Origin of the sequence: Sphingomonas lacunae, assembly GCF_012979535.1 — a bacterium.
In the GTDB taxonomy this organism is placed as follows: Bacteria; Pseudomonadota; Alphaproteobacteria; order Sphingomonadales; family Sphingomonadaceae; genus Sphingopyxis; species Sphingopyxis lacunae.
Genome location: NZ_CP053015.1, coordinates 57672 through 114867 on the forward strand (window position 1 = coordinate 57672; position 57196 = coordinate 114867).

The following is a 57196-nucleotide window of genomic DNA, read 5'->3' on the forward strand; positions in this document are numbered from 1 at the left end:
CAGCAGCTATCCCGCGTCGACCCCGACCAACGCAGCCTTCATCGAAGGGCAATGGGACCTGGCGACCATGACCCCCCTGTCTGGCCGATACCCGGGCCAGACGGCTTTTGCCGCGCCACAGGAAAACCTGTCCCCCCGCGATCGGCGGAGTCGAGGGGAATGAGCCTTCTCTTGACCCTGTTGCTCGGCACCGCGCCGCCCATGGTCGTGGTTGACGAACAGGATGTCATGCGTCGGGAGCCACCACCTCATGGAGCGATCGGCATGTCAACCGCATGGCGAATCAGCGATGTCGTGCCCCAGCCCCGAACAATGGAATTCCGACGCCGTGCTCTCGACCCCGGCGCAGCCATAGGCGAACACCTTATTGATCATGATGAAGTCTATTACGTCCTTTCGGGGCGCGGCGAGGTCACCTCTGACGGCGTAACGTCAGTCCTGGAACCGGGTATGGCCGCCTATCTTTACAGCGGCGCTGTGGTTGGGATCCGCCAGACCGGGGAGGTGCCACTCAATCTGATCATCGCCTACCCGGTCACACAGGCCACAGCCGCAGGTTCGCGCCCCTAATCAGCGATCCAGGCCAGCGGCCAGACATTGGGAGAGGATTGAGCCAAAAGACTGGCGGCCTCCTCAAGATGCGAGCCTGACGTTGCCACATCGTCAACCAAGATAACCGGCCGGGTGATGGTTTCGGCCAACTTCATCCGGGGTCTCCGCACATTGGTCGCGGGATGCGACGTCCCTTTGACAGCGATCGGTTCAAATGCCTCCTGAAAATCGACCTGCATCAGTTCCGACATTCGCTTGGCAACCCGGCAACTCAAGCACCCCGGTCCAGAATGGCCGCACGGCACCGGTACGATGATGGCATTGCCAACATCGCCGTAAATCTCGCGGACAATCCCTGCCAACTCACTGGCAATCGCATCGACAAAGGGAATGGAGCCCCTCAACTTCAAGGCCTTGAGCGCGTCAATCTGAAACCGCTTGATCGACTTGCGCCATGTCCGGACTCCGAAATAACGGCGATTGCCGCGCCTGAGCATGCGTGGCTGATGCAACAAGGTTTCCAGAAGGAATTGTTCAACAGCCAGAGGGTCATGCGCTTGGGCATCCGCACCGGCCACTTGCGGCTCCACAATATGGCCGATGGCTGGCATCGGCTTGTGCGTTTCACGCACATTCGGATCAGTGGCGCGCTTTTCCACGAACAATGTCATCATCATATCGATGATATCACCAGACATTTGGGCCAGCTGCTGCACTTTGGCCTGACGTCGAGGGTCGACCATCCTTGGCTCGAAATCAACGCAAACCAGACCGACGTAATTGCCCCTGCCCAGCCGTGCATCAGTGCATAGCGGGGCGCCAATAACATAGCGGAACTGCGGGCCTGACCTGACAAATCCAGCCAAGCTTAACTCGGGGTGCTGCGCTGTATCCCCGACTTCAAATACGCTGGGGCCCAAGTCGACATAATCATAGTCATTACTATCCCAATGCATTGCCCGGGAAACGGTCAATCCATGAGAGGCGAGCAACAGCCAATCACCCCCATGCGTCAGATAAACAAAGCTCATCGGCGTATCGCAGATGGAGGCCGCAGTTCGAGCAACTCGCCCGAGTATCTCTGTTGACTGAGGGGACATCAACCGCTTGATCAAAGCAGAATCGACGGGCGGAATATGCGACAGAGAGAGTAGACGCTTCATAGCGGCCTCCTCTTCGCTTGCCTTGTCAAATGTCTCACCCTCAGCATTTCAACAAAGACCCTCATCTCTCTGATCAAGGTCCCGAGACAAAGCAAACAAAAGAACAATTAATATGGCATTTATCGCGTCAATTCATTTGCTTACCGTCTCAGCATAGCATCAACTGCCCGGTTGGATATAGGGCACATGAGCAAATAATTGCCTTTCCCACCGCCTGGGATCATTTTCCACATGACTGTGGACATCGAACAGCATGGTCTTGCGATGGCGCAGTTCATAGGCTGGCCAACCCGGGTTGCCCGTACGGGCAAAGCGAACGAAGGCATCCATAATCGTTCGGCTCATGGCCTGTCGTTCGGGTGTGCTATCAGTGAAGGTGCCAAACGACAGACCAATGTCATCCGTATGCATCGCCTGTTCAAAGTCCAGTTGGTAGACAAAGGTGTTGCCTTGGCCATCCCGGGCTCGTGCCTCTGCCTCTTCCACCTGCCCACGCCAACTGCGTGCTGCCGTGACGATACGATGGAACAGTTCCTCCGGCGCGGCGTGAGGATAGTGTGTCCGGAACTGGGCTACGACCCAATGCGGTTCGATATCGACCCGCATCTCAGGCGCGATGCGCTCCGCAAGATTGGCCCAGTCAAGTCCCAGGAGAACACGCCCGTCAGCCGGATAAAACGCCCGCGTTTCCAGGACAGTGTTGCCGAGCAGCATGGGAATATGCGCCGACTGCGACGGGGCATCGGGCCAGAAGGGGTGTCGATGCAGGTGCCGCATATCAAGCACCGGGCCCATGTAAACACCACCACCCAAAATGGGGTCGGTGGCCGACAGCGCGGCAATCAGTTGCTCGACCGGGGCGGTGGCGGGATCAACGCCCTGCCCCAGTTGATCAAGGAATGCACGGGCACGACGCGCAGCATTGAGCGGCCCTGATGCCGTCACTTGCTGGCCCGACATGGTGATCGCCTTGTGGAACAGGCCCGCCGCCTCGGGCATCGCCATCAGCGTGGCGATCTTGGCCCCACCTCCTGATTGGCCGAACAGCGTGACATTGCCTGGATCACCGCCAAAGGCCGCAATGTTGCGCTGGACCCACTGGAGCGCACAGATCAGGTCAAGCTGGCCCGCATTGCCGCTGTCGGGGAAACGGTCTGGCAGATAAAGATAGCCGAACGCATTGAGCCGGTGGTTGACGGTGACGACGACGACATCGCCGCGCCGGGCCAACTCCGTGCCATCATTGAGCGGGTCAGCCACACTGCCCGCCGAATAGGCACCGCCATGGAAATAGACCATGACCGGCAGGCGCTGATCCGCCAACGGCGTCCTGCCAGGCGTGAAGACATTGAGGAAGAGACAATCTTCATCAACCAAGGGGTAGCGGCCCCCGACCTGCGGACAGGAAGGGATCAGACGACCCGTCGGGATATCCGCCGCACTGTCAGTCACAGGCCTCGGCGCTGCAAAGCGGCCCGGAACAAGACCATATCTGATGCCGCTGAACATTGTCGGGCTGATCGAAAAATAGCGTCCCGACGGCGCAAAGGCCCATGGCGCAATTGGCAAGGCGGCGTCCGCCCGCGACGCAAGCATCATCCCCGCCACAACCCCGCCCGCCATAACGGCACGGCGGCTCAACCCCTCACCGCCGGACATCAAGTCCGCCAGCAATGAAGGCGTCAATGTCGCCTTGCCCGAACAGGCTCGCGTCACCAGGCAGCGAATGTTTCAGCACAGTCAGGGCAAGACCCGTTTCAGCCATCGCCTTTACGTCGCCGCCGGACAGATGCGCATGAAGGACACCTGCGGCAAAGGCATCACCTGCTCCGATGCGGTCAACGATCCCGGTGACGTCAATCTCTTCGGTCTGGTACGCGCCATCGCGTTGGTCGATCCGGGCGGCAATGCGGTGATGATCCGCGCTGACGGTATGGCGAGCGGTTGAAGCAATGAGCTTGAGATGCGGGAAGGCAGCAAAGCCAGCCTCCGCCGCTTCACGCCGCCGATCCGCTCCATCTCCCGAAAAATCATGTCCCAGCGCCAGCGAAAGATCGCGGTGATTGCCAAACAATATGTCGGCCATGCTGATGAGGTCAGACAGTATGGCGCGCGGATTACTGTCCCACGCGTCCCACAACATGGCCCGGTAATTGCCGTCGAACGACACCGGCACGCCAATGCGGCGGGCGGCGCGGGCGGCCTTCAGCGCGGCTTCGGCCGCGGCGGGGCCAAGCGCGGGGGTGATGCCCGAAAGGTGCAGCAAGCAGGCGCCGCCGAGCACGACATCCCAATCCACGCCCTCACCCGGAGCTGAGGCAAAGCTCGACCCACCGCGGTCATAGACTATTTCCGATGCGCGCAGCCCGGCTCCGACGCTGAGGAAATAGAGGCCCATGCGACCTGGCCCGGTGCTCACATGGCGACAATCCACACCACGCCCGCGAACTTCCGCGACAGCGCCGCGGCCCAAGGCGTTGTCGGGCACGCGGCTGATCATCACACAGTCATGGCCGAGGCTGGCAAGGCCGATAGCGACATTGGCCTCTGCCCCGCCAACATGCAGGGAAAGCGAAGGTGATTGCATCAGGAGTTCATGCCCCGGCGCAGTCAGACGGATCAGCAGCTCACCGAAGAAAAGGACTGGGCGGGTCATGACCATCTGGCTAGCGCGCAAGCCAGCCGCCGTCGACGGCAAGGATATGGCCAGTGACATAATCCGAGGCCGAAGACGCGAGAAAAACCGCGGCTCCGGCAATATCCTCTGGTCGGCCCCATCGTCCGGCGGGTATGCGTTCCACAATCTGCCGGTTGCGGGTTTCATCCGCTTGCAATGCAGCAGTGTTGTTCGTTGCAATATATCCAGGGGCGATGGCGTTGACCTGTACACCCTTGGCAGCCAATTCATTGGCCATCGCCTTGGTCACCCCTCCAACCCCGGACTTGGCAGCAGCATAGCTGGGCACACGAATGCCGCCCTGAAAGGTCAGCAGGCTAGCAATGTTGATGATCTTGCCTGACCCGCGCTCCACCATATGGCGCGCGGTGGCCTGGCTGAGAAAAAACAGAGACTTGAGGTTCGTGTCTGTTACCGCGTCCCAATCCTCCTCGCTGAAATCGAGCAGATCGGCGCGGCGGATGATACCGGCATTGTTGACGAGGACGTCGAGTCGGCCAAGTCCGGTTAGCGCCTCTTCCACCACCCGCTGCACAGGTTCAACCGATCCCAGATCCGCTCGGATATTGACCACCTTGCGCCCGGTCGCCTCGATAAGATCCAGCGTCTCAGTCGGTTCGGATCGACCCGCGACGGCAACATCGGCCCCGGCCTCGGCAAGGGCAAGGGAGATGGCCTGGCCAATGCCGGTATTGGCACCTGTGACAAGTGCGACTTTGCCAGTCAGATCAAAGGAAATCGTCATGAAGATCAAAGCCCGCGCAGATAGGCGGCAATGTCATCATCCTGACAATTCGGATAAAAGAAATCGGCGAAATGTTCGCCAGCGATGGCTGCCTTGAGGAGATCCTGATCGACGCCTTTTAGAACACTCACCATGTCGCGGCAGGATGCAGCCTTCATGTCCTTCAGCTTGCTTCGATTGGCAGCCATGAAGTGTGCCCGCTCCTTGGGATAGCCGGCACCGCCTTCATTTTCGAATATCTTGCGATAACAATCTTGCAGATTCAGCTCAGCAGCCCAGCCGAACCCTTTCGAATAGGGCATGGAAATTGCATTGCCATCATTGATCTGGCTGAACAGGAAAGCATCCGTCGGATCGATGACGAGGCCGCAGAAAACTCCTGGCATGGCGTTACAGGCCAGCATCGAACCCATTCCTGTGCCACAGCCAGTGACAACAAAGTCCGCAGCCTTTGAATTCAGCAATATGCCCGCCAGCAGACCGTTCATCACGTAAGTCAGGGAAGCACTGTCCTCCGCCGAATACATGCCATAATTGAAAACCTCATGACCAAGCGGTTCGGCAACCGCCACCAATGCCTCATGGACAAGCGCGTTCTTCGCCGCCTGGCTGTTCTCGATGATCAGCGCGATTTTCATATATGTGCCGTCCCAATTGCTCCGGCCCGCAGGCCGACATTGCGTGAAATTCCGGCCAATGGTAACCGGTGTCAAGACGGGATACAACCCGGCGCTTCATCCTTTTGGCGGAGCAGCGACCGACGACCGGCGAATCAGGCTCGAAAGGAACAATGACGGCTCATCAGCCGCATGGTCGGGATCAATCAGCTTGAGCGCCGCCGCTCTGGCCATAGATACGATCGGCCAGCGCACCGTGGTTAAAGGCGGCCACATATGTGCGGCTATGGCCGTATCGTCGAACCCGACGATCGACAGTTGGTCCGGCACGCGCAACTCACGCTGCCGTGCGGCATGCAAGACGCCGGCCGCCATCTCGTCATTCGATGCAAAAATAGCCGTTGGTCTGGGGCTGAGGTCGAGAAGCCTTTCAGCTGCAGCCCTTCCCGAATCGAAGGTATAATTGCCATCTGCAATCATCGATCGCGGGATCGTAATGCCGGCTTCGGCCAAAGCATGCTCAAACCCAGCCATCCGCTCCTCAGCGGACCTGAAGCCGGGAGGGCCAGCAATAAAGCCGATCCGCTGGTGGCCGAGGGAAATGATATGCCGAACCGCCTCTGCGACCGCATCTCGATCGTTTGAGGCGACCAGATGCTCCGGATCATCGAGCGTGGTCGATCCCATTCGCACATAGGCGCAACCGATCTCACGGCACATGGAAGCCAACTCTTCATTCTCGGAGATTGGCGGCAACAGCAGAACCCCGGCCAACCGCTGCTGCTCAAGGAAATTGCGGATGTCAGCAACCATGGTCGGTGATCGGCGATCAACCGGCCGGACTACCAAGGCATAGCTGGTTTCCCTGATGGCCTCGAGGATGCCTTCCTGCACACCCAGCACCATCTGCCCATTCGGATTGTCATGGATCAAGCCGATCAGAAAATTGCGCCGCAAAGCGAGAGCTCGAGCCTGAGGATTGGGAACATAGCCCAGCTCGGCAATAACCTCCTCCACCCGCCGACGTGTCTCTTCATTGAGCAGCGGCGACTGGTTGATGACCCGGCTGACGGTCTTCTTGGACACACCCGACAAACGGGCGACGTCGTTGATTGTAGGCTGCCCCGTGCGCTTCATTCCTTCTCTCTAGGGCTAATGATGCAGTCGTGCCAGCCTCTATCAGCGCACAAAGCAAAGCCGCAGGGCAATAAGCCTTCTTGCCATTGACACCGGTTTCCTATACGCCCGCCACCACGGTCAACAAGATCGCAGACGGGAGAGACACGTTGCCGGACAATGGCGCCATGCACTTGCGCACTTCTGATCCTGAGGGCCCCGTCAATGATCCTGCACCAGGACAAGCGCTGCTGGCCGCACGCGCCTTTGTCACTGCCCGACGCACTGCAACAACAGTGCCGGATTATCCCGGAACTCTGCCGCAAAGCTTTGCCGAAGCCTATGCAATCCAGTCCCGCGCGATAGACCTGTTCGATGAACCCATTGGCGGCTGGAAAGTCGGCAGGGTTCATGAGCCACAGGCCAGCCAATTGGGCACGACCCGGCTTGCCGGGCCGATATTCGCCAGCAGCATCGTCCATGCGACCGCCGGCACCATGATCGAGATGCCAGTCTTTGCCGACGGCTTTGCCGCTGTGGAAGCGGAAATGCTGCTCCGGGTCACACAGGTTTCGGACAATCCCGCTGCACTTGATGACGCCGCGATCCTTGATCTGATCGATGCGGTCCATGTCGGAATTGAAGTGGCCAGTTCGCCCTTTGCAGGCATCAATGCGCTGGGACCTCTCGTGACAGCGTCCGATTTCGGCAACAATGCCGGTCTGGTCGTGGGCCCTGCCCTGCCCGACTGGCGCCATCGCGACCTGAGCCGCTTGCATGCCGCCATGTCGATCAATGGCGTCGATCAGGGCGAAGGCGACATGACCAGTCTGCCCGGCGGCCCCATAGAGTCGGTGCGCTTCCTGCTTGGCAATCTGGCCGAACGGGGCATTGGCGGCGGCGGGCCATTCTGGGTCTCGGCCGGAGCCATCAGCGGCGTGCATGTCATCAAGCCCTGTAGCGAGGCAGCGGCCTGCTTTGACGGACAATGGACAGTCAGGTGCCGGACGCGGGCAGCTACGCCCACGACGAAGACAACAGGGTAGAGCCCATAGCAACAATGCGGCGACCGGCAGACAAGAACCGGAGCCGCCCGGGAGAAAGCCATGACAGAGGCCAGCCATACCGCCGCCACGCCGCCACCCGTGATCAAACAGGGACACTATCGCTGGTCGATAGTCGCCCTGTTGTTCGTCGCAACAACGATCAACTACATTGACCGGACCATGCTGGGCCTACTGGCTCCTGATCTCAGCGTCGAACTCGGCTGGAGCGAAAATGACTATGGCAACATCGTTACCGCCTTTCAGGCCGCTTATGCCTGCGGCTTTTTGGTCATGGGCTGGCTGATCGACCGGTTCGGGCCAAAGATTGGCTATGCCATTGCCATCTGCGTATGGACCGTCGGCCACATCGCCCACGGCTTCGCCTCTTCGGTGACCGCATTTATGGCAGCCCGTGTGGTTCTGGGCGTCGGCGAAGCCGGCCATTTCCCCGCCGTGGTCCGCGCCAGCAGCGAATGGTTCCCGCAAAAGGAGCGGGCCTATGCGATCGGCTGGGTCAACAGCGCCACCACCATCGGCGTCATCCTGACTGCGCCGACCATTGCCCTGTTCATGCACCTGCTCGGCTTTGACTGGCGCGAGACATTCTGGATCACCGGCATTTTCGGGGTCATCCTCCTCATCATCTGGCTTTGGCACTACAGCAATCCGCGCGAGAGCGGGCGGGTTAGCGAAGGCGAGCTGGCCTGGATCGAGCATGACCCGCCCGAGCAGGTCCAACAGATCGGCTGGAGCCGGATTGTCACCAAAAGGGAGGCATGGGCCTTTGCCGTCGCCAAATTCCTGACCGACCCTGTCTGGTTCCTGATGCTGTTTTGGCTGCCGAAATATTTCGCCAGCACCTATGATGTTGATCTCAAGGTCGTGCTCCTGCCCATGATCATCATGTACCTCTTGTCGGATGTTGGCAGCATCGCCGGCGGATGGCTGTCGTCACGGCTGATCCAGAACGGCCACAGCGCCAATTTTGCTCGCAAGATCACCATGATAGTATCGGGCATGTGCGTCCTGCCGTTGCTGTTCGTCACCGGCGTCGACAATATGTGGCTGGCGGTCGTCCTGATCGGCATCGCTCTCGCCGGACACCAGTCCTTCTCTTCCAACCTGCTGTCCTTGCCACCAGACATGTTCCCCAAACGGGCCGTGGGGTCGGCGATCGGCCTGGGCGGATTTGCAGGCGGCATCGGCGGCATGATCATGGCGAAGTCCACCGGACTCGTCCTTGATGCCACCGGCGGCAACTATACCCTGATCTTTGCCGTATGCACCGCCACCTATTTTCTGGCTGTGACGGCCATTCACCTGCTTTCACCCCGGCTGACTCCCGTGACGGTTGAGTAAGGAAATCGCTGGAGAAATCCGATTGAAGGGGGGATGACGCGCTGTACCATTGTCGATAGACCATGGCCATGCAATGCGCGGACTTCCTTGTCATCGGCGGCGGCATCGCCGGACTTTCGGCCGCGGCGCGGCTGACGCTGTCGGGCAATGTCACCGTGATCGAGGCGGAAACGGCACTCGGCTATCACTCCTCCGGGCGAAGCGCGACTTTCTGTCACTATGGCATCGGCAATGCGACGGTGCGCGGCCTGACCAGCTTCAGTCGCGCTTTCTTCCAAGAGCCACCGGCGGGATTCAGCGACTATCCGCTCGCCAAGTCCAAATCGGCCCTGTTCATCGCGACGGAAGCCATGCTGCCGACATTGGCGGAGCTGGCCACATCGATGCGACGGTTCACGGACACAATCAGCGAGGTCGATGAGGCCGGGATGCTTGAGCTGGTCCCGGTGCTGAGGACGGGTCAAGACGCGATCATCGCCGGGGTCGTCGACAGCAGCGGCCTCAAACTCGACACCGACGCCCTGATGCAGGGCTATGCCCGGATCGTGCGGCGCGGCGGCGGCACGATCATCAACGGCCAGCGGGTCGGTGGGATCCACCGGTCTGACGGCCTTTGGCAGGTAACAACCGCAGACGGCAGCAGCCATGCCGCGCCGATCCTGGTCAACGCGGCCGGCGCCTGGGCTGACCAACTGGCCGCACTCGCCGGCGTGCGTCCGCTTGGCCTTGAGCCCAAACGGCGGACTATGATCGTCATCGATCCGCCCGCAGGCATGGCGGTCAATGACTGGCCCTTCACCAAGACCGCGACCGATGATTTCTACATGCTGCCCGACAGCGGGCGATTGATGGCATCGCCCGTCGATGAAGTGCCGAGCGAGCCCTGTGATGCACAGCCGGAGGAGTATGACCTCGCGCTCGCCGCCTGGCAGGCGGAGCAATATACCACCCTGCCGGTCGTCCGCATCGCCCACCGCTGGGCCGGTTTGCGCAGCTTTGTTGCCGACCGGGTGCCCACCGCGGGTTTCGCTCCCGACGCGCCGGGATTTTTCTGGCTGGCGGGACAAGGCGGCTATGGCATCCAGACGGCACCCGCCATGGCGGCGATCAGCGCCGCGCTGATTACCGGCGGCGACTGGCCAAAGGAACTGACGGCGCTCGGCGTGACGCCAGCCAAAATTTTGCCCGACCGGCTGCTGGGCTGACCCGGCCCGGCGGCACCGCCGCGAACCGCTGGTGCCCTGCTGGTCTGCTCCACGGGCCGCAAAATCGCGCTACAGCGTGACGCTGTGCTTGACACTATATGGGGGGTAAACGACGGCCGCCTGCGGGTTTGAGGGCGGTTTTTGGGCTGTGGTGTCAACCTAAGACAGTAATACAGTGAGGGCTGCCGTGGTGCCTTGGCGTTGCTAACAGTCGTCGCCCCGGACCTGATCCGGGGCCGCTGTGTTGCGGGCGCGACGGCGGCGTTTTGAGGAGAGCAGGCCCGGATCAGGTCCGGGCCGACGGGTGGTGGAGGGCTGGGCGCCACACCCCTCTCCCGCTGGCGGGAGAGGATAGGGACGCTTGCCAGCTTGCTGGCTAGCGGAGCTTGGAGAGGGTGGGTGGCGCTGAGTCCCGGGAATCTCTTGGTCGCCTCTGCCGCGCCCGCCACCCTCATCCCGCTTCGCCTGACGCCGCTTCGCTCCATAATGCTCCGCATCCTTCTCCCCTTGGGAGAAGGAAAGGGTTCGCGCGGAGGCGCGGAGGCGCGGAGAAGAGCGCGGAGAAGAAATTGGGAGAGGAGCAGGATCGCCAGCATGGCGGGAGGGTCTCATACCCGGTGCCCTGTAGGAAAGCAGAATTTGATCCGTTTTTGTTCTTATACGCCTCTGACCAGCAGTTTCGGTGTACCCCGACGAAAGTCGGGGTCAGGAGCACTATGGCACAAACGTCCCACTGGCTGTTTGGGATGTCCACCTTCGCCCTGGGCCCCGGCCTTCGCCGGGGAACGCGACAGGCAAAAGAGTTCGCGCCAAGACGCCAAGTCGCCAAGGGGGCAGCGCTTACCGATCAGCAGCACCCTGCCCGAGGTGCCGCGCCACGCGGCAAGTGGTGGGCATGGACGACCTGTCAACGGATGCGACTGGTGCGCGTATTTGGGGGTTTACAGACGTGTCACCGTAATTCCCGTCACCGTAGTTCCCCGGCATTCGAGGCGACGGGATCAGATACTATCTGCGGTGAATGACATTGCGGATTACAGGTCCAAAAATTATAAGCCCAAGAACTACCATCGCCGGTATCGTATAAAACGCATACTTGCCGATCTCGGCAAGGAAGACCGTGTGAACGATGAGCAGGGCTATATAGGCGATCTTCCACATAATTTTAACACTCAGGAATATTTGAGCTGACGACTCTGCCGCGGGTCATACTTGCAGCTGCACCGCCCCCACCTTCGAGTCCGCCTTGGATTGCAGCCAGATTCCCGTCGCCATCGAAAGAGGAATCAATGCCGACGATCGCGCCAGCCCGTAACGCTGTGCCTTGCCCGACAAGCGACCTCAAATCCGGTGATACACCGCCCGAATATCCAAGAGAGGCATACAACCCGAGGTGCGCTGAGCCGACAGCAATAACGCCTTCCGAACCTGAATACGCGTCATGGAACCTGAGGAAGGAGATGCCTGCGCCAAAGACCAGCGAAAAGTCTAGATTTGCGCCATGGAAGGTAACTACGCCGTCGTCGAGAGTCCTCGGACCTGCACCTACAATCCGCCGACCGTTATCAGCCAAGCAGTATGGATTTTTCTTTTTCGGCCTGCGTCCGGTGACAACGATGTCCTTATTACTCTCAGTCCCTGGACTATACCCATTAGCGTAATTCAGTGCTGGAAATGTATGCAGGATGGAATTTGTGTCTCTAGGACCAATAACAATAATAGGCCTATTCACATAGGTTGCCATCCCCGTCGGATCGCGCATATTCAGCGGATCATTGCCGACATAGGCATAGAGGTTCATCTGGTCCTGATAGCCGATGGGGTCAGTCTGCAAAAACCGGCCCAGCGTCGGTGAGTAGATGCGGGCCTTGTAGTGGTACATGCCCAGTTCCGGGATCCACGCCTGGGTCTCGGGACTTGCCTGTCCCCCGGACAGGCGCGTGCCTCGACTATATTGGAACCGGCCAAGGTTGGTCGCGTCGGGCACGCCCCAATCGTCATAGCGATCGATCGCCAGCAGCGCGCCGGTGCCGTTGGTGATGCCCACGATGCTCCCCTGATTATCGGCGAACAGATGGCGGCGGCTGGTCGCCGTCACCGTGGCGCCTTCATACCATATAATCGGATCATCAACAGAGGCCCCGTGCACATATCGGCGCAACAGGGTGCCGGTTGAACTATATTCGGCGACCAACTCATCCCCATCGTAGAGGAACCGCGTTACCCCCGCGCTGCCGCCCGAGGTTTCATAGAGGCGACCGAGCGGATCATAGATGAGGTTGGCGGTGCGCGCGCCGGTAGCCGCGATCAGGCGGTTCTGCACATCATAGGTGTAGCTGGTCGATCCATCCGAAGTGAGGTTGCCCCGCGGATCATAGGTGAAGCTCGCCGTGCCAGCTGTCAGATATTGGTTGAGGCCGTTGACGCTGTAGGTGCGGGCGACATTGGCAGCGACAATTCGGGTAAATGTGGACGTGTCACCGTAATTCCGTTGTTCAATTCCCAGACGAGGTTCGCACCAGCAATTTCAACAAAAAATTGAATCGCAATACAATTCCCTCCTTTTGTCTGGAGTTATATCAGAAAACTGCTCAAAATTTATATTCAATTTTTTGACTATTTCCACAGATTCTATAGTATAAAAAACTCCATCTGGCGCCTCCGCCACGCTGATTCTGGCTATTTTGCCTTTGAAAGCAAAAATCTTTGCTTTATCCCATTGGCCATCTAAATCATCTACAGTATTTGAGATAAATCTATTATAACTTAACCCATTTTCCGATATAAAACCTTTATCATCGATGATTTTCAAGGCATTTATCGCCACATTAATAGTATTATCGCGACCTTGAATAGATGTGTAGCACCTTACAGACACAAAATTTGTGAAAACTTCCGTCTTGTTTTCAACAAGTATGAGTATTGCTTGAATGTCGCCTTCACTTGTTGACCAACATTTTGGAATATTTAAATATTCTTGATATGATACATTATTTATTTGTTGGCTTTGATTAAGGTAGCCTGAACAAGCCAAGAATAATATAAATATATATTTAGTCATGGAAACATCGGCCTCCCAGCCTCTGCATCAATAGCACTATCTATATCTTGAGAACATGTAGATCTAATAAGACAATAACTTGACATTCTAAAATGTAAATAACCTCTCCAATCCAAATTTGATCCTGCGAAATCACCAAATTCAGCTCTATTCATTAAAAATGACATAACAAAAGGCCTAACTTCACGTTCGAGTCGGTTAAGACCCCCTACCTGTTGTCCTTGGTGGACCATCTCATGGGCCACCACTGCACCTACTGACAACCCCGTTCTCTCGATTTTTCTCGTGTCTATTTCGATAATGTTTCCTACCAAATGATAGCGACCTACAGGTGTTCCGGAAATTTCGCCTGTTTGCACTGTAACACCACCGCTACCTTCTGTTCCGAACCTGTCCATCATTCGCCCTATCGCAGCCGCTGCTGCGCGAAAAGCGTGATTCTGGGCTGGAGAGGCCGACATATTGCGAGCCTGCCTTAGATAGTAATTCCGAGCAGCCTCCATTGCACCCTGCGCACTTCTAGCTGCTGCACAAGCGTCGATTGTTTTACATTCATACATCCCCATCGGATCCCGCCCATTCAGCGGATCATTCCCCACATAGGCATAGAGGTTCATCTGGTCCTGATAGCCGATGGGGTCCGTCTGCAGGAACCGGCCCAGCGTCGGTGAGTAGATGCGGGCCTTGTAGTGGTACATGCCAAGCTCGGGGATCCACGCCTGGCCGGTAAACTGGAACCGGCCAAGGTTGGTGGCGTCGGGCACACCCCAATCGTCATAACGGTCTATCGCCAGCAGCGCGCCGGTGCCGTTGGTGATGCCCACGATGCTCCCCTGATTATCGGCGAACAGATGGCGGCGGCTGGTCGCCGTCACCGTGGCGCCTTCATACCATATAATCGGATCATCAACACCCGCCCCGTGCACGTAACGGCGCAACAGCGTGCCGGTTGAACTATATTCGGCGGTCCATTCAGGGCGAAAACCCTAAAAAGGAACTGACAGCGCCGTTACGGCTTGCTAGGCCTTGACCATGGCACGTAATACCCGCGACCGCATTCTGGGCGAAGCCCGCCGGCTGTTCAACGAACTGGGCTATGGCAATGTCACCACCGCTGCCCTGGCGGCGAGTGTCGGCATTGCCGAGGGCAATTTATGGTATCATTTCAAGAACAAGCTGTCCCTGCTCGACGCGCTGATCGACCAGTTTGAACAGGATATTGCCAAGCGGCTAGCGCTGCGTCCGGGCGAGGTGACGGGCGGCGACCTGCTGGATGATTATGCCGCCTTTGTCCTCGCCTTTGGCAAGGAATTGCGCGACTGGCGGTTCCTTTACCGCGACCATATCGAATATGGTGACAAGGGCCCGCGCATGGCGGAGTTGCAGCCGGGCTGGTACCGGCAGAATTACCAGCAGCTTGAAAGCTATTATGCGCGGCTGATCGACGATGGGCTGCTCGACTGGCCGCGTGCCCGGCTCGCCGATCTTGTCATCAATGCGACGATTATTTTCCGTTTCTCGCTCGAATATTTTCGCGAAAGCGGCCAGCCGGTAGAGGCGGGATCGGGAGCCGTGACCAAGGCGCTGACGCAGCATCTGACGCTGTTCGAGCACCGCATGGACCCGGCACTGGCACAGCGGCTGAGATCGGCGCTGGAACAGCCCGCTGCCGCAGCGCTCGAACCCGCCTGACGCGGGCGGCAGTTGACGCTGCGGTGCGGGTGACGCTGCATGAACACAACAACAGGTCGGCGATCAGCGGACCGGAGGGAGAGTGAAGAGCATGAGTGACTATCAGATGCTGATTGGCGGCCAGATGGTCGACGGCGACATGACCATGGACGTGATCAACCCGGCGAATGAGGAGGTGGTCGCCACCTGTCCGCGCGCATCGAAGGCGCAGCTCGACGCGGCGGTTGACGCCGCCCGCGCTGCCTTCCCCGCCTGGGCGGCGACACCGATTGCCGAACGCAAGGCCTTGCTGGTCAAGGCGGCCGAGGCGATCGAGGCCAATGGTGCCGAGATTGCCCGTGTGCTGGTGCAGGAACAGGGCAAGCCGATGCAAGGGGCGATGGAGGATGTCTACGGCGGTGCCGCCTTCTTCCGCTATTTTGCGTCGCTCGACCTGCCGGTCGATGTGATTGCCGATGATGATGCCCGCCGGGTCGAGGCGCATTACAATCCGCTGGGCGTGGTCGGCGCGATCATCCCGTGGAATTTCCCGATCATCCTGATGTGCTTCAAGCTGCCGCCGGCGCTGCTCGCCGGCAACACGGTGGTTGCCAAGCCGGCCGCGACGACACCGCTGGCGACGCTGATGATCGCGCGCCTGCTCAAGGATATTTTCCCGGCCGGCGTGGTCAATGTCATCACCGACGCCAATGACCTGGGCGGCGAGATGACGGCGCATCCGGGAATCGACAAGATCAGCTTCACCGGATCGACCGCGACGGGCAAGAAGGTGATGGCGGGTGCGGCCGGCAGCCTCAAGCGCGTGACGCTCGAACTGGGCGGCAATGACGCGGCGATCGTGCTCGACGATGTCAATGTGAAGGAGACCGCGCCGAAGCTGTTCGGCGCCGCGTTCGGCAACAGCGGGCAGATTTGCATCGCGGTCAAGCGGCTCTATGTCCACGACAAGATCTATGACGAAATGGTCGATGAGCTTGCCGAGCTCGCCAACAATGCGATCGTTGGCGACGGTCTGGAGCAGGGGACGCAGTTCGGCCCGCTGCAGAACAAGATGCAATATGAGCGGGTCAAGGAGCTGCTCGACGATGCGCGCGGCCATGGCACCATCGCCGCCGGTGGCGAAGTGCCCGACGGCCCCGGCTATTTCATCCGCCCGACGATTGTCCGCGATATCAGCGATGGCGCGCGGCTGGTCGATGAGGAGCAGTTTGGCCCGGTGCTGCCGGTGATCCGCTGGTCCGACACAGCCGATGTCGTGGCGCGGGCCAATGCCTCTGAATATGGTCTGGGCGGATCGGTGTGGTCGAGCGATCTTGACCGGGCGATGGAGGTTGCCCGGGCGATGAACAGCGGATCGATCTGGATCAACAAGCATGCAGACCTGTCGCCCGATGTACCCTTTGCCGGGGCCAAGCAATCGGGCATCGGCACCGAACTGGGCGAAGAGGGCCTGCGCGAATTCACCCAGCGCAAGATCATCAACATGGCCAAGGCCTGACAGCATCGGCGCGGGCCGGTGCAACTGACAGCTTGACGAGGGCTGCGATTCCGGGCGAGCGGGATCGCAGCCTTTTTCACATCACAAGGGAGAGAGAGATGTCCGACGAGAGTGCCCCCGCCGTCCTGACCGAAGTGCGCGGCAATGTTCTGATCATCACCATGAACCGGCCCGAAGCCAAGAATGCCGCCAACAAGGCGCTGGCCGAAGGCGTGGCCGCGGCGCTCGACCAGCTCGACAGCGACGACAGCCTGTTCGTCGGCATCATCACTGGTGCGGGCGGCACCTTCTGCTCGGGCATGGACCTGAAGGGCTTCCTGCGCGGTGAAACGCCTAGCATTCCGGGACGCGGCTTTGCCGGACTGACCGAAGCCCCGCCGAAGAAGCCGCTGATCGCCGCGGTCGATGGCTATGCGCTGGCAGGCGGCATGGAAGTCGCGCTGGCGTGCGACATGATCGTCGCCAATGCCAATGCCAAGTTCGGCATCCCCGAAGTGAAGCGCGGCCTTGCCGCCGCTGCCGGTGGCCTTATCCGCCTGCCGCGCCAGCTGCCCTATCGCGTGGCGATGGAAATGGCGCTGACCGGTGATTTCTTCTCGGCGCAGCGCGGCCATGAGCTGGGTCTAGTCAACCGCATCACCGATGGCGTTGCGCTTGACGCGGCGCTCGAACTGGCAGCGACGATTGCCGCCAATGGTCCGCTCGCCGTGGCCCGTTCCAAGCAGGTGATCGTCGAATCGCGCCTGTGGAGCGAGGAAGAGCAGTGGAAGAAGCAGTTCGAGATCGTCGGACCGGTCTTTGCGTCCGAAGACGCGCGTGAAGGTGCGGCGGCCTTTGCCGAAAAGCGGGCGCCGAACTGGAAGGGCAAGTAACAGCGCCCTTCCCCTGCCCTGCCGGCCTGTGCATAGTCGCCTGAACAAACCAAGGAGAGAGCGATGGATCTGGCCGGCAAGGTAGCGGTGGTAACAGGGGGCGCGGGCGGCATCGGCCAGGCGCTGGCGCGGCGGCTGATGCGGGAGGGCGTCAAGGCGGTGGTCATCGCCGATCTTGACGCGACCCGTCTGGCCGAGTTGGCCGCCGACATCGGCTGCGACTGGCAGCGCTGCGACGTCAGCAAGGAAGCCGAGGTGCAGGCGCTGGTCGCGGACACGGCGGCCAAGCATGGCCCCATCGACCTGTTCTGCTCCAATGCCGGTGTGCTCGACGTCGATGCCGATTTCAGCGATGCGACATCGGCGCCGAACAGCGGCTGGGAACGCAGCTGGGCGGTCAATGTCATGGCGCATGTCTATGCGGCGCGCGCCTGCCTCCCCGCGATGCGTGAGCGGCGCAGCGGGCATTTTCTCCACACCATCTCCGCCGCCGGGCTGCTCAGCCAGATCGGCAGCGGCCCCTATTCAACGACCAAACATGCCGCGATCGGCTTTGCCGAGCATCTGGCGATCGCGCACAAGGATGACGGCATCGGCGTGTCGATGCTGTGCCCGCAGGGCGTGGATACAGCGATGATCCGCCGCGACACCAAGGGCGCACCGCACCCGGCGCTGGCCGACGGCGTCCTGTCGCCCGAGGTCGTCGCCGACATTGCCATCGAGGGGGTGAAAGCGGGCGAATTCCTGATCCTGCCGCATGCCGAGGTGGCAAGCTATATGGCCAACAAGGCCGCCAGCTATCCGCGCTGGATCGGCGGGATGGCGAAGATGCGGCGCGGGAGGAACGGATGAGGGAAACGGTGATGCGCTTTTCAGTCAGCCTGATGCTGGGCGGCGCGGCACTGGCGCTGGGTGGCTGCGCGGCGACCGCGCCGGCCGCGCCGCAAGTCACCACGCCCCCTGCCCTGACCCAGGCGCAGATTGCCAGCCAGGTGGGGGAAGCCGCGACGCCAGAGAGTCCACCCGCTGGACAGCAATGGCTGTTTGGTTCGGCAGAAGGCAGCATCACCATGCGCCAGACCTGGGACAGCATCGCGAGCTACACCGAAGCCGCGGCGCGCAACCGACCGGTGTTCAGTGTGGTCCTCGAGCCGGGTGCGTCCGCATCTGATGCCCGCCGCGTGCCATGCGGCGACCGGCCGCCGGCGGCGGTTTTTGATGCCGACGAGACATTGCTTTGGAATTTGGGGGCGATGCGCCAGTTCGCCCTGCGTAACCAGTCATTTGACCCGGCACTGTGGCTGGCGTGGGAACGGACCGGGGCGGGTCATGCTGTGGCGACGCCGGGTGCAATCGAGGCGTTCAACCGGATGCGCGCCGCCGGTGTGACGGTGATCGTCAACACCAACCGGACGCAGGGCAACGCCGAAGGGACCATCGCCACGCTGCGCGCGGCCGGGCTGGGGGACTTTGTCCACGGCCAGTCGCTCTATCTGATGGGCGACGCGCCTGACGGCACCGGCAAGGATGGACGGCGGGCGATGATCAGTGCGCGATATTGTGTCGTCGCGCTGGTCGGTGACCAATTGGGCGACATTGCCGACACATTCAACGAGCGCGGCCTGACTGTCACCGCACGGCGGCAGCGGGCAGAGAGCCCGGCTTTCGCAAGCCTGTGGAACCATGGCTGGTTCGTCCTGCCCAACCCGGTGTACGGCCCGTCGATCAGGGGCAGCTTCGACGATGTGTTTCCGCCGGAGTCACGCTGGGAACCGCCGGTGACGCAGCCATGAACGATGCCTGGAAATCCCCTGAGGCCAAGACAGTCGTGCCGGCAGTGCCAGCAGCGACCGTGCTGCTATTGCGCGAGCGCGACGGGGCTATGGAAGTGATGATGGTCAAGCGCGGCGCCGGAGCCTTTTTCGGCTCGGCGCTGGTATTCCCCGGCGGCAAGGTCGATGCCGCCGACGCGCATCCCGGCTGGGACAATTTTGTCGAGGGCGCGCAGGGCCTCGAGCGGGACCATATCGCGTTGCGCATTGCCGGTTGGCGCGAGGTGTTCGAGGAAACAGGCGCGCTGCCCGCCAGTTGCGCGACTAGCAGCGACCTCGCCGAAGACGACATACCCTTCATTGAACGCATCCGGCTTTCGGGCGGCAAGCTGCCATTGGGGGAGATGGTGCCCTTTGCCCGCTGGATCACGCCCAAGGTCTCACCCAAGCGTTTCGATACCTGGTTCTTCCTCTGCGCGCTTGATAGCGATGAGCCGTTGATCTGTGACGGGTGGGAAACCGTCTCGGCCGAATGGCTGACCCCGGCCAGGGCACTGGAACTGGGCGAGAAGGGCGAACGCAACGTGATTTTCCCGACCCGGTGCCAATTGGAACGCATTGGCCAGTCATCGAGCATCGCAGAGGCCGTGGCCGCAGCGAAACAGCAGCCTATCGTCACGATCGAGCCAAAGAGGATCGAACGCGACGGCGCCTATTTTGTCGTCATCCCGGACAACGCCGGTTATCCTGTAACCGAAACAGCTGCCGACCGGGCCTGATCAATCTTCGGTGTTGGCCCGACCGAGCGCTGCCGCGCCGGCATGATGGGCAGCATGTGCGGTACGCTAACGACGGTCCGCACCGATGCCCACCATCGCCTATCAGCGCCGCGAAGGCATGATGCCCATGGTCTTGGCGATAATTCCAAGCATCACCTCATCTGCGCCACCGCCAATCGAGCCCAACCGACCGTCGCGGAAGGCACGGCTGATGGGCGTTTCATCCATGAAGCCCATACCGCCAAAATATTGCAGGCAACTGTCGGCCACCTCCCGCTGGAGCCGCCCACCCTTGAGCTTGGCCATCGATGCCAGCCGGGTGACATCCTCTCCATTGCAATGGGCCTCAACACATTTCCACGTCAGTGCGCGCAGGGCCTCCACCTCCGTCGCCAATTCGGCAAGACGGAAATGGATCACCTGATTGTTAATCAATGGCTGACCAAAGACATGGCGTTCACGTGTATAATCAATGGTTTGTTCGATCATGCGCTCGCAACCCGCAACCGAGCCGACAGCGGCATAGAGCCGCTCTTCCTGAAACTGGAGCATTTGGTATGTAAAGCCGGCCCCTTCCTCACCGATAAGGTTGCGCACCGGCACCCGCACCTCGTCAAACCACAGTTCGGCTGTGTCTGAAGCGTGCATCCCCATTTTCTTGAGCTTGCGGGCGATTGTGACCCCCTTCACCAGCTTGCCGTTCTCGCGAAGCGGGAGGCAGATCAGCGACTTGTTCTTGTGGATGCCTTCGCTGGCATCGCCGGTGTTGGCCAGCAGGCACATCCAGTCGGCCTGTGTTCCGCTGGTCGTCCACATCTTGCCCCCCGAAATGACATAATCGTCCCCATCGCGGCGCGCGGTCGTTTTGATCGCCGCCACGTCAGAACCGGCATGAGGCTCGCTGACACCGATGCAGGACACAAAATCCCCGGCGATTGACGGTTTCAGAAACTCCCGGCGCACATGATCCGACCCAAAGCGGGCAAGCGCAGGGGTAGCCATGTCAGTCTGCACGCCAATCGCCATTTTGACCCCGCCCGAGCGGATCGTCGACAGCGCCTCATTGAACACGCTGGCATAGCTGTAGTCGAGCCCGAGTCCCCCATATTCAACCGGCTTGTTGATGCCGAGCAGACCTAGGTCGCCGAGTGCCTTGAACACCTGGTGCGCAGGAAAAATCTGGGCCTCTTCCCATTCCTCGACAAATGGATTGATATGCTCCTCAACGGCCTTGACCGCGGTCTGGCGGAGCTGTTCATGTTCGTGGGTAAGCTTCATTTTCTCTCTCCGGGACTGGATCTTAAGGTCTGGGGTCAAATGCGGTCGCGCCCGTAAATGTCAGGCAGATAGCGGATCTCGCCATCGCCATCGGGTTCAGCGGTGAAGTAGGCGATGTAGACCGGGATAGGCCGGTCCAGCATGATGGTCCTTGTCCGGCCTGACGCAACAACCGCATCCGTATCATTCCGGGTCCAGCCATCAGAGCGCGTGGACAGCAACGCTGTCGCCAGGCTCAACGCGTCAGCGACACGAACGCAGCCATGGCTACCAACCCGCACTTCCTGCGCGAACAGTGACTGAGCAGGCGTATCGTGCAGAAACACCGCATAGCCATTTGGCATAACCAGCTTCATTCGTCCCAGCGAATTGGCTGGCCCCGGCCTCTGCCGGTAGCGACCATTTTGCACCACATAGCCGCGCCGGGCGAATTCGGCAGGGTTGTTGCGGCGAAGGGAGGCAATGCTTTCAGCCACGATGCTCGCAGGAATTTCCCACCAGGGATTGAAATTGACGCCCGTCACCTGTGCCGAGAAAATGGGGGTGCGCGAACGGACCCGGCCGACGACCACGCGCCAGCGCATGACCTCCCTCCCATTCTCCCAGAGGGCAGCTTCAAAGGCCGGTGCGTTGACCAATATGTAGCGCTGACCCAAGTCGCGCGGCATCCAGCGCCACCGGTCCATGTTGAGCATCAACTGGCGTCGACGAACGGGGTCGGTCTCATGCCGCAAAGCCAACCGCAATGCGGCATAGAAGGGATGCAGGGGATCGGCCTCGCTGAAAAGGCGATTGATCTGGTTGGTCATCAGCGCCTGATCGAGAGCCGCATCGGCCGCGGGCAATGCATCGTCAACGATGTCCCAGTCGCGCCGTGCTGCCGCATTGCAACAACCGGAGCGGCGTGCCTCAAGCAAGCGCAACGCAGCACGGCGGGCGGCAATATCAATAAGCGCCGGGCTGCCGTCGGCCAGTGCATCGCGCAGGGGAATGGCGTGACGCGCCATGTCAGGCAAACCATCATCCACCGCCCGATCATATTGGGCCAGCAGTTGCTCTGCCTGATCGACGCGCCAGCGTAACGGCGTTCCAGCAAGGGCGGCATCGCCTACCAGAACATCCCGCTGCACCACCAGATAGGGCGAGCCAGCCCGCCCGAAAACAGGGCGCTGGGCAGAAGCGGGCAACGAAAAGATCAGCACGAGCAACACCAACAGTCGGGGCAGGCTGGCATGGCGCATGATAACCCTCCCCTCCGTCCTGATGGTCCGACGATCAGTTTACCCGACGGTCGCGCCCTTCCCAATAGGGTTCACGCAAGGTCCGTCGCAGGATCTTTCCTGACGGGTTGCGTGGCAATGCATCGATGAAATCAATGCTCTTGGGGCATTTGAAACCGGCAATGCGGCTGCGGGCAAAAGCAATGATGTCCGCAGGGTCAGGGCTGGTGCCCGGTTTGGGCACAACAATCGCCTTGACCGCCTCCCCCCATTTTTCGTCCGGCACCCCGATGACGGCTACATCAGCAACATCGGGATGACCATAAATGGCGCTCTCCACCTCCGCCGGATAGACATTTTCGGCACCGGTGATGATCATGTCCTTGATGCGATCCTGGAGGAAAAGATAGCCTTCCTCATCGAGCAGACCGGCATCGCCGGTGCGCAGCCAACCACCGCCGATCAGCGTTTTGGCGGTCTCTTCCGGCTTGTTCCAATAGCCGATCATGTTGGTCGGCGACTTGATCGCTACCTCGCCAACCATGTTCGGGGGAAGGTGATTGCCGTCCTCGTCAAGAATGGCGAGTTCCACGCCCGGCAACGCCTTGCCGGCAGAGCGCATCTTGTCGGCACGTTCCGGTCGGTGATCTTCTGGCGGCAGGGTGACAATCGTGCCCCATGTTTCGGTCATGCCGTACATTTGCGCAAAGTCGCACTGCATCACATCCACGCCGCGCTTGAGCAAATCGAGCGGGATCGGGCTGGCGCCGTAGGAGAAGGCGCGGATTGAGGAAAAATCGGTGCTCGCTGCCTTGGGATGTTCAAGCATGAATTTGAGAGCGGCGGGCACAAGGAAGAAGCGCTTGAGCTTGAAGTCCTGAATGATGTCGAGTGTCTGGCCCGGATCAAATTCCCGGGTGATAACCAGTTCATGCCCCGAATTGACCGCGCCGAGGACCGTGCCGACCCCGGCGATATGGGCAAAAGGCATGCAGTTGAGCACGCTTTCGCCCGGTTCGGATTGCATCCAGGGCACATCCGCAGCCTCGATCAATGGCTTGAGCGCAGTCCCGTTCCGGTGGCTGAGAACGGCGCCTTTTGGCTTGCCGGTCGTGCCGGACGTGTAGAGCTGGATTACCGCATCATCAGCCGTAACGCCAAAGTCGACAGCGTCGCCCGGCTGGGCATCGCGCCAGCTGGCGAAATCCCGCCAGCCAGGCCTTGGCGCGGACAGATCGAGGCCGATGACGGGCAAATCAACGCCCGATGCCGCCATGGCTGCCACCGCTCCATCCTCAAGCGCGTCACCGACAAAGAAGAGTTTCGCTCCGCTGTCACCGAGGATGTAGCTGATTTCCTCCCCGGTCAAACGCCAGATGATCGGCACCAGAACGACACCCGCGCGTGCCGCGCCACAGGTAAGTTCGGCGACGCGGTCGCTGTTCTTGCCCAGATAGGCAATACGGTCGCCCTTGCCGAGGCCCTCAGCATGGAGCGCCCGGGCCACCTGACTGGCCCGTTGATTGAGCGAAGCATAATCCTGGGTCACACCTTCAAAGGTGGTCGCGGCCTGTAGCGGCGTTTCGGCAGCCCAGCGCGCGAGGGCGGCACCAAAGGTTCCGATGGGCTCGGTCATTGCTCTCTCCCTTGGATAGTGTCTTTGAAGGCAAGGTGCAGGGCAAGCCAGACAGTGTAAAGGGCTGGTACAGATGCCTGCCACGACTGACAGGCCCGCATGCAGCGGGACGATCCTGCCCCCTTGCCGTGATCGTTGCGGACGGGCACAAGATGTCCATGTCCGGCTCCCCGCTCGCGTCCATGCGCATTTCACCCATATTGATCCTGTCGTCGCTGGTCGCTGGCCTGACGGCAGGCATTGTCCTCGCCCATTTCGCTCCCGGTCAGGTGGACAGTGCCACACAGATCCTTGATCCGATCGGCTCCCTGTGGCTGCGGGCGTTGCAGATGACCATTGTTCCCTTGGTTGTCTCCCTGCTCATCACCGGCATCGTCACATCAGTTGCCGCCGCCAGGGCCGGCAAGCTGGCCGCGACATCGATCGTCTTCTTTTTCGCGATTTTGTGGAGCGGGGCGATCATGGCCGCCCTGGTGACGCCGCTTTTGCTGGAAGCCTTTCCGATCCCGGCAGCCGCTGCCCAGGCGCTGATCGGCGGATTGAGCGACGCGGCGGAAATTGGCGAGATCCCGCCCTTTGCCGAGTTCATCAAGGCAATGGTGCCGACCAATCCGATCAGCGCCGCTGCCAATGACGCCATCCTGCCGCTGATCATCTTCACCTGTGTTTTCGCCCTCGCCATCACCCGGCTGGACGGGGAAAAGCGCGACCGGCTCGCTGGTTTCTTCGAAGCCTTGGGCGATGCCATGCTGGTCATCATCGGTTGGGTGCTGATGCTCGCGCCCATTGGTGTCGGCGCGCTTGCCTTTGTTGTCGCCGCGCGCACAGGAGTGGCAGCTGTTGGGGTGTTCCTGCACTATATCCTGATTGTCGTTTCTGTCGGGGCCATTGTCTGGGCATCCGCCTATCCGCTGGCGGTGATTGGTGGACGCAAAAGGCTGGGCGATTTCGCCCGGGCCGTTCTCCCGGCACAAGCGGTGGCCATCTCGACGCAAAGCTCCCTTGCATCGCTGCCAGCGATGCTGCGCGGTTCAAAGGCATTGGGCGTGTCGGAAACAACCGCCGATGTTACCCTGCCCCTCGCCGTCGCCCTGTTCCGGGCCACAGGCCCCGCGATGAACCTGGCCGTCGCCATCTATGTCGCCTATTTGACCGGGGTTGAACTGACCCCGCTGACGCTTGCCATTGGCGTCGCCGTCGCCGCCACCACCACATTGGGGTCGGTCAGCCTGCCCGGCTCGATCAGCTTCATTTCCGCAATCGCTCCCATTTCGCTCGCCATGGGGGTGCCGATCGAGGCGCTCGCGCTGCTGGTGGCGGTGGAAACGCTGCCCGACATTGTCCGCACGCTGGGCAATGTGTCGATGGATGTGGCCGTGACCAGTGCGGTCGGGCGCCGCAATGACACGGCGGAGGTCAGCACCGTCGCATGAGGCGATGGTTTCGGCGGATCGGATCGCTGGTGCTGCTGGCGGGATTGCTATGGCTCTGGGCGCTTGGTGACAGGCTGTTCCCGCCCGAGACGCTGAGCGGGTCGGTGGTCCGGGTGCGCGATGGGGATACGTTGGATCTGGATGGCGCAACCATCAGGCTGGCGGGCATTGACGCACCGGAATATCACCAGAACTGCAAGGATGCCGGGGGCACCCCCTGGCCATGCGGCCGGGTGGCGCGTGCTCAACTTGAGAGTTGGTCAACATCCGGACGAATTCGCTGCGAATTGACAGCAGAGGATCGCTATGGCCGCAAGATAGGCCGCTGCGCCTCCACTTTGCAGGCTGATCTCGGCGAAGCGATGGTGCGCGCGGGGCTCGCCCTGTCCCCGGCGTTGCGCGGTGAATCGCCCTATGCCGATGCCGAAGCGGATGCGCGGGAAGCCAAGCGGGGGCTATGGCAGGGGGAGTTTGACCTGCCAGCCGATTGGCGCGCGCAGCATCTGCTTGCGCCGCAGGTTGATGAGGGCGCATAAAGGCCTTCAGGAGGAGACAATATATGCAGTATCGCACTCTGGGTGACGGGTTAAAGGTCTCTGCGATTGGCATTGGCTGCATGCCCATGATCAAGGGCGGCAACATAACCTATGGTGCCGACGCCGACCTGGATGAAGCAACGCGCACCATCCACCGCGCGATAGAGATGGGCGTCACCTTTTTCGATACGGCACAAATCTATGGCCCCTTCCAGAACGAGGAACTGCTCGGTGCCGCCATAAGGGGCAAACGCGACGGATTGGTCATCGCGACCAAATTCGGTTTCCGTTTTGACGGCAACCGCATAACCGGTGTTGACGGCAGCCCTGCCAATGCGCGGGCCTCCGTCGAAGGATCGCTGAAACGTCTTGGGATCGAGTGTATCGACCTCTACTACCAGCACCGGATGGACCCCAATGTGCCCATCGAGGAAACGATGGGTGCTCTCGCTGACCTCGTCCACGAAGGCAAGATCAGGCACATCGGCCTGTCGGAAGCCGCGCCCGAGCGATTGCGCAAGGCCAACGCCGTGCACCAGGTCGCCGCGTTGCAGAGTGAATATTCCCTTTGGGAACGCGATGTGGAGGACGAAATCCTGCCCACCTGCCGTGAGCTGGGTATCGGCTTTGTACCCTATTCCCCGCTTGGCCGCGGCTTTCTTGCCGGTGAAATCACCAGTTTTGACCAGTTGCCGGCCAATGACTGGCGCCGCGCCGATCCCCGCTGGCAAGGCGACAACTTCGCGGCTAATTTCAAGGTGGTCGAGGCGGTTCAGGCAGTAGCCGCCAAACATGGCGTGAGCGCGGCACAGGTGGCCCTTGCCTGGCTGCTCGCCCAGGGCGACGACGTTGTGCCCATCCCCGGTACCAAGCGCCGTGTGACGATGGAAGACAGCGCCGCTGCTGCTGAGCTGGCCCTGACCGCTGAGGATATTGCCGCGCTCGACGCCGCCTCACCACGCGGTGCCACCGCTGGCCCCCGCTATGGTGAGGCAGGTATGCGGATGGTCAGGATCTGAACGGAGAGCGGCTCAACCGCCCCACCAGCGCCAGATACCGGCAGCGACCCGCCCGCCCAAAGGCACATGCGCCCATGTCGCGGCCAGCCACAGGATGGTGCCGCCGATCAACGCGCCCATTCCCGGCCATGTGGCAGCCCAGCCGATCCGGCCAGTCAATTGTCCGGCAAAGGGAAAGAAAGCGGTACGCTGGCACCAGCCGCGCCAAGCATCGCCCATCAGCGCCGCCTTCTTGCGATCCTGTCCCGCGGAACCGACCAGCGCCAGCACCAGCATGGCTGTGGCAAGGATGTGATTTTCAGGTGTGGGCCAGACCAACAAATGGACAATCGCCCACAGGGCGATGCTCCACATCATCGGGTGGCGGGTGATAGCAAACACGCCAACCGGATTGCGATGGACTGCGGTCGCTGCGTCGGGAGATGGCAGCGCGGGATTGCGGTTGAAAGAACCGGCAAGCAGAATGGAGGCCAAGAGCATGAGGCCGGTTGCGACCGCCCAAACGGCATCACCGGGGACCCAGCCTGGATTATGCGCGGGTAGCTGGATCCACGCCCAGATGATCCAGCCAAAGGTGACAAGGGCGACAAGCGAGTACAACCCCATGAACCGGCCGAGCCCCATCGCCTTGATCAAACCCATCCGCAATGGGTGCGATAGCAGCAAGTGACTGCCAACAAAGGCGGTACAGGCAATCGTCAGATGAGTCAGGTCACTCACGGCATGGGTCCTCCCCTGTGGACCGGCATCCCTGGCGGCCCACCCGGACCACCATCGACCAGGTGCCGGCTTATCTATCGTAAGCGTTAGGCAAGTCTCCCTCTACCGGAGACAGGTAGCGGTCACGCAAATCAAGCTGGCGACTGGTCAGCGGTTGGGCAACACCGTCGACATAGATGGCAACCGGCGCGCTCGACAGTTCGAGCGGATCGCCATCCCATATCACGACATCACCAACGCGCCCTGGCCGGAGCGAGCCGACATCGGCATCGACGCCGGCTGCGGCAGCGGGGCCAGAGGTAATCGAGGCAAAGGCCTGATCCCAGCTCAGCCCGCTGGCACCCGGCATCCGGGTCAAGGCCACCAGATTGCCCGCATATTGGCGCGCATAGCCCAGCTTGTGCGTTTCATTGTCGTCGACCAGGCCGATGGCCACGCTGACCCCGGCGGCGCGCATACGACCGATATTGCTTTGTGTCGCACCCAGTTGCTCGAACGTGTCAGGCAGGTCATTGAGCGCCGATGCAATCACCGGAATGCCGGCAGCGGCGATCTGCGGGGCAACCTGCCAGCCTTCAGTCACGCCAACCAATGTCGGCCTGATCTGGGGAAATTCACCCAGCAGACGGATGACCGAAAGGATGTCCGACGCCCGTTCCACCTTTATGAACAAGCGGTCGCGACCATCCAACACCCGCAACAAGGCTTCGGCATCGGCGCGGGTCAACAGGCTGTCACGGCTGCGGCCGTCATAGGCGGCAGGGTTACGGCCAAAATCGCGCGCCTCGGCAAGCATCTGTCGGAACAGCAGGATCGCGGCGGGACGGCTGCCGCCCGCGCGACGGGCACCTGTTTCACCAAGCTCGACATACTGGAACAGACCCGCACGGGTCAGCATGTCGGGATCGTCACCCAGATCCACCAGCGCACCGCGCCCGTTGAACAGGCCGCTGCTGCGGCCCGGATAGACCAGCGCACGGGTAACACCGGCAAGACGATTGACCGCTACCGGAGTTCCGAGAGGATTGAGCGCGGGCGAAATGTCAATCGCGGCATTGAACACAGAACTGGGCGCGGACGCATCGTTGGTGCCATCGACGGCTTCCACTTCGACAATACCGACCCGGCTGAAACCGGCAACAATGCCAGGGGTGACATATTGGCCGGCCGCATCGACACTCGGTACACCGGCGGGGACCGCAACGCCCGCTCCGGCAGCAACAACGCGGCCGTTGCGGATGACGACCGTGCCGTTTTCCACAGGCGCCGTTCCATCACCGATAACAAGCCGCGCATTGGTGATGGCAACGGTCTGGGCGTTGGCCTTGGCTGCGAACAGCGCACCCGCGAAAGCAAGGGCGATTCCGGTAGCGCCCCACAGGGTCAGGCGCTTGCTGCGACGGGCGGCGCTCATTTGACGTCTCCCTCACCGGGTTGACCCAGCTCAAAATCGCTGACCGGACGCAGGCGCGGGTTATAGGCATCAAACATCAAGGCTCCGTCGATCCACACCCGTTCCGGCCGCGTATAGACGCTGAAGGGATTGCCGTTCCACAGCACGACATCAGCCATCTTGCCCGGCCGCAGGCTGCCGGTCATCATGTCGATGCCCATGGCGCGGGCAGGGTTTATGGTCAGCCAGCGCATGGCGTCGGCTTCGGAAATGGTGATGCCGGCACGACGACCGGCAGCCAAGGCCTTGGCTGCTTCCTGATTGAGCCGCTGGATCTGGTTCGCATCATCCGAATGGACGATGGCGCAGGCTCCGGCATTGTGGACAAGGGCAACATTCTCCGGAATGCCGTCATAGCTTTCCATCTTGAAGCCCCACCAGTCAGCCCACATCGCCGAGCAAATGTTCGACTCGCGCAGGAGATCGGCGATCTTGTAGCTTTCAACGGCATGGTGGAACGTCGAAACCTTGTAACCAAACTCTTCCGCCATATCGATAACGATGGCCATTTCATCGGCACGATAGCAGTGGTTATGGATCAGGATGTTGCCGCGCAGCACTTCGGCCAGCGTCTCCATGCCGATATTGCGAGCCTGAGGTTCACCTGCGTCCGCCTTGCGCCGATATTCGGCGGCCTGTGCCCAGGTCTGGCGATTGACCGCGAGATTGCCCATGCGGGTCGATGGCATGCGACCACGCGAGCCATAGACCCGCTTCGGATTTTCGCCACAAGCCATTTTCAGGCCATAGGGGGCGCCGGGGAACTTCATGCCCTGCATGGTGCGCGCAGGCACATTTTTGAGAGTAACCGACCGACCACCCATCAGATTGGCCGAACCCGGAAGTATCTGGAGCGCAGTCACCCCGCCATTGGCCAGTGCCCGGCTGAAGCCGGGGTCCTGAGGCCAGATGCTGTGTTCCGCCCAGACTTCCGGCGTGGTCGGGTCAGTCGCCTCATTGCCATCGCTGTGCGCTTCGACGCCAGGGCTGGGATAGTCACCGAGATGGCTGTGAATATCGATGATACCGGGGGTAACGAATTTGCCGGTGGCGTCGATGCGGGTGAAGCCTTCGGGCACGGCAAGGCCCGCATCGCCGATCGCTTCCACCTTGCCATCGCGCAGCAGCACCACGCCATTCTCAATCCGTCCGCCCTCTCCATCAAACACCGTCGCGCCAACCAGCGCGGTCGGGACCGAGGGATAGGCGCGATAGGTGGAGGGATAGGGGTTCGGGTCGATTACGGGACGCGCGGCGCTTGAGCGTGGCGCCGTGTTTGCCGCGGTGGTTCCACCGGAAGAACAGGCGGTCAGACCGCCAACGGCAGCCACTGAGAGCAACAGTGTGGAAATGCGATTCATCAGCTCGTCCCGTTTGAAAACAAATTCATGGGCGGCCGGCTAATGCGGCCACCCATGATTGGCAATGGTTCACGCAGTCGCCTTGTCGGCCGAGTCATCCTTAAGCGTGTCAAGGTGCATCAGCTTCTTGATCAGCGGCGATATGACAACAACGCCGACACCTACCGCAATCGCGATCCAGCCGATCTGGCTATAGACATCAAGCACAACCTGCTTGCCCGCACCTTCACCCGAAGCCGCTTCCGAACCGGTGGCCGCCGCAATCAGGCCGGCGACGAAATTGCCGGTAGCCGAGGCAAAGAACCAGCTGCCCATGATCAGGCTGGCCATATGCGCCGGGGCAAGCCGGTTCATCGCGCTGAGCCCCACTGGCGACAGGCAAAGTTCCCCGGTTGTGTGAAAGAGATAGATGAGGAAGACGAACAGCACCGGCGTCAGATCGCCGGTCGCCGCACCCCATACCAGGACGAGGAAGCCAAAGCCCAGCTGCATGAGCGCGAGACCGAACTTGGCAGGCGTCGAGGGCTCCAGCCCGCGACGACCCAGCCAGGTCCAAAGGGCAGCGAACAGAGGCGCCAACAGAACGATGTAAATGGCGTTGATCGACTGGAATACCGAGGCCGGAACACCCGCACGATCAACATAGCGGTCTGTGTAGAGGTTGAGCGATGACCCTGCCTGTTCGAACAGCGCCCAGAAAAGGATCGAACCAACGATGAGGAACATGGCCGCAAAGATGCGGTCACGATCTTCCGAAGGCAGTTTCACGACAGCGGTGAAGAGAACATAGAGCAGCAGTGCTGCGCCACAAATCCCCAGCAGCGTTCCGACCACTGCCTGATTCTGGACCATCCACCAGCAAATGGCGACGGCAACAACGCCCACAACATACAGCAGCCATTCGAGCTTGATGCCCATGACCGGCGACGAGAGCTTGACCGGATCGGGCGATTCCCCGCGACCGAGCAACAGCGGCTTGAATACGACAAAGACGATAAGGCCGAGCAGCATGCCGAAACCGGCGGCGCCGAAGCCATAGGCCCAGCCATAGGTTTCGCCGAGATAGCCGCAGAGCAGCGAGCCAAGCGCGGCACCGAGGTTAATGCCCATGTAGAAGATGGTGTAGGCGCCATCACGGCGGACGTCGGTCCGCGGGTAAAGCTGCCCGACGATCACCGAGATGTTCGCCTTGAGGAAGCCCGAACCGACAATGATGAAGGCGAGGGCCAACCAGAAGATGTTGAGGCTGGTCGGATCCTGCCCGCCATCGCCTTCAAATCCCATCAGGAAATGGCCGAATGTCAGCAATATCGCGCCGTACAGTACCGCCTTGCGCTGCCCCAGCCACTTGTCGGCGAGATAACCACCCAGCACCGGGGTAATATAGACCAGCGCCGTATAGGCGCCATAGATGACGCCGGCCTGGGCATCCGAAAACAGCCAGTGCTTGGTGAGGTAAAAGATCAGCAGCGCCCGCATGCCGTAGTAAGAGAAACGCTCCCACATTTCGGCAAAGAAGAGAACGAACAGGCCCTTTGGATGGCCCAGGAATGTGCCGGCGGAATCGCCGTCCGGCAAAGCGACATTAGCCATTTTTGGCGTATCCTTCCCTTATCGCATGCAAGGCGGCGCATTCGATGACAGCCGACCCAATTGCCGCCGAACCTAGCGCAATAAAATGTCTTGCCAAGCATGATTGTCGCATCTGCAACCACGGGCTAGGGGAAAGCCATGTTCAACGATCCTTCTTCCGCCCTTTCGCTGTTGCTGAGCCGCCGTTCCGGCAAAGCGCGTGACATGATCGGGCCCGGCCCGGATGCGGCTGAGCTTGACCTGATTCTGCGCGCGGCGACGCGAGTGCCTGACCATGGCAAGCTGAACCCCTGGCGGCTGGTGGTGATCCCGCAAGAGGAACGGGCGGCGTTTGGTGCGATGTTGTGCGACGCCTATCGCGCCGAACGACCGGATGCGGGTCGGCTGGAAATTGAGGCCATGGACAGTTTCGCCAAGGTCGCACCGCTGATGATCGCCCTGCTCTCCACACCGGTCGAATCGAGCAAGATCCCGTTGTGGGAACAGCAGATGTCGGTTGGCGCTGTGGCGATGCAACTGCTCAACGCGGCCCACGCCCTCGGCTTTGTCGGCAACTGGCTGACCGGTTGGCCCAGTTTCAACCGGGCGGTTGCCGAATCGCTCGGTGCGCGCGGGGCTGAGGACCGGGTTGCCGGTTTCTTCTTTTTCGGGACAGCAGCCAAGCCGCTTGAGGAAAGGCCACGACCGGAAATCGCTCAAGTCGTATCGACTTGGCCGGTCGTCGCACGCTGATCCTTGCCCTTGCAACCAGCTTAGATGTTGACGGGCCGCTGTGTTACTGTCATAACTCGCTGATGCTGGATCAGTCCAAACCCGTATATCAACGCCTGCGTGACGTGATCGCCGCTGGCATCCTCGACGGCGATTTCCGTGACGGTGACATGCTGCCGTCGGTGCGTGCGCTGGCCGCCGAACATGGCGCCAATCCGCTGACCGTGGCGAAGGCCTATCAGAGCTTTCAGGACGAAGGTCTGGTGCTGGTCAAACGCGGCGTCGGCATGTTTGTTGCCACTGGCGCTGCCAACATTCTGCGCGCCCGGCTCAAGGAAGAGTTCCTCGCCAATGTCTGGCCACCGGTTGCCGAGCAGATCCGTCGGCTTGACATTGATCCGGCAACACTGATCGACCGCCTGCCGGCCTAACTCCCAACGCGGAGAACTTCTTCCCGCCAGCTTTGCAACAGGGCGTCATCGGGTGCGAGGCTGGCTGCTTTCGCCAGCAAATCCTGCGCATCCTGACTGGCCCCGGCGCTGCGCGACATGGCTATGCCATAGACACCGCTAATGGTCGCATTGCCTGGCAACAACCGGTAGGCACGACGGGCATAGCTGAGCGCTGAGGCGGGATCGCCCAGTTCCAGTTCGCATCGCGCCAACTGGGCCAGCAACAGCGCATCATTGGAACCAGTCCGCGCCAGGGCTGCCCGCAATTGCGCCGCACTCCTTGTCCAGTCGCCCTGCTCGGCGGCAAAGGCCGCTGCGGTGCGCATGGCGGCAACATTTTCCGGCCATCGCATTTGAAACTGGCGAATGGCCTCTCCGGCCCCTTCACGGTCGCCGGCGCTTACCAGCGCATGGACCAGACGCAGCATGACCGGTTCGTCATAACGAAGCTGACTTGCACGACGAAACTCAGCCACTGCCCGGCGACTGTCGCCCACCATCATCGCTGCGTCACCAACCAACAGCCGGGCTTGCGCGACACCCGGATTCGCATCTGCCAACCGGCTCGCAAGCGACAGCGCGCCTGGACCATCAGCGCGCGCCAGCCTGGCGCGGATGGTCGGGATGGCTACCGCAGGATCAAGAGAGTCGCCTGCGTCATTTGCCGCAGGCAGCGGCGGAGGGTCGCCACGTTGCAGCCGGCTGGCACGATCCAGCGGCTGGCGGGCATCGGCCTGCCATTCGAGGCCGGAAAAGCTGTTGGACAGCAAGAGCAGTGACCAGCTGTCGGCGTCAGTGCGGATGGTGACCGGGTCGAGAGTCAGCATCGCGCCGCGCGGATTGTCTCCCCTGACCTGCGCAAGCGCCAGCAGTCGCCGGCCCACGCCATTGTCCGGTTGCAGTTCAACCAGTCGCGCGGCATGGCGTTCGGCAGCACTGGGCGTATCCAGTGCCAGTTCGACCGCCGCCTTGGCCTGAAGAACAGCCGGCAGATCGGCGTCGGCGCCACCAATCCGGCCGAGCAAGGTCCGCGCCAATGGCCAGTCACCCGCCCGCGCTGCTACCGTGCCCATCAGGAACAGCGCCCTGCCATTGCCCGGTTCCAGTTCGGTTGCTCGCCGCAACGGCTTGAGCATATCGCGATAGTGGCCGGCATCGCCAAGCGAAGCAGCCCATTCGAGCATTACCGGGACATTATCCGGATCTGCTGCCGCTGCGGCTTCATACCAGGGAATCGCGGCGACCGGCCCTTCGCGGGTACGAACAATTTCGGCCTTAATTGCCAGCGCGGAGGCCGAACGCGGCGCCCTGCGCCACGCTTGGGTCGCTGCATCATCGGCACCCAGCACATCCTGCTCGGCCAGGCGGAACCGGGCAAAAGCCACCCAGCTTTCGACATTGTCCGGGGCCAGCCGCAGGGATTCGGCAAAGTCTGCCTGCGCCGCAGTGTAGGCACCAAGGCGATATTTGGCTTCGGCACCAATGCGCAGGGCACGGGCCGCATCGCGCCGCAGATACCCGCCGGCCAAAGTGTTGAGCGCATCCTGGGCGCGCCCTTGCAACAGCAACGCCTGTGCCAAGTCAGTCGCCAGAATCGCCGGCGCCGCGCCGAGCTCAGCAGCGCGTTGCAACTGGCGCTCGGCTTCGACCCCGCGACGCAGCCCATTATAGGCATGAGCCAGTTCCAGTCGCAGCCCGACATCATTGGGCTGGGCCGTCACCGCATTCATCAGGTCAACCCGGGCCGACCGGTAATTGCCGGCCGCCAAAGCGTCCCGGCCGCGGGCCAGCGGGTCGACCAGCCAGGCACGGACCGCCAGTATCGAGCCGATCAGCACGCCGGCGGCTACCAGCAAAAGGAGCGCCGTGACAATCGGTGCACGGCGTCCACCACGCGCGGCGCGGCGCGCCGCCCGTTCCGCCTCACGCCGTTGTTTGCGGATGCTAGGCGCTGAAATCATGCTGCTTCATCAGGTCGTAAAGGGTCGGACGACTGACCCCCAACATTCTGGCAGCGGCCGAAATATTATGCTCGCATACGGACAGCGCATGGCCGATGGCCCGCTTTTCGGCCGCATCGCGCACGGCCCGCAGATTGATGAAATCACCCTCACCTGCACCTGGTTCATCGAGATCGAGGTCAGCTGCGGTGATGAACTTGCCTTCGGCCATGATAGCGGCGCGTTTGACCCGGTTCTCAAGCTCACGCACATTGCCTGGCCAGCCCCAGGCTTCGACAGCGGCAATGGCGTCGGGGGACAGGTCACGCGCACCGACGCCCATTTCCTTGCCATATTTGCGCAGGAAATGGCGGGCGAGCAGCACGGCATCGCCGGGCCTTTCGGCCAGCCCGGGAATTGGCACGACGATTTCCGCGAGGCGGTAGTACAGGTCTTCACGGAAGCTGCCGTCGGCAACCATCGCCTTCAGATCGCGGTGGGTGGCACAGACGATGCGCGTATCGACCGGGATGGGTTTGCGCCCGCCTATCCGTTCAATAACCCGCTCTTGCAGGAATCGCAGCAGCTTGACCTGGAGCGGCAGCGGAATGTCGCCGATTTCGTCGAGGAACAACGTGCCCCCGTCGGCCATTTCAATCTTGCCTTCGGTGGTTTTCACCGCACCGGTGAAGGCACCCTTTTCATGACCGAACAATTCGCTTTCCAGCAATGTGTCGGGAATGGCGGCGCAGTTGATGGCAATAAAACTGCCCTTGGCACGGGGGCTCGCTTCATGCAGGCCCTTGGCAAGCAATTCCTTGCCGGTGCCGCTGGCGCCAAGCAGCATGACCGAGACATTGGCCGATGCGACCTTTTCGATCGTGCGGGTCACCTTGTGCATCTCTGGCGCCGCCGTGATCAAGCCGCCCAGCATCGTCACCTCGCCAGGCACGTTGGCCATCAACCGCCGGTTTTCAGCCTCCAGTGCCTGCACGTGAAAGGCCCGCCGGACGATGGCGCCCAACTCGTCAAAATCGACAGGCTTCTGGTAGAAATCCCAGGCACCCGCGGCAATGGCGGTCAAAGCGCTCTCGCGTTCATTATGGCCGGAAGCGATGATCACCTTGGCCTGCGGGGCGAGCGCCAATATCTCCTTGAGCGTGCGAAAGCCTTCGCTAACGCCATCCGGATCAGGTGGCAGGCCCAGGTCGAGCGTGATCACCGCCGGCTCTTCCGCACGCAATAGCGTCAGCGCTTCTTCGCGACTGCCGGCGACCATCGTCGAATAATCCTCATAAGCCCAGCGCAATTGGCGCTGCAGGCCGGGATCATCTTCGACAATCAACAGCTTGGGTTTGGTTATGGTGTCCATGCGGCTCATGCGGCCTCGCTCGTATTGGCGGCGACGTGCGTAACATCGGCCCGCGGCAGGGTAAGGGTAAAAATCGTGCCTTCGCCTTCACGGCTTTCGACATTCAGCGTTCCGCCCATGGCGACTGCCAACTGACGGGCCTGAAACGCACCGATGCCGAAGCCGCCGTCCTTGGTCGAACTGAACGGTCGGAACAGCTGGGTCCTGATGAACTCTGGCGACATGCCGACGCCTCGATCCTCAACGGCGATAAGGACATGCTTATCATCCTCGCCAAGCTGGATGGTCACCGGCGCATCACCAATGGTGGCGTCAATCGCATTCTGCACGAGATGGATCAGCAATTGTTCCAGCGTATGCTGGTCAGCCAGAGCCTTTGCCTTGGCCTCACCCAGCAATTGCACCCGGTGCAGCCCCCGCTTGCCCACGGCAACGCGCATCGCCGCCGCTGCCGCATCGACCGGGCCCAGCCCTTCGATCCGCACCTTTTCCTGCTGACTCAAGCGCTGCATCATCTGTCCAAGACGGTCAGCCGACAAGCGCAGGGTGACGATCATATCCTCGCGGAAATCAGGATTATCGCCATGGCGTTCAACATTGCGGGCCAACAGCGCCATCTGACTCGTTAGATTTTTGACGTCATGCATCATGAAGGCAAAGCGCCTGTGGAACTCCTCAAAACGATTGCTTTCGGCCAGGGCTTCGGCACCGCGCGCTTCGGCAATGTGACTGGCAGCCTGTGTGCCAGCAACCTTGAGCAGATCGAAATCTTCCCAGTCCAGCGCGCGGTCGAGCGGCGGTCGGCTCAACAGCATGATGCCTTCGGTCCGGTCGAGGTGCAGTAATGGCACAGCAATCCAGAGGTCAGGGTTGAGCAACAGACTGCTCGGCACAACCTGCATTTCCTCTTCGGGCGAAGTGCCAGCGCGCAGTTCGTCAAACTGCACAATGCGGCCTTCACTTGCCATCCAGCGAGCCATCGGGCCCAGATCATCGTCCATCCCGATACCGGCGAGCGAATGCGGCCAAACCGCCGCCAATGACAGGCGGCCGCCACTGTCAGGCGTCAGCAACAGGCCGCCCGTGCTTTCGACAATGTCCGCCACCGCCTTGATGACACGTGATTCGAGCGTCAGCCCGGATGCCTGCGAACGGCTCAGGGTCGCTGTGAAACGCAGCCACTCGGCCCGGTAGTCATAGCGATGCTCGAAAAAGTGCTTGGTCGTCCACACGCGCAACCGCGCGCGCAGACGGTTCGACCGCCACAATGCAAGCGCCCCGGCGCTGGTTCCTGTGAGGACGACCAGTTGCGCAAATGCACCAAAGGTTCCGAGTGATGAATTGACTGCCATCGTGAACAGCGAGAGGGCCACCAGCCACGCGGCAACGGCCGCCAATGCCACGGACCGAAAGGCCACCGGGCGCGACAGTCGCACCTTGTGCCCGGCGGGGCGCACCAGCGCTATGGCAAAAACCAGCGCCACCACCCCGGCAGCAAAGGGCCGCAACTCGAGCAGCAATGTCGCTGGCCGGTCGCTCAGATAGCTGATCACATACAGGTTCAGGTCATAGGTCCACAGACCGGCAATTGCGGCCAGGGGCAGCGTCAGGCCGCGTCGTTCATCAGCATCGGCCGCTTCGAACAGATTGTGCAGCAGGACCAGACCGCCGGCACAGAACAGCATCTGCAACGTGTCAAGCGCATGGTCCATGTTGGCGTTGCCGCCCAGCAAGGTAGGCAGCAACAGCAAGGCCGCGATGACGGTTTCGACAAAGAACAGGCCAATATAGATCCAGCCGATCTGACTGATCCCTTCATCGCCAGTGCGGCGACCGGCTATGGATGCCATGAACCACAGCCAGGCAAGGTTTCTGACCGCTTCGGCGATCCAGCCCGAAACGCTGCCAATGCCTGTCAGTCCCAATGCACCCAGCCATAAGGCCATGCCAAGCAGCGCGGCCACATAGGGCGCGCGGGCGAGCGGCATTCGCCGCAGGACGCTGAGCACCGCAAGCGCCGCATAGGAGAAGGATCCCACCAGCGAAACCACCGCCAGGCCGCCAAGGCTGAGTTCCGTGCCGGTCATCGAACGCCTTCGGGCCAGAGCACCACGCGCAAGGTCTGCAACAGGATCAGAAGGTCGAGAAAGGGCGTGTAATTCTTGGCGTAGTACAAATCATATTCGAGCTTGCAGCGCGCATCCTCGATCGACGCGCCATAGGGATAATTTATCTGTGCCCATCCGGTCAGGCCCGGCTTCACCATGTGGCGTTCGGCATAATAGGGGATTTCGCGTTCCAGTTCCTGAACGAACTCCGGTCGTTCGGGACGCGGCCCGACAAAGCTCATTTCACCCTTGAGCACGTTCCATGCCTGGGGGATTTCGTCGATCCGCGTCATGCGCAGGAACCGACCGATCCGGGTAATGCGCGGGTCGGCTTCGGCTGCCCAGATGGCTTTGCCGCCAGCTTCGGCATCCTGCCGCATCGACCGCAATTTGAAGATGTCATAGGGTTGGCCATACAGGCCGACACGCCGCTGGCGGTACAGGGCCGGTCCGGGGCTGTCGAGCTTGACAAGAATTGCAGCGATCAGCACCACCGGTCCCATGATCAAAAGGACCAGCAGGCTGGCGACAATGTCGAACAGCCGCTTCGCGACCTTTGAAACCCGCTGTCCTGCCGTGAATCCATCAGAAAAGATGAACCAGCTTGGGTTGACGGTTGCCAGGTCAACCCGGCCAGTCTCACGCTCCAGAAAACTGGAAATTTCGTTGACGTGCACCCCGGTGGTCTTGATCCGCAGCAGGTCGTCAAGCGGCAACGCATTGCGCCTTTCTTCCAGCGCTAATACGACTTCCCCGACGTTCAGCGCGACCACATGGTCGGCCAGACTGTCAATCTTGGTCCTGTGGACGGCGGCCGGCACGGCGGGCGCCTCATCGGTCATGGCGACAAAACCCACCGCGTTGAATCCCGCGCTGCTTGATCGCGCCAGATCGGCAATGCGGCCAGCCCGTGAACCGGCTCCCAGGACCAGGATACGCCGGCGGAAGGCCTCACCACCCAGCGCAGCGGTAAACGCAAATCGCAGCAGGATCGGACCGAGAACAGCGAGTGGCATGGCATAAGCAAGGTTTGATCGCCACAAGGCAACGCTGGGAAAAACAAAATAAAGGGTCGCCAGCAGGATGATGCCAAGGGATACCGCCGTCAGGAGCCTCATCAACGCAAAGCGGACGGATTGCAGCGCCTCCGTCCCATAGACACCGACACCAATCATGCCCAGTTGCACCACCAGGGCAAAACTCACCATCGGAATCCAGCGCACATAAAGCGGCTCTACCGTCATCCCGATCTGATGGGCACGCAACACCCAAGCCGCTTCCGCCGCCATCATCAACAGCAGGGCGTCAAACAGGGCAAGCAGCAGAACTGCCTTGGGAATATAATGTTTGAACAGACGAAACATCGGTCTGGTGCGTGCCCTAGCCACCTGCGATCCACTTGCCGCATGCCCCGCTTAGCACCAGCTTCTTGCCTGTCGGTTAACTTTACAGTCTTTCAACAGGGCAAAAGATCAATCGGAAAAGCCAAAGGGAGCCAGGGTCCGGCGATACTCATCGGGCAGCACCTGCCGACCGATCGGAGGCGCCGAACGCGCGGCACAGTTGGGGCGCTGGCACAGGCGACAGCTGACGCCGATCGGTGTGGGGCGCTCTGCATCCGGTGCATCGGGGCCATCGGCATAGACCAGCCGCGGCGCATGATCCGCGGCACATCCCAGCGCAATTGCACGCTCGACACGGGCCGCGCCATGGGCTCCGCCGCCTGCGGTTACCGTCCGCGCGATCGAAAAGAAACGCTGGCCATCGGGAAGTTCAAGCCACTGGGTCAGGATGGAACGCGGTCGCAAGAATGCCTGATGGACCGACCACAGGGGACAGGCCCCGCCATGGCGGGCAAAGGGAAAGCCCGCCCCGTCCATCCGCTTTGACACATTGCCAGCCTGATCGACGCGCAAAAAGAAGAAGGGCACGCAGGTGGAGCCCGGCCTTTGCAAGGTTGTCAGCCTGTGCGCGGTCTGCTCGAAACTGGTACCAAACTGCCTGCCCAGGACCTCTATGTCATAGCGCTTCACCTCCGCTGCCTTGGCAAATGCGCCATAGGGCATGACAAAGGCAGCCGCAGCATAGCTGGCCAGTGAACGACGGATCAGCAAGCGACCACTATCCGTCTCCAGACCGCTTGCCGACACCAGCCCATCCAGATCCTTGCGCCATTCCAGATAGGCAATTTGTAGCGCCAGCTGGAACTGCCGGCTCGAACTGTCGAGCGTTTCATCGAGCAATATCTCGCTGCGGTGCCGGTCATATCGGCGCAGCGAACCAACCATCACATGCGATGGCAGGAAGCGGACACGCAGGCCGTACTTCCCTTTGAGAAAGGCGGTAGGACCACCCGCTTCCTCAACCTTGCCAGCCAGCACCTCGGCCAAATCGTCAAGCTGCGGGAAACTGTTGCGATTGCTGGCCAGATAGTTGCGCGCTTCGGCAACCGGATCCGCCTCCCCCGCGGCGCCGGCATCCGCGCTGGCGATACGATCGGCCAGCGTTGCCTGTTCCTGCTGCCAGCTGCCGTGCAGGCGCAGCAAGGCTTCGGTGATACCGGGAAAATTGGTCGCGACGTCCGCGATCTCAAGGGCGGGCAGGTCGATGTCGGAGAAAATCGGGTCTTTCAGGACTGTCCGCAGCCGGCTGATCACCTCGGCACTGTTGTCCACCGCCAGTTCGGCCACATCCAACCGATATGTCCGCGCAAGGCGGAGCAATATGTCGGCTGTCAACGGTCGCTGGTTGCGCTCGATCAGCGCGATGTAACTCGGCGAAATCTCGAGATCCGCTGCCATTTCCGCCTGCGTCAGGCCAAGCTCGCGCCGCAGGCGCTTGAGGCGCGGGCCCAAATAGACCGACCGTTCAACTGCCACTGCTCACGTCCCTCCAGCAACTGCACAAGCTTTTAATGTAAATACATTACATCATGACAAAGAAGCTATGTAAAGTCTGACAGCGTGACTCCGCAGTGCATTTTCGATGGCTCCGGACAGGGATACCCCGCTTCCATCACACCGGACTCTCTCCCTAAGGACCCGATCATGGACTATCAGAACCACATCACCAGCACGGACGAACTGATCCGCAGCCACAACGGCACCTGGGATGGCATCAGCGGCGAATCGGTTGCCCGGATGCGCCTGCAGAACCGCTTCAAGACCGGCCTCGACATTGCGCGTTACACTGCAAAGATCATGCGCGAGGACATGGCCGCCTATGACGCCGATCCTGCCAATTACACCCAGTCACTGGGTTGCTGGCACGGCTTCATCGCGCAGCAAAAACTTATCTCGATCAAGAAGCATTTCGGCACGACCAAGCGTCGTTACATCTATCTGTCGGGCTGGATGGTTGCCGCGCTGCGCAGCGATTTTGGCCCGCTGCCTGACCAGTCGATGCACGAAAAGACCAGCGTTCCGGCATTGATCGAGGAAATCTATACCTTCCTCAAGCAGGCTGACGCGCGTGAGCTTGGCATGCTGTTCCGCGATCTTGATGCCGCCCGCGCCGCTGGCGACGAAGTCACCGCCAAGGCAGTCCAGGCCAAGATCGACAATTTCGAAACCCATGTCGTGCCGATCATTGCCGACATTGACGCCGGTTTTGGCAATGCCGAAGCGACCTATCTGCTCGCCAAGAAAATGATCGAGGCCGGCGCCTGTGCGCTGCAGATCGAAAATCAGGTCAGCGATGAAAAGCAGTGCGGTCACCAGGACGGCAAGGTCACCGTCCCGCATGAGGACTTCCTCGCCAAGATCCGCGCGCTGCGCTACGCCTTCATGGAAATGGGTGTCGAGGACGGCGTCATTGTCGCCCGCACCGACAGCCTGGGCGCCGGCCTCACCAAGCAGATCGCCTATACCCGCGAGCCGGGCGACCTCGGTGACCAGTATAACGCCTTCCTCGATTGTGAAGAGGTCAGCGGTGCGGGCAACCCCGGCGACGTGCTGATCAACCGCGACGGCAAGCTGATGCGGCCGAAGCGCCTGCCGTCAAACCTCTACCAGTTCCGTGCCGGAACGGGTGAAGACCGCTGCGTCCTCGACTGCATCACCAGCCTTCAGAATGGCGCTGACCTGCTGTGGATCGAGACCGAAAAGCCGCACATCGAACAGATTGCAGGCATGGTCGACCGTATCCGCGAGGTCATCCCCAATGCCAAGCTGGCCTACAATAACTCGCCATCGTTCAACTGGACGCTGAATTTCCGTCAACAGGTGTTCGATGCCTGGGAGAAGGAAGGCCGCGACTTGTCGGACTACGACCGGGCCAAGCTGATGAGCGCCGATTATGACGCCAGCGACCTTGCCATCGAGGCCGACAACCGCATCCGCACCTTCCAGCGCGACGCTGCGGCACGGGCCGGCATCTTCCATCACCTCATCACACTGCCGACCTATCATACTGCGGCGCTGTCGACCGACAATCTCGCCAAGGAGTATTTCGGTGACGAAGGGATGCTGGGCTATGTCGCCGGCGTGCAACGCAAGGAAATCCGTCAGGGTATCGCCTGTGTGAAGCACCAGAACATGTCAGGCAGCGACATTGGCGATGACCACAAGGAATATTTCGCCGGAGAAGCAGCGCTCAAGGCAGGTGGTGTCCACAACACCATGAACCAGTTTGCTGCCTGAGCGGCATCACAGGAACCAGTTTGCGGCGTGACCCGCAAAGCCTGAGGGCGGTACCCCCCCGGACCGCCCAAAGGCAGCAGCAACCCGAACTCCACAGGAGGCCATTATGGCAGAACCGACACGTTCCCGCGCCGTCCTTTCGACGGAAGATTTCGAGCTGCTGCGTGAAGCGGTGCTCTTTTACCTGACCAACCATCAGGACAGCCCGCAATCAATCAAATATTCGCGGCTCTATCACCGGCTCGGCACCGCCGCCGGCAAGCGCGCCGCCTGACAAATAGCGGCACGCGCCGCACCGAACTTTCCTGGGGAGGAAAGCCTGCCCGTCGGATGTCAAGCACATCCGGCGGGCAAACCATGTCAGCCACACTTACCTTCCCGCTCACGCGCAGCAAGGATCGCCTCGGCCTGAACGTGGTCGTTGACCTTGTCGACATCGATGGCGGCAACCGGATCACCCATCGGGATTAGCCGCGCCGTCAGGCCAAGCCTGGTGCCAGCGCGGGCCAGCGCATCGCCCAGGCCGATTGTGCGGGTGATGGCGCGCAAGGCCAGGCCAAAGCCGAAGTGCAGGAACAGCTTCAGCGGCTTCTTGCGATCCGTCTCCGCCTCCGCCCACAGGTCAAGCGCCGCATTGGCCCGGGCGCTGGTCAGCGCGAACAGGTTGGCGCCCGACCATGCGCCATCGGAAAACCGCAGCCAGGTCCGCCGGGCATCGGGGAATTTGGACAGCATCACCTCATATTCGACCATGCCGACCGCCACATCGGGCGATGGCTTGCCCGGAGCTGACAGTTGCGCGCCCAACAGGAACTCCTCGACCATCGACCGGGTCAGCAGCACATGATCGGCCGTTGTGACGAACACCGGCCAGGGCGCGACTTCAGTGCCGGCGACGCTGCGGATGCTGCTGCTGATACCCGCCCCGCTCGGCAGGATGATCGCGCCGCCGCCGGCATCGACCGCAGCCTCCATGCGCGCGGGATCCTGCGCCAGGACGATGATGCGGCTGATGTCGGGGACGCTGCGCAAGGTACGCACGACACGGGTCAGCATCGCCTCACCGCCGACGCGCACCAGCGCTTTCCAATCCTCGCCGAAATGGCTGGCGAGCGGATCCGGGCCCGGACGTTGCCCGGCGAGGATGATGGCGGTCCATTTGACGGACATGCGGGCTGCGAATTCCCTGTTGCTTATTGGTCGCGCGGCGATGGCCGTCACGAAGGACATGCGTGCGACTGACCGGCGACGGCAACAATTGCAAGCGGCAAGTTGGTGCATTGTCCGTCAAGCCGCGCTAAGGCGCGCGGCGTGAGTGAACCCGTCCCGCCTTCCCAAGCCGACTCCGCACCTGCGGCGGTGACCAGCCGCCATGTTGCCAAGGGTGTGGGCACCACCCTGCTTTCCCGCCTTGGCGCTGTCATCGAGATTGTTGCCCAGCCGCTCTATGTCTGGATGTTCGGCCTGGCCAGCTTCGGCCTTTATGCCGTGCTGTGGGCGGCGATCAATCTGCTCGAAAACATCTTCGACCTCGGCATGACCAGCGCGATGCAGCGCACTGTGCCGCAATCAGCCGACGACCGCGAAGCGGCTGATGCCCTGCGCGCCGCCATGCTGCTCGGTGTCGGCCCCTGCATCATCGTCGCCGCTGTCATCATGCTGGCCGCCGAACCCTTGTCGGTCTGGGTCAATGTCGCGGCGGAGGACCGGCATCTGGTTGTCCCGGCGATCCAGCTGTTCGTTTGGGCCCTGCCGCTGTGGGCCTTTGTCGAGATCGCCACATCGGCACTTCGCGCCCGTCACCTGTTCGGACCGGAAATCCGGTTGCGCCTCGTCTGGGAAATGTTGATCCGGCTGGTGCTGGCGGTTGGCTTTTACCTGGCTGGCTTTGGCCTGACGGGCCTGTTCTATGCCCATCTTCTGTCTTTGGCGATCACTGCTGCCCTCTGCCTCAGGCTGGTGGCGCAACATTACCGGCTCGGCATGCTGGTCACCGGCCCGCTTGTCACGCCGATATTTGTCGAAACGATGAAGGCCGGCCTGTCGATCCTGCCGTCGAACATGATCGGCCGTCTGTTCGGCGATGCCCCGGCCGTCGTTCTCAACATCGCCATCCCCGGCGCGGCGGGAGCACAGGCCGGCGCCCTTTTCACCATCGCCCGCAAGGTGTCGAGCGTCGTCCAACTCGTCCGCATCGCCTTTGTCTATGTGCTCGCGCCACTTGCTTCCAGCGCCGAACGCGCCGACCGGGCACAGGTGCACGACATTTATGCCTATGCCGTCCGCCTGATCCTTGTCATCGCCCTGCCGCTTGCCGCAGTGCTCAGCGCCGGCAGCGCCCCGCTGCTCCGTCTGTTCGGACCTGACGCCATTGTCGCACAGGGGGCGATGATTATCCTGCTGCTCGCGCGCGCCATGGAGGCGGTGGTCGGCATCTCGCTGCCGGTGCTGCAAGTTGTCGCCGGTTTCCGCCACCAGCTCACCGCCAGCATCGTCGGCCTGATCGTCGCCTGCCTGGTCGGCTGGCCGCTGATGCAGGCGATGAACCCGCTGACCGGCCTCACACTTGCGGTCTCCATCGGCTTTGTCATCGCCGCTGCCATTCCCATGATCCAGCTTCAGGTGCATGAGGCGCTCAATCCCATTGGTCCGGAACTGGGCCGCGCCGCTGTCCGCACCTTTATCGTGACGCTGGTCGCGCTTGTTCTGGCACTGGCGGCCGCGCGCCTGCCCGACGCGGCCGCCCTGCCTCTGGTGCTGATTGTCGGGCTAGGCGCCATCTGGGTAAGTGCGCGACTGGCCCTGCCGCTGGCGGACCGGGAATCGCTAGGGAAAACAGGGCGAAAGCTGCGGCTGGTCTGAATAGCCGGATGGCAGGTCGTAACATCACCGCCTCATTCCCGCCCGAAAGTGGCGCTACATTGACGAGATGGGGCGGCCGCAGCTATGCGCCGCCCTTTCCATAATGGACCGGCGCCGGGCGCCGGCGGCGGGGACAGGAAACTCAATGTACCAGACCGAACTGGCACGCAGCGGCAAAAAGCTGTTCTTCATTCGCGGCACCTATATCTACATCACCATCGCCATCTCGGTGCTGATCGCCTGGTGCTCGCGCGACCTTGGTCCCTTCGCCGATGCCGGTGCCGACCGTCTCTGGTTCTGGTTCGCCTTTGCCGTGGCGAGTGCCGGCGCCATCGTCCGCGTCTTCACCTCGGGATGGGCCGCACTCGGCACATCTGGCCGCGCAAAGGTCGCGGCGGAGGCGAGCGAACTCAACACCACCGGCCCCTACAGCCTGGTGCGTAACCCGCTCTATGTCGGCCGGATCCTCAACTTCACTGGCATTGCCCTGCTCTCGGGCAGCTGGGTCTATGGCGCGATCGTCTATCTCCTTGCCGTCCTCATTTACGAGCGCATCTCCATTTACGAGGAAGAGTTCCTGCGCGAAAAATTCGGCGCCGCCCACGCCGAATGGGCGAAGGATGTGCCGGCCCTGCTCCCTCGCCTGTCGGGTTGGGTCAGCCCCAAATATCCCTTTTGGTGGAAACGGATGATCTGGCGCGAACAGAACAAGCTGTTCCTGCTCGCCACCGCTGTCTTCCTCACCTGGTTCGCCCGCATCGGGTTTGACGTCGAAGCCATTCCTGCTGCCTGCTGGCCTTGGGTCTATGCCTATGGCGCTTTGGTCGTGGTGCGCTTCGCCATTGGTGGCCTGAAGATGATCGGCTTCTTCAAGGAACTGAGCTGAGGTCATGGCGGAGCCGCTGGCTCCCCTGATCGCTGTCGTCGGCTGCGACGGGTCCGGCAAATCGACCCTGTCTGCCGATCTCCTTACCCATGTCCGGGCCAGCCGCAGGGCTGAAACAGGCTATCTCGGCCTCGGATCGGGTGAACAGGGCCGCCGCATTGGTCGCTGGCCGCTCATCGGGCCGGCGCTGCAACGTTTTTTCGAAGGCGTGGCCGACCGGCTGCGCGATCCCGCCCAGCCGATCCCCGGCATTCTCGCCGCTCGCTACGCCCTGCGCAAATCCCGCAAGCGGCGGGCCAAGTTCGACGAGCTGCTCGCGGCCCGCCGTGCCGGCATAGCCATCGTTACTGATCGCTATCCACAGGTGGAGGTGCCGGGACTGCACGACGGGCCGATCCTGGCCGGCATTGCCACCACGCCGGCGCTGAAGGCGATGCAGGATGAAGAGCGCGCGCTCTACGCCGAGATGGCGGCATACCACCCCACTCTCGTCATCCGTCTACACATTGACACCGACACGGTTATGACCCGCAAGCCGGATCATGACCGCAGGCTGATCGCCGCCAAGGTGGCCAGCGTACCCCGCCTAACATTCCAAGGTGCACCGATGATCGATCTTGATGCGACGATGGACTATGCCGAGGAACTGTCGCTGGCCAAGGCCGCGGTAGACAAGGCGCTGGCATCGGCTTGATTGCCAAGCATTGCACCGCGTGCCGCGCGGTCGGTCAATCCGTGACGGCGCGCGCAAAGGCGACAGAATCGGCCAACAGCGGGATGGTATCGCGATAAAAAAGCGACAGCGGCGTTACGGTGCCGGAGTGGTCAATCCCGGCATAGCGCTTGACCTCGGCCTGCCCGCCAGCGTCGATCACCGCAGCGGCCAGCCGCTCGCTATTGCCAATCCGCACCGTGGTGTCGGCATCCCCATGCGCCAGCCACAGCGGCGGCGCATCGGCCCTGGCAAAATGGATTGGCTGCGTCTGCTCGATCGGACGGACATGACCCATTGCGCGGTCGGGGCTTTCACCCGGCGTAAAGGGCAGGAAATCGGCAGGTCCGGCAAGACCGATGACTCCCTTGATCGCGCCTCCCGGCTGCGACATCTCACCCAGCCAGCGTTGATCGAGGGCGACCAGTTCCACCATATGGGCTCCCGCACTGTGCCCCGCCAGCACCAGCCGGTCAGGGTCGCCGCCATAACGGGCGATGTTGGCATGGCTCCAGCGGACGGCGGCGGCGGCATCCTGCATGAAGGCAGGGAATTTGCCTGCCTCTCCCAGGCGGTAGCCAACGACGACGGTGACAAAGCCCTGGCTGGCAAAGGCGTGGCCAGCGAAGCCATAGACGTCGCGACCGCCATGGTGCCAGCCGCCGCCATGGAACCATATGATCACCGGACGCTTGTCCGAAGGCACGGCGTCTTGCGGCGCATACACATCGACCAGTTGGATGGGATCATCGCTGGCATAGCGAACCGCAGTGGCTATCCGCTTGCCAGCCGGGCCGGGGGTGAAACGGTCCACCAGATCCAGCAGCCCAACCATCTGCCACCGCGCCGCATAGCCCGTCGCAGTGGCCATCAGCGCAAGAACCGCCACAGCAGCCATCATCATTCGAATCATCCCCGCCTCATTTCCTTTTGGCTAACCCTGTGGGGGCCAGAACCGCTTTGTCTGCGCGTGCGACCCTGTGGCGGGCCGGCCGTGCCAACAGCTACCGGACAGTTGGGGCAACGTCCAACCCTATGGCGCATGACCCGCTCTCGACTGCGTTGACAGGCGGACAGGCTTTGTCGCAACGGTCACTGACCGGTCATCATGGCCGGTCACCAGGGAGGCCAAGGGTTGAGCATCATCCGTCTGTTCCATGCCAGCGATCTGCATTTCGGATCGGAGGACCGGCAGGCGCTCGACTGGTTCGCCCGCTGCGTGGCCGATGAACAGCCTGACGCAGTGGTCATAACCGGGGATCTGACCATGCGGGCCCGGCATCGCGAATTTGCGGCTGCCCGGGAATGGCTCCGTTCGCTCGCCCGCCCGGTTACGGTGGAAATCGGCAATCACGACATGCCGTATTTCAACCTCATCGAACGCTTCGTCACGCCATATAAACGCTATGCAGCCATGGAATCGATGGTCGAACGGACGATTGACCTGCCCGGTCTTGCCATTGTTCCGCTGCACACCACGGCGCCCGCCCAGCTACGGCTCAATTGGTCAAAGGGCATCGTCACGCGAAAGGCGCTGGCCCGGACGCTGGGCACCATGCAGGCATTGCCCTCTGATGCCATGGTCCTGGTCTCGGCCCATCATCCGCTTGTCGAAACCGGAACGCGGGGGACCGCGCTGACCCGGGGTGGCAATCGTGCGCTCAGGGCGCTGGCACGGGCCGGGGCGACGGCGGTGCTGTCAGGCCACGTCCATGATCCTTTTGATATCACCCATGCCAATGAACATGGCCAAATTCGCATGATTGGCGCGGGCACATTGTCTGAACGGCTCCGCACCACCAGCCCCAGTTTCAACCAGCTCAGCATAGCTGATGGTCAGCTGGATGTGACCGTGCGGGTCATGGCCTGAACCTGACCCACTGCCACTTCCGACAGATTTAGGCGGTTTGCCCTAGACGGCCCTTGCCTGTCCGGATTCTGGCTCTACCTTGTCCTCTATCTACCCGACGCATGATCGGGGAATGAGCATGTGGGAGTGACAATGCGATGCTGACCGGCGGCGATGATTTTCCAATCCACCAGACACCCGAACCGGTAGCCCTGGTCACCGACCGCAATTTTTATGACCGCTACTTCTTCAACGGCTATTCCCCTGATGGAAACATCTTCTTTGCCGCTGCCATGGGCATATATCCTGCCCTGGACGTCATCGACGGCGCCTTTTGCGTAATGGTCAATGGCGTGCAGCATAATCTGCGCGCCTCCGCACGGATGCACGGCGAGCGCATGGCCTTGCAGGCAGGCCCGATCAGGGTGACAATCGAGCAACCACTTCATCGCGTGCGCATCACGGTTACAGCGAATGATGGTCCGTTGTCCTGCGATCTCACCATCACCGGTCGCCACTTCCCTATAGAGGAGCCTCGCTTCACCCGTCGCAACGGGACACGTCTGTTTATGGACTATACCCGCATGACGCAGAATGGCCGCTGGTCCGGCCACATCATGGTCGACGGACAGCGTATCGAGGTCGATTCCAGCTTTGCCGGCACACGCGACCGCAGCTGGGGTATCCGGCCGGTCGGCCTGTCTGATCCGCAACCGCCACCCAGCGCCATCTCCGGCAGCATGCCGCAATTTTTCTGGCTGTGGAGCCCATGCAACTTCGACCAGCAGTCGCTGTTCTTCCACACCAACGACGATGGCGAAGGCCAGCCATGGAACCGGCGCGGCGTGCTGTTCCCCGATGGCGGCAATGAACTGCATTTCGACCAGTCAACGCTGGCGATAGACTGGAACCCCGCGACACGCCGGGTCCGCGAAGCCAGGGTTGAGCTCGGTCCCGATACCGTCGTGCGCATGACGCCTATCAGCGGCGGAGGCAGCAACGCACGCGGGCATTTTTACATGAGCGGCCTTGGCTACACGCATCCTGTATGGGGACATGGCATGGACCATGGCGAACTGGATGTCGGGCATGACAGCATTGATCTGACCAGCATCAACGATAATGATCCGGCGCTGATGCACATTCAGGCCATGTGCGATGTCGTCCTGACCCATGCCGGGCAAGAGATAAGGGGGCGCGGCGTCGTCGAGCAGCTTTTTATTGGGCCGCACGCACCCAGCGGGTTGCATGGATTGTTCGATCCAGCCTGACAGTAAACCTGCTTCAGTTTGAGTGTCTTTTGGGCCCCATAGCGGCCAAAGGGTCAACTGTTCGCTTCAGAAACGTGGCATAACTCATTTATTTCGCTAGCGTTTTACTGCCAAATTGGGGGAGACTCCATTTGCCTTTTCACCGAAGTTCGGACATTCTCCTCCTGCGACTCAGATGGGTCGCATGTCAGCAATCTCTTGGTTTCTGACAGCAGGGAGGGGGGAGATCGCCGGTCTGGTCCCTGACGATGACACCCCCTCCCTCGCCCCGCTTCCTATCCCAACAGCACCGCAAGCACGAAGGCCACTGCTCCTGCAGCACTGGTCCAGATCGTCATTGTGCGGAATGCCGGAATGGTGAAGCACAGCACCAAGCCCGTCGCCACGAGCATGAACAGGGTGAAGGCCACGAAGCTGGCATAGACGCGAAACAGCGTTGCTCCCTTGGCTTTGTGCAATTGAACAAACACGCGGTAAAAAGTCGGCTGCTTGACCGTCATCGTCACGCTATTGGCGGTCTCACCGGGCACCAACGTCACTTCGGACCGCGCGCCTGACCAGTCAAAGGTCCAGTCATCCCCTTCACCCCGAAGGCGCGTGCGCCCACTCGGCTCGGCAAAGCCAAGCTTGCCCAGTTCCGCGACGACCAGCGCCTTCACAGCGCCTTCGTCGCGTTCCAGCGGGGCGCTCAGGCTGATAGCATGCTCGCTCTCCTCATTGCTGCCGGTGATACCCCATGTATAGAGCGCCCCCGTCAACAGGAACATCAGGATCGCCGGAAAGGTGAAGGCGGCAAGCAACAGATGCACTTTGGTGAGCAGTGCGCGGGTGGACGGACGAACCATAAGTCTGGGAATCCTTGTTGAGCAGTAACAAACAATCGCCATTAATGCGATTGATTATCAGTTGCAAGTCAGTACGAAATTCAACAACGAAAAAGGGGCTGCGATCGCTCGCAACCCCTTTGACATACTCGGTAAAACCGACTGGTCGGTTTAACGCTTCGAGAACTGGAAGCTGCGGCGGGCCTTGGCCTTGCCGTACTTCTTACGTTCAACAACGCGGCTGTCGCGGGTCAGGAAGCCTGCCTGCTTGACCACGGTGCGCAGGGCTGGCTCGTAACGGGTCAGCGCCTGGGCGATACCATGCTTGACCGCGCCGGCCTGACCCGACAGGCCGCCGCCCTTGACCGTCGCGACGACGTCATAGGCGCCTTCGCGGCCGGCAACGCCAAAGGTCTGGTTGATGACCAGACGCAGCGTCGGACGAGCGAAATAGACTTCCTGATCGCGACCGTTGATCGTGATCTTGCCGGTGCCGGGCACAAGCCAGACGCGGGCAATGGCGTTCTTGCGACGACCGGTTGCATAGGCGCGGCCCTGCTTGTCGAGTTGTTGCTCGCGCAGCGGGGTCGGCACGTTGTTGTTGACCGGAGCGGCAGATTCGCCGCTGGTGATGCCGCCGAGATCAGCGAGCGAGTTGACGGTGTCGGACATCAGGCACCCACCTTGTTCTTGCGGTTCATCGACGCAACATCGAGGAGTTCAGGGTTTTGCGCGGCATGCGGATGCTCGCTGCCGGCATAGATGCGAAGGTTACGCATCTGATCGCGGCCCAGCGGACCGCGCGGAATCATGCGTTCAATCGCCTTTTCCAGAACACGCTCGGGGAAACGGCCGCCGAGGATCTTCTCCGGCGTGGTTTCCTTGATACCACCGACGTAACCGGTGTGCTTGTAATAGACCTTGTCCTTGAGCTTATTGCCCGTGAAACGGACCTTTTCCGCATTGATGATGACGACATTGTCGCCGCAATCAACATGCGGGGTATAGGTCGGCTTGGTCTTGCCGCGCAAGATGTTGGCGACGATGGTGGCAACGCGACCGACGACCAGGCCGTCCGCATCGATCAACACCCATTTCTTTTCGACTTCGGACGGATTGACCGACCTGGTCTGCTTGCTGAGCGCCTTCATGGCACGCTCCCTTGTCTAGTGACTATTGACCGATCCTGCGAGAGACTCGCCCGACCGAAAAACAAAATGCACCGGCCCAGACGGACTAGCGAACGCGGCGGCATTGGCGGCTATGCTGCGGAAAGTCAAGCGAAGCGGGCGATTCACGACGGGTATTATAGTACCTTCACGGAATTCCGTCGCCTCATCTCATCGCGCCAGACGCCATAAACGGCTGCTCAGTATCGGGGCATTCGGCCCGGAGGCGACGGCAGCATCCCGGCTGGTCACGACACTTTCTAAGACCAGTCCGGTGGTAAGGTCGACCCGGTCCCGCTTGTCTCTGACAATGGCAACTGTGGGATCCGAGTCGAGCCGAACGCTTGTCCGCGACACAATCTCTGCAACCTGATCAGGATGTATTGTCACGGCCAATTCATCCGGCGACTCCCGCCAAACCGCCGCCAGCACCCCAGGATCAAGCGGGTGACCAACATAACTGAGCGCTTCCCGCAATTCCGCCATCCCCAGGGCACCGGGACTTTGCTGTTCAATCTGGGATAGGATGGCCTGTGCTTCCGGCAATCCATCACCCACGGCCAAAACATCTCCACCGACCAAGGGACGGATCGCTCCATTTGCAGCAATGGCATATCGCTGGACGGTCCCGATCCATGTCGCCATGGCCCGCCGATAGGCATTGCAGACCGGCTCAGGTCCATTGCAATCAACCGCATCCCGGCGGAGTGTGGCAATCATCCCGCCCTGCCCGCGCGTGAATCTCAGCCGATTCTCAACGCTGAACAAAACCTCTCGTCCGTCGGCCAACTGCCGTCGATCACTGATTGATAACGACAGGTCCCGGTCAAACGGGGGATTGAACGGCACCGATTCAGGCCGGTTCCGGCCAAGAGGCTCGACTGGAAGGTCAGGCGGCGATGCACCCGAAGCGACAGCAGCCGTCAAGGCGAACAGAGCGGCGGCAACCCTAGGGCACCCCCAATTACCCATTCAAGCCGGCACCGATGATGTGCCCGCGATTCGATGCGGCCCTGGGTAACTGCGACTCACGACATGGCCGGCCCAGGCGGCCGCAGCGACTAGCAACGCACCCACTCCCTGATGCGCAACCGCGACCCAGAGCTCAACACCCGTCAGCAGTGTCGCGACACCCAGGACAATCTGCGTAACCACCAAAAGGTGTAGTACCGCTCCGGATTTGCTGCCCGCGCGCGCAGCCTTGATACCCAACCATATCAGTGCACCCGCAGCAGCAAACGCCCACCAGCGGTGAATGAACTGAACAACAATCGGATTGTCGACCAGGTTGAGCAACCATGGCTGAACCATCGGCGTCGCCGACGGGAAGAATTCATCTCCCATCAAAGGCCAAGATGAAAAAGCATAGCCGGCCCGCAAGCCAGCTGTGAACGCGCCCCAGAAAAGTTGCAGCGTCAACACGATCAGAACAACGGTGACCGGCAGGCGCAGTCGGGCAGGTCGCGCCGATCCATCACGCGCCAGAACCGCAAGATCACGCGCGGTCCAAACGATCGCCCCGAGAATGAAGAGGGCAAGGCACAGGTGAACAGCAAGACGGTAATGGCTTACCTCTGTCCGGCCAACCAGTCCGGAGACAACCATCCACCAACCTACGACACCCTGCAAACCGCCCAGCGCCAGCAAGGCGACCAAACGCCATCCATAACCAACGGGTATCATCCGGCGAACGGCGAACCAGACAAGTGGGACTGCAAAGGCGAGACCAATTATCCGGCCAAGCAGGCGATGAACCCACTCCCAGAAAAAGATGAACTGGAAATCCGCCATGCTCATGCCGACGTTGAGCTGCTTATACTGTGTCGTTTCACGATAAAGAGCGAACTGATGCTCCCAATCGGCAGCGGTCAGGGGCGGCAACGCCCCGCTGACCGGTTTCCATTCGGTGATGGAGAGTCCGGATTCGGTCAGCCTGGTGATGCCGCCGACAATGACCATCAAAACAATCAAGGCGGCGACAGCATAGAGCCAAAGGACCAGTGCCCGCAGATTAGTGCCATGGTCCAGATGATCGTTTAGGTGGGACTTCGGGGGAGCCAGCATGTGGCGCATATTGGCCGGCGGATGCCGCTTCGCAAGCGAATATCTCCTCATCTGTGACCAATTATTTCGATGATGCCTTGCAATGTGATGTTGTAACGTCGGCAGGAATGCCCTATGTGGACTTACAGGGTTCGGATCTGGGCATCAGGCGCAAATCCCGACCATGAGGAGTCAAACGCTCGTGCCGCTGCCATTCGCCCTCCACAGCCCCATCCGGCCAGACCGGCGCTTGGGTGTGGGCGTGACAGACCGGCTTGAGGTGCTGGACCGTGTCGGCATATGGCTATCGGCCTTGTGCGCCGCCCATTGCATCACAACCGCCATATTGATTGCGGCCCTGGCCAGCTTTGGCGGCGTCTTTCTCAACCCGCTGATCCACGAAATCGGTTTGATCCTTGCCATACTCTTGGGTGCGGTGGCGCTGAGCACCGGCGTCCTGCGTCATGGCTACATGATGCCCTTTGCAACTGGGTGCTTTGGTTTGGGAGTGATGGCAGGCGCATTGTCATTGGGTCACGGCGATGGAGAATTGGTTGCCACCTTGGCAGGACTCATGATCCTCGCCCTCGGCCACGATCTGAACAGTCGCGCGCGCAATTAACCAAAGGCTTGAGCAGGTGCTTGTTTCGCACTGCTTCAGCCATTAACTTGAGCCCCATGGCGCAGCATCACCATCATCAGGAATCAGGTCCCGCCTTGTCCAGGGCGGCCCAGACGACGCTGGAAGCAGCAGGTGAGCAATGGACTGACATGCGTGCCGCGATTTTTGACGCGATAGCAGCTCTCGACAAACCTGCATCCGCATACGACATCGCAGACATGGTTTCCAATCGTCGGGGACGGCGGGTCGCGCCTAACAGCGTGTATCGGATCCTTGACCTGTTCGTTGCCAATAACCTTGTGCGCCGGGTAGAAAGCAGCAACGCATTCATCGCCAACAGTCACCCCGGCTGCCTGCATGACTGTATTTTCCTTATCTGCGACAGTTGCGGTCAGACGACTCACATCGACAATGATGCCATAGCCAGTGACGTCCGCGCCGCAGCGCAAGCGTCGGGCTTTGCTCCAGCCCGCCCCGTCATTGAAGTGCGTGGCCGCTGCGCGGAATGCGACTGAAAATATCCCGGCACTCTTGTTCCCGGCCATTTTCTACAATCGCAGGTCCATCCTAACTGCCAAGCTGAAGCGGTTTCGGCTTGGGGGGAGGCGGGACAGACCTTGCAGTTTCTCCCTCTTGTGACAGGATTTAAGCCAGACTGGTTCTGATTCGCGCTAATCTGTGGTTCAGGATCGGACGGGCAAATCGATCGCGTTCAACAGGGAGAACCAACAATGTACCGCTCCGCTCTCCGTAACCGCAGTTTCGTCAACGGACTGCTTGCCGCCGCCACTGTGGCCGCATTGGCCGTGCCCGGCGCTGCACTCGCCCAAAAGGGTGCCAGCGGCGGCGATTATCGCCCCGTCACCAGCTACCGGGTTGAGGCCAACTCCGAATATTGGGTCAATCTCAACCTCTGCTCTTCCCCGGTCGTCGTTGACGTCCGCGGCGATGGCGACACCGATGTCGATTTCACTATCTATGACGAGAATAATCGTCAGGTTTATCAAGATCTTGATCTGGACGACATCACCACTGCCACGCTCTCGCCGAACGTCCGCAACGGCCGCTGCGTGGTGTATCGGATGAAGCTGAACAATCTAGGCAACGTCTGGAATCAGGTGCAGGTCACCGTGGGCAGCAGCACCGCCAATGGCGATGCCCCAAGCATCGGCAGCTATCGGGTCGAAGCGAACAATGAATATTGGGTGGATCTCACCCTGTGCCATCGTCGCGCCCGCATCGTCGCTGATGGCGACGGGGACACGGATGTCGACTATGTTGTGTATGACCGCAACGACCGTGAACTCGCTTCAGACTATGCGTTGAACGACA

General features: G+C 61.1%; 54 protein-coding genes (2 of these 54 only partly in view). 26 read left to right on the top strand and 28 right to left on the bottom strand.

Features of this window, described 5'->3' with window-relative positions:
- Positions 1 to 163: the final stretch of a pectate lyase family protein gene (locus GV829_RS00205; RefSeq protein ID WP_425505425.1), read on the top strand. 1214 nt of this gene lie to the left of the window's left edge; only the last 163 of its 1377 coding nucleotides appear in the window; the start codon falls outside the window, past its left edge; it ends in the stop codon at positions 161 to 163.
- Positions 160 to 570, top strand: a complete 411-nt coding sequence (locus GV829_RS00210) for a cupin domain-containing protein (RefSeq protein WP_169943283.1) — start codon at positions 160 to 162, stop codon at positions 568 to 570. Before GV829_RS00205 ends, GV829_RS00210 begins: the two co-directional genes overlap by 4 nt.
- Here the strand turns inward: GV829_RS00210 and GV829_RS00215 are convergent.
- From GV829_RS00215 to GV829_RS00240, 6 genes are all read right to left on the bottom strand, one after another.
- Positions 567 to 1583, bottom strand: coding sequence for a hypothetical protein (locus tag GV829_RS00215; RefSeq protein WP_169943284.1), 1017 nt, complete (start codon positions 1581 to 1583; stop codon positions 567 to 569). The two genes, GV829_RS00210 and GV829_RS00215, sit on opposite strands and share 4 nt — an antisense overlap.
- 291 nt (positions 1584 to 1874) lie before the next feature.
- Positions 1875 to 3374 (bottom strand): carboxylesterase/lipase family protein, encoded by a 1500-nt coding sequence (locus tag GV829_RS00220; RefSeq protein ID WP_169947731.1) that lies wholly within the window; start codon positions 3372 to 3374, stop codon positions 1875 to 1877.
- Positions 3361 to 4377, bottom strand: a complete 1017-nt coding sequence (locus GV829_RS00225) for a sugar kinase (protein WP_425505426.1) — start codon at positions 4375 to 4377, stop codon at positions 3361 to 3363. Before GV829_RS00225 ends, GV829_RS00220 begins: the two co-directional genes overlap by 14 nt.
- Before the next feature lie 4 nt (positions 4378 to 4381).
- Positions 4382 to 5137 carry a 2-dehydro-3-deoxy-D-gluconate 5-dehydrogenase KduD gene (gene kduD, locus GV829_RS00230; RefSeq protein ID WP_169943285.1) on the bottom strand — a complete coding sequence of 252 codons (756 nt, stop codon included), beginning with the start codon at positions 5135 to 5137 and terminating at the stop codon, positions 4382 to 4384.
- A 5-nt stretch (positions 5138 to 5142) separates the two neighbouring features.
- On the bottom strand, positions 5143 to 5775 hold the full coding sequence (locus GV829_RS00235; RefSeq protein WP_169943286.1) for an RpiB/LacA/LacB family sugar-phosphate isomerase: 633 nt from the start codon (positions 5773 to 5775) through the stop codon (positions 5143 to 5145).
- Between the two features lie 96 nt (positions 5776 to 5871).
- Positions 5872 to 6891 carry a LacI family DNA-binding transcriptional regulator gene (locus tag GV829_RS00240; protein ID WP_169943287.1) on the bottom strand — a complete coding sequence of 340 codons (1020 nt, stop codon included), beginning with the start codon at positions 6889 to 6891 and terminating at the stop codon, positions 5872 to 5874.
- 80 nt (positions 6892 to 6971) lie between these two features.
- Between GV829_RS00240 and GV829_RS00245 the strand changes: the two genes are divergently transcribed.
- The 3 genes from GV829_RS00245 (at position 6972) to GV829_RS00255 (ending at position 10480) form a co-directional block, all read left to right on the top strand.
- Entirely contained in the window at positions 6972 to 7916 is a 945-nt protein-coding gene (locus GV829_RS00245) for a 2-keto-4-pentenoate hydratase (protein WP_246202913.1), read from the top strand.
- Between the two features lie 60 nt (positions 7917 to 7976).
- On the top strand, positions 7977 to 9275 hold the full coding sequence (locus GV829_RS00250; protein ID WP_169943288.1) for an MFS transporter: 1299 nt from the start codon (positions 7977 to 7979) through the stop codon (positions 9273 to 9275).
- Between the two features lie 62 nt (positions 9276 to 9337).
- Entirely contained in the window at positions 9338 to 10480 is a 1143-nt protein-coding gene (locus tag GV829_RS00255) for an NAD(P)/FAD-dependent oxidoreductase (protein ID WP_169943289.1), read from the top strand.
- A gap of 1165 nt (positions 10481 to 11645) precedes the next feature.
- Here GV829_RS00255 and GV829_RS00260 read toward each other — a convergent pair.
- From GV829_RS00260 to GV829_RS00270, 3 genes are read right to left on the bottom strand one after another with little or no spacing between them, the layout of a single operon-like run.
- Complete coding sequence (locus tag GV829_RS00260; protein ID WP_169947737.1) at positions 11646 to 12986, bottom strand: RHS repeat-associated core domain-containing protein; 1341 nt, start codon at positions 12984 to 12986, stop codon at positions 11646 to 11648.
- Between the two features lie 21 nt (positions 12987 to 13007).
- Positions 13008 to 13541 (bottom strand): hypothetical protein, encoded by a 534-nt coding sequence (locus GV829_RS00265; protein ID WP_169943290.1) that lies wholly within the window; start codon positions 13539 to 13541, stop codon positions 13008 to 13010.
- Positions 13538 to 14479 (bottom strand): RHS repeat-associated core domain-containing protein, encoded by a 942-nt coding sequence (locus GV829_RS00270; RefSeq protein ID WP_246202915.1) that lies wholly within the window; start codon positions 14477 to 14479, stop codon positions 13538 to 13540. Before GV829_RS00270 ends, GV829_RS00265 begins: the two co-directional genes overlap by 4 nt.
- 94 nt (positions 14480 to 14573) lie before the next feature.
- Between GV829_RS00270 and GV829_RS00275 the strand changes: the two genes are divergently transcribed.
- The 6 genes from GV829_RS00275 to GV829_RS00300 all read left to right on the top strand — a co-directional run bounded on the left by GV829_RS00275 (position 14574) and on the right by GV829_RS00300 (position 20154).
- Complete coding sequence (locus tag GV829_RS00275) at positions 14574 to 15233, top strand: TetR/AcrR family transcriptional regulator (RefSeq protein WP_169943291.1); 660 nt, start codon at positions 14574 to 14576, stop codon at positions 15231 to 15233.
- Between the two features lie 91 nt (positions 15234 to 15324).
- Entirely contained in the window at positions 15325 to 16731 is a 1407-nt protein-coding gene (locus tag GV829_RS00280; RefSeq protein ID WP_169943292.1) for an aldehyde dehydrogenase family protein, read from the top strand.
- Between the two features lie 98 nt (positions 16732 to 16829).
- A complete protein-coding gene (locus GV829_RS00285) occupies positions 16830 to 17603 on the top strand; it encodes a crotonase/enoyl-CoA hydratase family protein (protein ID WP_169943293.1) in 774 nt (257 codons plus the stop codon).
- 63 nt (positions 17604 to 17666) lie between these two features.
- A complete protein-coding gene (locus GV829_RS00290) occupies positions 17667 to 18455 on the top strand; it encodes an SDR family oxidoreductase (RefSeq protein WP_169943294.1) in 789 nt (262 codons plus the stop codon).
- An 11-nt stretch (positions 18456 to 18466) separates the two neighbouring features.
- A complete protein-coding gene (locus GV829_RS00295; RefSeq protein ID WP_169943295.1) occupies positions 18467 to 19396 on the top strand; it encodes a 5'-nucleotidase, lipoprotein e(P4) family in 930 nt (309 codons plus the stop codon).
- Positions 19393 to 20154, top strand: a complete 762-nt coding sequence (locus GV829_RS00300) for an NUDIX hydrolase (RefSeq protein ID WP_169943296.1) — start codon at positions 19393 to 19395, stop codon at positions 20152 to 20154. The genes GV829_RS00295 and GV829_RS00300 overlap by 4 nt, the downstream gene beginning before the upstream one ends.
- Before the next feature lie 102 nt (positions 20155 to 20256).
- Here the strand turns inward: GV829_RS00300 and GV829_RS00305 are convergent, their stop codons facing one another.
- Genes GV829_RS00305 through GV829_RS00315 form a run of 3 tightly spaced genes read right to left on the bottom strand, consistent with a single transcriptional unit; the run spans position 20257 to position 24288 of the window.
- Positions 20257 to 21432 (bottom strand): acyl-CoA dehydrogenase family protein, encoded by a 1176-nt coding sequence (locus GV829_RS00305; RefSeq protein ID WP_169943297.1) that lies wholly within the window; start codon positions 21430 to 21432, stop codon positions 20257 to 20259.
- Positions 21433 to 21467: 35 nt separating this feature from the next.
- Entirely contained in the window at positions 21468 to 22673 is a 1206-nt protein-coding gene (locus tag GV829_RS00310; protein ID WP_246202916.1) for a L,D-transpeptidase family protein, read from the bottom strand.
- 34 nt (positions 22674 to 22707) lie between these two features.
- Positions 22708 to 24288 (bottom strand): long-chain-fatty-acid--CoA ligase, encoded by a 1581-nt coding sequence (locus tag GV829_RS00315; protein ID WP_169943298.1) that lies wholly within the window; start codon positions 24286 to 24288, stop codon positions 22708 to 22710.
- A gap of 158 nt (positions 24289 to 24446) precedes the next feature.
- Here GV829_RS00315 and GV829_RS00320 point away from each other — a divergent pair, with 158 nt between their 5' ends.
- The 3 genes from GV829_RS00320 to GV829_RS00330 are packed head-to-tail and all read left to right on the top strand — an operon-like array spanning position 24447 to position 27276.
- Positions 24447 to 25721, top strand: coding sequence for a dicarboxylate/amino acid:cation symporter (locus GV829_RS00320; protein ID WP_246202917.1), 1275 nt, complete (start codon positions 24447 to 24449; stop codon positions 25719 to 25721).
- On the top strand, positions 25718 to 26257 hold the full coding sequence (locus tag GV829_RS00325) for a thermonuclease family protein (RefSeq protein WP_169943299.1): 540 nt from the start codon (positions 25718 to 25720) through the stop codon (positions 26255 to 26257). The genes GV829_RS00320 and GV829_RS00325 overlap by 4 nt, the downstream gene beginning before the upstream one ends.
- 23 nt (positions 26258 to 26280) lie before the next feature.
- Complete coding sequence (locus tag GV829_RS00330; RefSeq protein ID WP_169943300.1) at positions 26281 to 27276, top strand: aldo/keto reductase; 996 nt, start codon at positions 26281 to 26283, stop codon at positions 27274 to 27276.
- A 12-nt stretch (positions 27277 to 27288) separates the two neighbouring features.
- On the opposite strand, the gene GV829_RS00335 is transcribed toward GV829_RS00330, so the two are convergent.
- From GV829_RS00335 to GV829_RS00350, 4 genes are all read right to left on the bottom strand, one after another.
- Positions 27289 to 27996 (bottom strand): NnrU family protein, encoded by a 708-nt coding sequence (locus GV829_RS00335; RefSeq protein ID WP_246202918.1) that lies wholly within the window; start codon positions 27994 to 27996, stop codon positions 27289 to 27291.
- A gap of 70 nt (positions 27997 to 28066) precedes the next feature.
- Positions 28067 to 29410 carry an amidohydrolase family protein gene (locus GV829_RS00340; protein WP_169943301.1) on the bottom strand — a complete coding sequence of 448 codons (1344 nt, stop codon included), beginning with the start codon at positions 29408 to 29410 and terminating at the stop codon, positions 28067 to 28069.
- Positions 29407 to 30810, bottom strand: a complete 1404-nt coding sequence (locus GV829_RS00345; RefSeq protein ID WP_169943302.1) for an amidohydrolase — start codon at positions 30808 to 30810, stop codon at positions 29407 to 29409. The genes GV829_RS00340 and GV829_RS00345 overlap by 4 nt, the downstream gene beginning before the upstream one ends.
- A 69-nt stretch (positions 30811 to 30879) precedes the next feature.
- A complete protein-coding gene (locus GV829_RS00350; RefSeq protein ID WP_169943303.1) occupies positions 30880 to 32403 on the bottom strand; it encodes a peptide MFS transporter in 1524 nt (507 codons plus the stop codon).
- Between the two features lie 138 nt (positions 32404 to 32541).
- Here GV829_RS00350 and GV829_RS00355 point away from each other — a divergent pair, with 138 nt between their 5' ends.
- On the top strand, positions 32542 to 33135 hold the full coding sequence (locus tag GV829_RS00355) for a nitroreductase family protein (RefSeq protein WP_169943304.1): 594 nt from the start codon (positions 32542 to 32544) through the stop codon (positions 33133 to 33135).
- A gap of 62 nt (positions 33136 to 33197) precedes the next feature.
- Positions 33198 to 33545 carry a GntR family transcriptional regulator gene (locus GV829_RS00360; protein ID WP_169943305.1) on the top strand — a complete coding sequence of 116 codons (348 nt, stop codon included), beginning with the start codon at positions 33198 to 33200 and terminating at the stop codon, positions 33543 to 33545.
- On the opposite strand, the gene GV829_RS00365 is transcribed toward GV829_RS00360, so the two are convergent.
- From GV829_RS00365 to GV829_RS00385, 5 genes are all read right to left on the bottom strand, one after another.
- The gene (locus tag GV829_RS00365) at positions 33542 to 35527 is read right to left on the bottom strand and encodes a tetratricopeptide repeat protein (RefSeq protein WP_169943306.1); all 1986 of its coding nucleotides are present in this window, start codon (positions 35525 to 35527) and stop codon (positions 33542 to 33544) included. The genes GV829_RS00360 and GV829_RS00365 overlap by 4 nt on opposite strands.
- Positions 35511 to 36887, bottom strand: coding sequence for a PEP-CTERM-box response regulator transcription factor (prsR, locus tag GV829_RS00370; RefSeq protein WP_169943307.1), 1377 nt, complete (start codon positions 36885 to 36887; stop codon positions 35511 to 35513). The genes GV829_RS00365 and prsR overlap by 17 nt, the downstream gene beginning before the upstream one ends.
- Positions 36884 to 38965 (bottom strand): XrtA/PEP-CTERM system histidine kinase PrsK, encoded by a 2082-nt coding sequence (gene prsK, locus GV829_RS00375; protein ID WP_169943308.1) that lies wholly within the window; start codon positions 38963 to 38965, stop codon positions 36884 to 36886. The genes prsR and prsK overlap by 4 nt, the downstream gene beginning before the upstream one ends.
- Positions 38962 to 40350, bottom strand: a complete 1389-nt coding sequence (locus tag GV829_RS00380; RefSeq protein WP_169943309.1) for a TIGR03013 family XrtA/PEP-CTERM system glycosyltransferase — start codon at positions 40348 to 40350, stop codon at positions 38962 to 38964. Before GV829_RS00380 ends, prsK begins: the two co-directional genes overlap by 4 nt.
- Before the next feature lie 108 nt (positions 40351 to 40458).
- Positions 40459 to 41865 carry a helix-turn-helix domain-containing protein gene (locus tag GV829_RS00385; RefSeq protein ID WP_169943310.1) on the bottom strand — a complete coding sequence of 469 codons (1407 nt, stop codon included), beginning with the start codon at positions 41863 to 41865 and terminating at the stop codon, positions 40459 to 40461.
- Positions 41866 to 42033: 168 nt separating this feature from the next.
- Here GV829_RS00385 and GV829_RS00390 point away from each other — a divergent pair, with 168 nt between their 5' ends.
- Together GV829_RS00390 and GV829_RS00395 are read left to right on the top strand one after the other, a co-directional pair.
- Positions 42034 to 43626: an isocitrate lyase gene (locus GV829_RS00390; RefSeq protein WP_169943311.1), complete on the top strand. Its 1593-nt coding sequence runs from the start codon at positions 42034 to 42036 to the stop codon at positions 43624 to 43626.
- A 106-nt stretch (positions 43627 to 43732) separates the two neighbouring features.
- Positions 43733 to 43900, top strand: coding sequence for a hypothetical protein (locus GV829_RS00395; RefSeq protein ID WP_169943312.1), 168 nt, complete (start codon positions 43733 to 43735; stop codon positions 43898 to 43900).
- 86 nt (positions 43901 to 43986) lie between these two features.
- On the opposite strand, the gene GV829_RS00400 is transcribed toward GV829_RS00395, so the two are convergent.
- On the bottom strand, positions 43987 to 44856 hold the full coding sequence (locus tag GV829_RS00400) for a nucleotidyltransferase family protein (RefSeq protein ID WP_246202919.1): 870 nt from the start codon (positions 44854 to 44856) through the stop codon (positions 43987 to 43989).
- 81 nt (positions 44857 to 44937) lie between these two features.
- Between GV829_RS00400 and GV829_RS00405 the strand changes: the two genes are divergently transcribed.
- The 3 genes from GV829_RS00405 (at position 44938) to GV829_RS00415 (ending at position 48068) form a co-directional block, all read left to right on the top strand.
- On the top strand, positions 44938 to 46488 hold the full coding sequence (locus GV829_RS00405; RefSeq protein WP_246202920.1) for a lipopolysaccharide biosynthesis protein: 1551 nt from the start codon (positions 44938 to 44940) through the stop codon (positions 46486 to 46488).
- A gap of 145 nt (positions 46489 to 46633) precedes the next feature.
- Positions 46634 to 47374 carry a methyltransferase family protein gene (locus tag GV829_RS00410; protein WP_169943314.1) on the top strand — a complete coding sequence of 247 codons (741 nt, stop codon included), beginning with the start codon at positions 46634 to 46636 and terminating at the stop codon, positions 47372 to 47374.
- Positions 47375 to 47378: 4 nt separating this feature from the next.
- Positions 47379 to 48068: a hypothetical protein gene (locus GV829_RS00415; protein WP_169943315.1), complete on the top strand. Its 690-nt coding sequence runs from the start codon at positions 47379 to 47381 to the stop codon at positions 48066 to 48068.
- Between the two features lie 34 nt (positions 48069 to 48102).
- Here the strand turns inward: GV829_RS00415 and GV829_RS00420 are convergent, their stop codons facing one another.
- Complete coding sequence (locus GV829_RS00420; protein ID WP_169943316.1) at positions 48103 to 48990, bottom strand: alpha/beta hydrolase; 888 nt, start codon at positions 48988 to 48990, stop codon at positions 48103 to 48105.
- 237 nt (positions 48991 to 49227) lie between these two features.
- Here GV829_RS00420 and GV829_RS00425 point away from each other — a divergent pair, with 237 nt between their 5' ends.
- Together GV829_RS00425 and GV829_RS00430 are read left to right on the top strand one after the other, a co-directional pair.
- Positions 49228 to 49956 (top strand): metallophosphoesterase family protein, encoded by a 729-nt coding sequence (locus GV829_RS00425; protein ID WP_169947748.1) that lies wholly within the window; start codon positions 49228 to 49230, stop codon positions 49954 to 49956.
- A gap of 137 nt (positions 49957 to 50093) precedes the next feature.
- Positions 50094 to 51206, top strand: a complete 1113-nt coding sequence (locus GV829_RS00430) for an Rv3169 family protein (RefSeq protein ID WP_169943317.1) — start codon at positions 50094 to 50096, stop codon at positions 51204 to 51206.
- A 275-nt stretch (positions 51207 to 51481) separates the two neighbouring features.
- Here the strand turns inward: GV829_RS00430 and GV829_RS00435 are convergent, their stop codons facing one another.
- From GV829_RS00435 to GV829_RS00455, 5 genes are all read right to left on the bottom strand, one after another.
- Positions 51482 to 52051 (bottom strand): hypothetical protein, encoded by a 570-nt coding sequence (locus tag GV829_RS00435; RefSeq protein WP_169943318.1) that lies wholly within the window; start codon positions 52049 to 52051, stop codon positions 51482 to 51484.
- A gap of 150 nt (positions 52052 to 52201) precedes the next feature.
- On the bottom strand, positions 52202 to 52702 hold the full coding sequence (gene rpsI / locus GV829_RS00440; protein ID WP_169943319.1) for a 30S ribosomal protein S9: 501 nt from the start codon (positions 52700 to 52702) through the stop codon (positions 52202 to 52204).
- Positions 52702 to 53181 carry a 50S ribosomal protein L13 gene (gene rplM, locus GV829_RS00445; protein WP_169943320.1) on the bottom strand — a complete coding sequence of 160 codons (480 nt, stop codon included), beginning with the start codon at positions 53179 to 53181 and terminating at the stop codon, positions 52702 to 52704. Before rplM ends, rpsI begins: the two co-directional genes overlap by 1 nt.
- A gap of 189 nt (positions 53182 to 53370) precedes the next feature.
- Entirely contained in the window at positions 53371 to 54126 is a 756-nt protein-coding gene (locus GV829_RS00450; RefSeq protein WP_169943321.1) for a hypothetical protein, read from the bottom strand.
- A gap of 45 nt (positions 54127 to 54171) precedes the next feature.
- Positions 54172 to 55263 (bottom strand): COX15/CtaA family protein, encoded by a 1092-nt coding sequence (locus GV829_RS00455; RefSeq protein WP_169943322.1) that lies wholly within the window; start codon positions 55261 to 55263, stop codon positions 54172 to 54174.
- Between the two features lie 163 nt (positions 55264 to 55426).
- Here GV829_RS00455 and GV829_RS00460 point away from each other — a divergent pair, with 163 nt between their 5' ends.
- The 3 genes from GV829_RS00460 to GV829_RS00470 form a co-directional block, all read left to right on the top strand.
- Positions 55427 to 55864 carry a MerC domain-containing protein gene (locus tag GV829_RS00460; RefSeq protein WP_169943323.1) on the top strand — a complete coding sequence of 146 codons (438 nt, stop codon included), beginning with the start codon at positions 55427 to 55429 and terminating at the stop codon, positions 55862 to 55864.
- Between the two features lie 56 nt (positions 55865 to 55920).
- Entirely contained in the window at positions 55921 to 56379 is a 459-nt protein-coding gene (locus GV829_RS00465; protein WP_169943324.1) for a Fur family transcriptional regulator, read from the top strand.
- Positions 56380 to 56595: 216 nt separating this feature from the next.
- Positions 56596 to 57196 carry the 5' portion of a hypothetical protein gene (locus GV829_RS00470; RefSeq protein ID WP_169943325.1) on the top strand. Its footprint extends 122 nt past the window's final position, so the window shows 601 of its 723 coding nt (coding positions 1-601); it begins with the start codon at positions 56596 to 56598; its stop codon lies beyond the right edge, outside the window.

Bases quoted from the DNA above. Each gene is read 5' to 3' on its own strand.
- GV829_RS00210 (WP_169943283.1), top strand. From the start codon at position 160: ATGAGCCTTCTCTTGACCCTGTTGCTCGGCACCGCGCCGCCCATGGTC.
- GV829_RS00215 (WP_169943284.1), bottom strand. From the start codon at position 1,583: ATGAGCTTTGTTTATCTGACGCATGGGGGTGATTGGCTGTTGCTCGCC.
- GV829_RS00220 (WP_169947731.1), bottom strand. From the start codon at position 3,374: ATGTCCGGCGGTGAGGGGTTGAGCCGCCGTGCCGTTATGGCGGGCGGG.
- GV829_RS00225 (WP_425505426.1), bottom strand. From the start codon at position 4,377: ATGGTCATGACCCGCCCAGTCCTTTTCTTCGGTGAGCTGCTGATCCGT.
- kduD (WP_169943285.1), bottom strand. From the start codon at position 5,137: ATGACGATTTCCTTTGATCTGACTGGCAAAGTCGCACTTGTCACAGGT.
- GV829_RS00235 (WP_169943286.1), bottom strand. From the start codon at position 5,775: ATGAAAATCGCGCTGATCATCGAGAACAGCCAGGCGGCGAAGAACGCG.
- GV829_RS00240 (WP_169943287.1), bottom strand. From the start codon at position 6,891: ATGAAGCGCACGGGGCAGCCTACAATCAACGACGTCGCCCGTTTGTCG.
- GV829_RS00250 (WP_169943288.1), top strand. From the start codon at position 7,977: ATGACAGAGGCCAGCCATACCGCCGCCACGCCGCCACCCGTGATCAAA.
- GV829_RS00255 (WP_169943289.1), top strand. From the start codon at position 9,338: ATGGCCATGCAATGCGCGGACTTCCTTGTCATCGGCGGCGGCATCGCC.
- GV829_RS00265 (WP_169943290.1), bottom strand. From the start codon at position 13,541: ATGACTAAATATATATTTATATTATTCTTGGCTTGTTCAGGCTACCTT.
- GV829_RS00275 (WP_169943291.1), top strand. From the start codon at position 14,574: ATGGCACGTAATACCCGCGACCGCATTCTGGGCGAAGCCCGCCGGCTG.
- GV829_RS00280 (WP_169943292.1), top strand. From the start codon at position 15,325: ATGAGTGACTATCAGATGCTGATTGGCGGCCAGATGGTCGACGGCGAC.
- GV829_RS00285 (WP_169943293.1), top strand. From the start codon at position 16,830: ATGTCCGACGAGAGTGCCCCCGCCGTCCTGACCGAAGTGCGCGGCAAT.
- GV829_RS00290 (WP_169943294.1), top strand. From the start codon at position 17,667: ATGGATCTGGCCGGCAAGGTAGCGGTGGTAACAGGGGGCGCGGGCGGC.
- GV829_RS00295 (WP_169943295.1), top strand. From the start codon at position 18,467: ATGCGCTTTTCAGTCAGCCTGATGCTGGGCGGCGCGGCACTGGCGCTG.
- GV829_RS00300 (WP_169943296.1), top strand. From the start codon at position 19,393: ATGAACGATGCCTGGAAATCCCCTGAGGCCAAGACAGTCGTGCCGGCA.
- GV829_RS00305 (WP_169943297.1), bottom strand. From the start codon at position 21,432: ATGAAGCTTACCCACGAACATGAACAGCTCCGCCAGACCGCGGTCAAG.
- GV829_RS00310 (WP_246202916.1), bottom strand. From the start codon at position 22,673: ATGCGCCATGCCAGCCTGCCCCGACTGTTGGTGTTGCTCGTGCTGATC.
- GV829_RS00315 (WP_169943298.1), bottom strand. From the start codon at position 24,288: ATGACCGAGCCCATCGGAACCTTTGGTGCCGCCCTCGCGCGCTGGGCT.
- GV829_RS00320 (WP_246202917.1), top strand. From the start codon at position 24,447: ATGTCCGGCTCCCCGCTCGCGTCCATGCGCATTTCACCCATATTGATC.
- GV829_RS00325 (WP_169943299.1), top strand. From the start codon at position 25,718: ATGAGGCGATGGTTTCGGCGGATCGGATCGCTGGTGCTGCTGGCGGGA.
- GV829_RS00330 (WP_169943300.1), top strand. From the start codon at position 26,281: ATGCAGTATCGCACTCTGGGTGACGGGTTAAAGGTCTCTGCGATTGGC.
- GV829_RS00340 (WP_169943301.1), bottom strand. From the start codon at position 29,410: ATGAGCGCCGCCCGTCGCAGCAAGCGCCTGACCCTGTGGGGCGCTACC.
- GV829_RS00345 (WP_169943302.1), bottom strand. From the start codon at position 30,810: ATGAATCGCATTTCCACACTGTTGCTCTCAGTGGCTGCCGTTGGCGGT.
- GV829_RS00350 (WP_169943303.1), bottom strand. From the start codon at position 32,403: ATGGCTAATGTCGCTTTGCCGGACGGCGATTCCGCCGGCACATTCCTG.
- GV829_RS00355 (WP_169943304.1), top strand. From the start codon at position 32,542: ATGTTCAACGATCCTTCTTCCGCCCTTTCGCTGTTGCTGAGCCGCCGT.
- GV829_RS00360 (WP_169943305.1), top strand. From the start codon at position 33,198: ATGCTGGATCAGTCCAAACCCGTATATCAACGCCTGCGTGACGTGATC.
- GV829_RS00365 (WP_169943306.1), bottom strand. From the start codon at position 35,527: ATGATTTCAGCGCCTAGCATCCGCAAACAACGGCGTGAGGCGGAACGG.
- prsR (WP_169943307.1), bottom strand. From the start codon at position 36,887: ATGAGCCGCATGGACACCATAACCAAACCCAAGCTGTTGATTGTCGAA.
- prsK (WP_169943308.1), bottom strand. From the start codon at position 38,965: ATGACCGGCACGGAACTCAGCCTTGGCGGCCTGGCGGTGGTTTCGCTG.
- GV829_RS00380 (WP_169943309.1), bottom strand. From the start codon at position 40,350: ATGTTTCGTCTGTTCAAACATTATATTCCCAAGGCAGTTCTGCTGCTT.
- GV829_RS00390 (WP_169943311.1), top strand. From the start codon at position 42,034: ATGGACTATCAGAACCACATCACCAGCACGGACGAACTGATCCGCAGC.
- GV829_RS00395 (WP_169943312.1), top strand. From the start codon at position 43,733: ATGGCAGAACCGACACGTTCCCGCGCCGTCCTTTCGACGGAAGATTTC.
- GV829_RS00400 (WP_246202919.1), bottom strand. From the start codon at position 44,856: ATGTCCTTCGTGACGGCCATCGCCGCGCGACCAATAAGCAACAGGGAA.
- GV829_RS00410 (WP_169943314.1), top strand. From the start codon at position 46,634: ATGTACCAGACCGAACTGGCACGCAGCGGCAAAAAGCTGTTCTTCATT.
- GV829_RS00415 (WP_169943315.1), top strand. From the start codon at position 47,379: ATGGCGGAGCCGCTGGCTCCCCTGATCGCTGTCGTCGGCTGCGACGGG.
- GV829_RS00420 (WP_169943316.1), bottom strand. From the start codon at position 48,990: ATGATGATGGCTGCTGTGGCGGTTCTTGCGCTGATGGCCACTGCGACG.
- GV829_RS00430 (WP_169943317.1), top strand. From the start codon at position 50,094: ATGCTGACCGGCGGCGATGATTTTCCAATCCACCAGACACCCGAACCG.
- GV829_RS00435 (WP_169943318.1), bottom strand. From the start codon at position 52,051: ATGGTTCGTCCGTCCACCCGCGCACTGCTCACCAAAGTGCATCTGTTG.
- rpsI (WP_169943319.1), bottom strand. From the start codon at position 52,702: ATGTCCGACACCGTCAACTCGCTCGCTGATCTCGGCGGCATCACCAGC.
- rplM (WP_169943320.1), bottom strand. From the start codon at position 53,181: ATGAAGGCGCTCAGCAAGCAGACCAGGTCGGTCAATCCGTCCGAAGTC.
- GV829_RS00455 (WP_169943322.1), bottom strand. From the start codon at position 55,263: ATGCTGGCTCCCCCGAAGTCCCACCTAAACGATCATCTGGACCATGGC.
- GV829_RS00460 (WP_169943323.1), top strand. From the start codon at position 55,427: ATGAGGAGTCAAACGCTCGTGCCGCTGCCATTCGCCCTCCACAGCCCC.
- GV829_RS00465 (WP_169943324.1), top strand. From the start codon at position 55,921: ATGGCGCAGCATCACCATCATCAGGAATCAGGTCCCGCCTTGTCCAGG.